This is a genomic window from Kribbella koreensis (genome assembly GCF_039525325.1).
Taxonomy (GTDB): domain Bacteria; phylum Actinomycetota; class Actinomycetes; order Propionibacteriales; family Kribbellaceae; genus Kribbella; species Kribbella koreensis.
This window is the reverse complement of record NZ_BAAAHK010000014.1, coordinates 1-55,681: the sequence shown is the minus strand read 5'-3', so window position 1 is coordinate 55,681 and position 55,681 is coordinate 1. Positions and strand designations below refer to the sequence as shown.

At 68.3% G+C, this 55,681-nt stretch carries 53 protein-coding genes (1 of these 53 cut by a window edge); 21 read left to right on the top strand and 32 right to left on the bottom strand.

All coding sequences use genetic code 11. The annotated features are described in order from the left end of the window. The 4 genes from ABD116_RS28745 to ABD116_RS28730 all read right to left on the bottom strand — a co-directional run. On the bottom strand, positions 1-1,815 hold the 5' portion of the coding sequence (locus ABD116_RS28745; protein ID WP_343977035.1) for a vWA domain-containing protein. 144 nt of this gene lie to the left of the window's left edge; the window shows 1,815 of its 1,959 coding nt (coding positions 1-1,815); its start codon is at positions 1,813-1,815; its stop codon lies off the left edge, out of view. A 1-nt stretch (position 1,816) separates the two neighbouring features. Further along, positions 1,817-3,214: an ATP-binding protein gene (locus tag ABD116_RS28740; protein WP_343977032.1), complete on the bottom strand. Its 1,398-nt coding sequence runs from the start codon at positions 3,212-3,214 to the stop codon at positions 1,817-1,819. Positions 3,215-3,339: 125 nt separating this feature from the next. Then, positions 3,340-4,629 carry a serine hydrolase domain-containing protein gene (locus ABD116_RS28735; protein ID WP_343977029.1) on the bottom strand — a complete coding sequence of 430 codons (1,290 nt, stop codon included), beginning with the start codon at positions 4,627-4,629 and terminating at the stop codon, positions 3,340-3,342. A 10-nt stretch (positions 4,630-4,639) separates the two neighbouring features. Further along, positions 4,640-5,365 carry a Clp protease N-terminal domain-containing protein gene (locus ABD116_RS28730; protein WP_343977026.1) on the bottom strand — a complete coding sequence of 242 codons (726 nt, stop codon included), beginning with the start codon at positions 5,363-5,365 and terminating at the stop codon, positions 4,640-4,642. 197 nt (positions 5,366-5,562) lie between these two features. Here ABD116_RS28730 and mug point away from each other — a divergent pair, with 197 nt between their 5' ends. Then, positions 5,563-6,075 (top strand): G/U mismatch-specific DNA glycosylase, encoded by a 513-nt coding sequence (gene mug, locus ABD116_RS28725; protein ID WP_343977023.1) that lies wholly within the window; start codon positions 5,563-5,565, stop codon positions 6,073-6,075. A gap of 12 nt (positions 6,076-6,087) precedes the next feature. Here mug and ABD116_RS28720 read toward each other — a convergent pair whose 3' ends face one another. Further along, complete coding sequence (locus ABD116_RS28720; RefSeq protein WP_343977019.1) at positions 6,088-7,026, bottom strand: alpha/beta hydrolase; 939 nt, start codon at positions 7,024-7,026, stop codon at positions 6,088-6,090. Positions 7,027-7,138: 112 nt separating this feature from the next. Here ABD116_RS28720 and ABD116_RS28715 point away from each other — a divergent pair, with 112 nt between their 5' ends. Together ABD116_RS28715 and ABD116_RS28710 are read left to right on the top strand one after the other, a co-directional pair. Then, on the top strand, positions 7,139-7,711 hold the full coding sequence (locus ABD116_RS28715) for a TetR/AcrR family transcriptional regulator (RefSeq protein ID WP_343977016.1): 573 nt from the start codon (positions 7,139-7,141) through the stop codon (positions 7,709-7,711). Positions 7,712-7,760: 49 nt separating this feature from the next. After that, positions 7,761-11,066 carry a hypothetical protein gene (locus ABD116_RS28710; protein WP_343977013.1) on the top strand — a complete coding sequence of 1,102 codons (3,306 nt, stop codon included), beginning with the start codon at positions 7,761-7,763 and terminating at the stop codon, positions 11,064-11,066. Between the two features lie 3 nt (positions 11,067-11,069). Here ABD116_RS28710 and ligD read toward each other — a convergent pair whose 3' ends face one another. Further along, positions 11,070-12,038 (bottom strand): non-homologous end-joining DNA ligase, encoded by a 969-nt coding sequence (gene ligD / locus ABD116_RS28705; protein ID WP_343977010.1) that lies wholly within the window; start codon positions 12,036-12,038, stop codon positions 11,070-11,072. A 218-nt stretch (positions 12,039-12,256) separates the two neighbouring features. On the opposite strand from ligD, the gene ABD116_RS28700 reads away from it, so the two are divergent. After that, on the top strand, positions 12,257-14,461 hold the full coding sequence (locus ABD116_RS28700) for a M4 family metallopeptidase (RefSeq protein WP_343977007.1): 2,205 nt from the start codon (positions 12,257-12,259) through the stop codon (positions 14,459-14,461). 68 nt (positions 14,462-14,529) lie between these two features. On the opposite strand, the gene ABD116_RS28695 is transcribed toward ABD116_RS28700, so the two are convergent. Further along, on the bottom strand, positions 14,530-15,438 hold the full coding sequence (locus ABD116_RS28695) for a helix-turn-helix transcriptional regulator (protein ID WP_343977004.1): 909 nt from the start codon (positions 15,436-15,438) through the stop codon (positions 14,530-14,532). Between the two features lie 253 nt (positions 15,439-15,691). Between ABD116_RS28695 and ABD116_RS28690 the strand changes: the two genes are divergently transcribed. Then, positions 15,692-15,874 (top strand): hypothetical protein, encoded by a 183-nt coding sequence (locus ABD116_RS28690; protein WP_343977001.1) that lies wholly within the window; start codon positions 15,692-15,694, stop codon positions 15,872-15,874. 54 nt (positions 15,875-15,928) lie between these two features. On the opposite strand, the gene dusB is transcribed toward ABD116_RS28690, so the two are convergent. Genes dusB through ABD116_RS28670 form a run of 4 tightly spaced genes read right to left on the bottom strand, consistent with a single transcriptional unit; the run spans position 15,929 to position 19,482 of the window. Then, positions 15,929-17,050, bottom strand: coding sequence for a tRNA dihydrouridine synthase DusB (gene dusB, locus ABD116_RS28685; protein ID WP_343976998.1), 1,122 nt, complete (start codon positions 17,048-17,050; stop codon positions 15,929-15,931). Beyond that, positions 17,050-17,751: a hypothetical protein gene (locus tag ABD116_RS28680; RefSeq protein WP_343976996.1), complete on the bottom strand. Its 702-nt coding sequence runs from the start codon at positions 17,749-17,751 to the stop codon at positions 17,050-17,052. The genes dusB and ABD116_RS28680 overlap by 1 nt, the downstream gene beginning before the upstream one ends. Before the next feature lie 2 nt (positions 17,752-17,753). Further along, positions 17,754-19,139 carry a glycine--tRNA ligase gene (locus ABD116_RS28675; protein WP_343976993.1) on the bottom strand — a complete coding sequence of 462 codons (1,386 nt, stop codon included), beginning with the start codon at positions 19,137-19,139 and terminating at the stop codon, positions 17,754-17,756. Between the two features lie 46 nt (positions 19,140-19,185). After that, positions 19,186-19,482 carry an antibiotic biosynthesis monooxygenase family protein gene (locus ABD116_RS28670; protein ID WP_343976990.1) on the bottom strand — a complete coding sequence of 99 codons (297 nt, stop codon included), beginning with the start codon at positions 19,480-19,482 and terminating at the stop codon, positions 19,186-19,188. Between the two features lie 87 nt (positions 19,483-19,569). On the opposite strand from ABD116_RS28670, the gene ABD116_RS28665 reads away from it, so the two are divergent. Continuing rightward, positions 19,570-19,881, top strand: coding sequence for a DUF6703 family protein (locus tag ABD116_RS28665; RefSeq protein WP_343976987.1), 312 nt, complete (start codon positions 19,570-19,572; stop codon positions 19,879-19,881). On the opposite strand, the gene ABD116_RS28660 is transcribed toward ABD116_RS28665, so the two are convergent. Further along, positions 19,878-20,417, bottom strand: coding sequence for a TetR/AcrR family transcriptional regulator (locus tag ABD116_RS28660; protein WP_343976984.1), 540 nt, complete (start codon positions 20,415-20,417; stop codon positions 19,878-19,880). The genes ABD116_RS28665 and ABD116_RS28660 overlap by 4 nt on opposite strands. 55 nt (positions 20,418-20,472) lie before the next feature. Here ABD116_RS28660 and ABD116_RS28655 point away from each other — a divergent pair, with 55 nt between their 5' ends. Continuing rightward, positions 20,473-21,690: an FAD-dependent monooxygenase gene (locus tag ABD116_RS28655; RefSeq protein ID WP_343976981.1), complete on the top strand. Its 1,218-nt coding sequence runs from the start codon at positions 20,473-20,475 to the stop codon at positions 21,688-21,690. On the opposite strand, the gene manD is transcribed toward ABD116_RS28655, so the two are convergent. The 4 genes from manD to ABD116_RS28635 form a co-directional block, all read right to left on the bottom strand. Next, positions 21,691-22,896, bottom strand: coding sequence for a D-mannonate dehydratase ManD (gene manD, locus ABD116_RS28650; protein WP_343976978.1), 1,206 nt, complete (start codon positions 22,894-22,896; stop codon positions 21,691-21,693). It abuts the gene before it with no gap. Positions 22,897-22,909: 13 nt separating this feature from the next. Beyond that, positions 22,910-23,473 (bottom strand): DUF305 domain-containing protein, encoded by a 564-nt coding sequence (locus tag ABD116_RS28645; protein WP_343976975.1) that lies wholly within the window; start codon positions 23,471-23,473, stop codon positions 22,910-22,912. Between the two features lie 127 nt (positions 23,474-23,600). Next, the gene (locus ABD116_RS28640; RefSeq protein WP_343976972.1) at positions 23,601-24,854 is read right to left on the bottom strand and encodes a DUF1996 domain-containing protein; all 1,254 of its coding nucleotides are present in this window, start codon (positions 24,852-24,854) and stop codon (positions 23,601-23,603) included. Then, positions 24,851-26,617, bottom strand: a complete 1,767-nt coding sequence (locus ABD116_RS28635) for a discoidin domain-containing protein (RefSeq protein WP_343976970.1) — start codon at positions 26,615-26,617, stop codon at positions 24,851-24,853. Before ABD116_RS28635 ends, ABD116_RS28640 begins: the two co-directional genes overlap by 4 nt. Before the next feature lie 236 nt (positions 26,618-26,853). Between ABD116_RS28635 and ABD116_RS28630 the strand changes: the two genes are divergently transcribed. Continuing rightward, a complete protein-coding gene (locus tag ABD116_RS28630; protein ID WP_343976967.1) occupies positions 26,854-27,849 on the top strand; it encodes a LacI family DNA-binding transcriptional regulator in 996 nt (331 codons plus the stop codon). Between the two features lie 1,475 nt (positions 27,850-29,324). On the opposite strand, the gene ABD116_RS28625 is transcribed toward ABD116_RS28630, so the two are convergent. The 8 genes from ABD116_RS28625 to ABD116_RS28590 all read right to left on the bottom strand — a co-directional run bounded on the left by ABD116_RS28625 (position 29,325) and on the right by ABD116_RS28590 (position 37,856). Further along, positions 29,325-30,692: an alkaline phosphatase family protein gene (locus ABD116_RS28625; RefSeq protein ID WP_343976964.1), complete on the bottom strand. Its 1,368-nt coding sequence runs from the start codon at positions 30,690-30,692 to the stop codon at positions 29,325-29,327. Then, complete coding sequence (eboE, locus tag ABD116_RS28620; RefSeq protein WP_343976961.1) at positions 30,689-31,837, bottom strand: metabolite traffic protein EboE; 1,149 nt, start codon at positions 31,835-31,837, stop codon at positions 30,689-30,691. The genes ABD116_RS28625 and eboE overlap by 4 nt, the downstream gene beginning before the upstream one ends. Next, complete coding sequence (locus ABD116_RS28615; RefSeq protein WP_343976958.1) at positions 31,834-32,685, bottom strand: TatD family hydrolase; 852 nt, start codon at positions 32,683-32,685, stop codon at positions 31,834-31,836. The genes eboE and ABD116_RS28615 overlap by 4 nt, the downstream gene beginning before the upstream one ends. 9 nt (positions 32,686-32,694) lie before the next feature. Next, positions 32,695-33,345: an EboA domain-containing protein gene (locus ABD116_RS28610; RefSeq protein ID WP_343976955.1), complete on the bottom strand. Its 651-nt coding sequence runs from the start codon at positions 33,343-33,345 to the stop codon at positions 32,695-32,697. After that, positions 33,342-34,166 carry a sugar phosphate isomerase/epimerase family protein gene (locus tag ABD116_RS28605; RefSeq protein WP_343976952.1) on the bottom strand — a complete coding sequence of 275 codons (825 nt, stop codon included), beginning with the start codon at positions 34,164-34,166 and terminating at the stop codon, positions 33,342-33,344. The genes ABD116_RS28610 and ABD116_RS28605 overlap by 4 nt, the downstream gene beginning before the upstream one ends. Then, positions 34,163-35,239: an SCO3242 family prenyltransferase gene (locus ABD116_RS28600; RefSeq protein WP_343976949.1), complete on the bottom strand. Its 1,077-nt coding sequence runs from the start codon at positions 35,237-35,239 to the stop codon at positions 34,163-34,165. Before ABD116_RS28600 ends, ABD116_RS28605 begins: the two co-directional genes overlap by 4 nt. Further along, the gene (locus ABD116_RS28595) at positions 35,233-36,396 is read right to left on the bottom strand and encodes an inositol-3-phosphate synthase (protein ID WP_343976946.1); all 1,164 of its coding nucleotides are present in this window, start codon (positions 36,394-36,396) and stop codon (positions 35,233-35,235) included. The genes ABD116_RS28600 and ABD116_RS28595 overlap by 7 nt, the downstream gene beginning before the upstream one ends. A 140-nt stretch (positions 36,397-36,536) precedes the next feature. After that, positions 36,537-37,856, bottom strand: a complete 1,320-nt coding sequence (locus ABD116_RS28590) for a YibE/F family protein (protein ID WP_343976943.1) — start codon at positions 37,854-37,856, stop codon at positions 36,537-36,539. A gap of 52 nt (positions 37,857-37,908) precedes the next feature. Between ABD116_RS28590 and ABD116_RS28585 the strand changes: the two genes are divergently transcribed. The 6 genes from ABD116_RS28585 (at position 37,909) to ABD116_RS28560 (ending at position 42,686) form a co-directional block, all read left to right on the top strand. Next, positions 37,909-38,877, top strand: coding sequence for a metal ABC transporter substrate-binding protein (locus ABD116_RS28585; RefSeq protein ID WP_343976940.1), 969 nt, complete (start codon positions 37,909-37,911; stop codon positions 38,875-38,877). After that, positions 38,874-39,629, top strand: coding sequence for a metal ABC transporter ATP-binding protein (locus ABD116_RS28580; protein WP_343976938.1), 756 nt, complete (start codon positions 38,874-38,876; stop codon positions 39,627-39,629). The genes ABD116_RS28585 and ABD116_RS28580 overlap by 4 nt, the downstream gene beginning before the upstream one ends. After that, positions 39,626-40,630 (top strand): metal ABC transporter permease, encoded by a 1,005-nt coding sequence (locus ABD116_RS28575; RefSeq protein WP_343976935.1) that lies wholly within the window; start codon positions 39,626-39,628, stop codon positions 40,628-40,630. The genes ABD116_RS28580 and ABD116_RS28575 overlap by 4 nt, the downstream gene beginning before the upstream one ends. A 69-nt stretch (positions 40,631-40,699) precedes the next feature. Next, entirely contained in the window at positions 40,700-41,095 is a 396-nt protein-coding gene (locus ABD116_RS28570) for a Fur family transcriptional regulator (RefSeq protein ID WP_343976932.1), read from the top strand. A gap of 46 nt (positions 41,096-41,141) precedes the next feature. Then, entirely contained in the window at positions 41,142-41,630 is a 489-nt protein-coding gene (locus tag ABD116_RS28565) for a MerR family transcriptional regulator (RefSeq protein ID WP_343976929.1), read from the top strand. Positions 41,631-41,705: 75 nt separating this feature from the next. Continuing rightward, positions 41,706-42,686: an aldo/keto reductase gene (locus tag ABD116_RS28560; protein ID WP_343976926.1), complete on the top strand. Its 981-nt coding sequence runs from the start codon at positions 41,706-41,708 to the stop codon at positions 42,684-42,686. A gap of 534 nt (positions 42,687-43,220) precedes the next feature. On the opposite strand, the gene ABD116_RS28555 is transcribed toward ABD116_RS28560, so the two are convergent. Together ABD116_RS28555 and ABD116_RS28550 are read right to left on the bottom strand one after the other, a co-directional pair. After that, positions 43,221-43,826 (bottom strand): MBL fold metallo-hydrolase, encoded by a 606-nt coding sequence (locus ABD116_RS28555; RefSeq protein ID WP_343976923.1) that lies wholly within the window; start codon positions 43,824-43,826, stop codon positions 43,221-43,223. Beyond that, positions 43,826-44,920 (bottom strand): S-(hydroxymethyl)mycothiol dehydrogenase, encoded by a 1,095-nt coding sequence (locus ABD116_RS28550; RefSeq protein ID WP_343976920.1) that lies wholly within the window; start codon positions 44,918-44,920, stop codon positions 43,826-43,828. Before ABD116_RS28550 ends, ABD116_RS28555 begins: the two co-directional genes overlap by 1 nt. Positions 44,921-45,048: 128 nt before the next feature. Between ABD116_RS28550 and ABD116_RS28545 the strand changes: the two genes are divergently transcribed. The 4 genes from ABD116_RS28545 to ABD116_RS28530 all read left to right on the top strand — a co-directional run bounded on the left by ABD116_RS28545 (position 45,049) and on the right by ABD116_RS28530 (position 48,750). Next, positions 45,049-45,945, top strand: a complete 897-nt coding sequence (locus ABD116_RS28545; RefSeq protein ID WP_343976917.1) for an ABC transporter ATP-binding protein — start codon at positions 45,049-45,051, stop codon at positions 45,943-45,945. Next, a complete protein-coding gene (locus ABD116_RS28540; protein WP_343976914.1) occupies positions 45,945-46,778 on the top strand; it encodes an ABC transporter permease in 834 nt (277 codons plus the stop codon). The genes ABD116_RS28545 and ABD116_RS28540 overlap by 1 nt, the downstream gene beginning before the upstream one ends. A 110-nt stretch (positions 46,779-46,888) precedes the next feature. Beyond that, positions 46,889-48,106 carry a histidine kinase gene (locus tag ABD116_RS28535; RefSeq protein WP_343976911.1) on the top strand — a complete coding sequence of 406 codons (1,218 nt, stop codon included), beginning with the start codon at positions 46,889-46,891 and terminating at the stop codon, positions 48,104-48,106. After that, positions 48,106-48,750, top strand: a complete 645-nt coding sequence (locus tag ABD116_RS28530; protein WP_343976908.1) for a response regulator — start codon at positions 48,106-48,108, stop codon at positions 48,748-48,750. The genes ABD116_RS28535 and ABD116_RS28530 overlap by 1 nt, the downstream gene beginning before the upstream one ends. An 8-nt stretch (positions 48,751-48,758) precedes the next feature. Here ABD116_RS28530 and ABD116_RS28525 read toward each other — a convergent pair whose 3' ends face one another. The 3 genes from ABD116_RS28525 to ABD116_RS28515 all read right to left on the bottom strand — a co-directional run bounded on the left by ABD116_RS28525 (position 48,759) and on the right by ABD116_RS28515 (position 50,735). Next, positions 48,759-49,643 carry a hypothetical protein gene (locus ABD116_RS28525; protein ID WP_343976905.1) on the bottom strand — a complete coding sequence of 295 codons (885 nt, stop codon included), beginning with the start codon at positions 49,641-49,643 and terminating at the stop codon, positions 48,759-48,761. Further along, positions 49,640-49,876 (bottom strand): hypothetical protein, encoded by a 237-nt coding sequence (locus ABD116_RS28520; protein ID WP_343976903.1) that lies wholly within the window; start codon positions 49,874-49,876, stop codon positions 49,640-49,642. The genes ABD116_RS28525 and ABD116_RS28520 overlap by 4 nt, the downstream gene beginning before the upstream one ends. A 97-nt stretch (positions 49,877-49,973) precedes the next feature. Continuing rightward, the gene (locus ABD116_RS28515; protein ID WP_343976901.1) at positions 49,974-50,735 is read right to left on the bottom strand and encodes an isoprenyl transferase; all 762 of its coding nucleotides are present in this window, start codon (positions 50,733-50,735) and stop codon (positions 49,974-49,976) included. Positions 50,736-51,176: 441 nt separating this feature from the next. On the opposite strand from ABD116_RS28515, the gene ABD116_RS28510 reads away from it, so the two are divergent. Beyond that, complete coding sequence (locus ABD116_RS28510; protein WP_343976899.1) at positions 51,177-51,530, top strand: hypothetical protein; 354 nt, start codon at positions 51,177-51,179, stop codon at positions 51,528-51,530. 806 nt (positions 51,531-52,336) lie between these two features. Next, on the top strand, positions 52,337-52,507 hold the full coding sequence (locus tag ABD116_RS28505; protein WP_343976896.1) for a hypothetical protein: 171 nt from the start codon (positions 52,337-52,339) through the stop codon (positions 52,505-52,507). A 262-nt stretch (positions 52,508-52,769) separates the two neighbouring features. Here the strand turns inward: ABD116_RS28505 and ABD116_RS28500 are convergent, their stop codons facing one another. Genes ABD116_RS28500 through ABD116_RS28490 form a run of 3 tightly spaced genes read right to left on the bottom strand, consistent with a single transcriptional unit; the run spans position 52,770 to position 54,493 of the window. Continuing rightward, complete coding sequence (locus ABD116_RS28500; RefSeq protein ID WP_343976894.1) at positions 52,770-53,891, bottom strand: PhzF family phenazine biosynthesis protein; 1,122 nt, start codon at positions 53,889-53,891, stop codon at positions 52,770-52,772. Continuing rightward, positions 53,888-54,190, bottom strand: a complete 303-nt coding sequence (locus ABD116_RS28495) for a hypothetical protein (RefSeq protein ID WP_343976891.1) — start codon at positions 54,188-54,190, stop codon at positions 53,888-53,890. The genes ABD116_RS28500 and ABD116_RS28495 overlap by 4 nt, the downstream gene beginning before the upstream one ends. Positions 54,191-54,199: 9 nt before the next feature. Beyond that, positions 54,200-54,493 (bottom strand): DUF1330 domain-containing protein, encoded by a 294-nt coding sequence (locus tag ABD116_RS28490; protein ID WP_343976888.1) that lies wholly within the window; start codon positions 54,491-54,493, stop codon positions 54,200-54,202. Between the two features lie 125 nt (positions 54,494-54,618). Here ABD116_RS28490 and ABD116_RS28485 point away from each other — a divergent pair, with 125 nt between their 5' ends. Then, the gene (locus tag ABD116_RS28485) at positions 54,619-55,521 is read left to right on the top strand and encodes a LysR family transcriptional regulator (protein ID WP_343976885.1); all 903 of its coding nucleotides are present in this window, start codon (positions 54,619-54,621) and stop codon (positions 55,519-55,521) included. Positions 55,522-55,681: the final 160 nt, after the last annotated feature.

Below are 55,681 nucleotides of genomic sequence, written 5' to 3'. Positions count from 1 at the left end.
GATGGAGACGGTGGCGCCCAGTTTGGCTAGGCGGTCTACTTCGAAGATGGTTTTGCGGAGGGTTGCTGGGCGGGGTGGGTAGTCGAACTCCGCCGTGCCGTCTGGTTCCAGGTGGGCTGTTGGTTCTCCGTCGGTGACCATCAGGACTACGGGTTGGGCGTCGGGGTGGCGGCGTAGGTGGCGGCCGGCTAGCAGGAGGGCGTGGTGGGCGTTGGTGCCTTGTTCCCAGGTCCCTTCCATGCCGATCAGCTGCGGTAGTTCCACGACCCCGGCGTACCGGCCGAAGGTGATCAGTTGGAGGGCGTCGTTGCGGTAGCGGGTGGAGATCAGTTGGTGCAAGGCGAGGGCTGTTCGCTTCATCGGTAGCCAGCGGCCTTCCTGGACCATCGACCAGGAGGTGTCCACCAGCAGCGCGACGGCAGCCCGGGCGCGGTGTTCTGTTTCGGCGATTTCGACGTCGGCTACGTCCAGCCGCACCGAGCCGTCACGTGAGGCGGTTCGCAGTACTGCGTTGCGCACCGTGCGAGGTACATCCCACGGCTGGGTGTCGCCGAACTGCCACGGCCGGCTGGACCCACTCAGCTCGCCGGCCGCTCCAGCCGACGCCGCGTCGCGTTCGCCGGACTGGCCGCGGGCGGTTCGCAGTACGTCGGCAAGCGCCGTCTGCCCGAGTTGCCGCAACGCCTTCGGAGACAACTGCAACGTGCCGTCAGGCGCACGCTCCAGCAGCCCCTGGTTGCGCAGCTCCCGCTCGAGCTCCGACAACCGCCGCGCGTCGACCGTCGCCTCGTCACCCAACTGCCGAGTCAGCGCATCGAGATCGATGTCCTCCAACCGAGCCCCCGGATACGACTGCGCCAACTGCTCCGCCAGCGCATCCAGCTCGGCCAGATCCGACATCGCCCGAGCGCCCTCGGCCAACCCGAGCGGGTCCTCACCACTCATCCGCTCAGACCCCGACCAGTCCTCGCCCGGCCTCAACGCCTGCAACTGCGCATCGAGATTCGCCAACTGCTGCGACAACTGCGCATTCCCAAAAGCCTGCTGCGAAAGCTCCGCCAACTCAGCCCGCTGCTCCGGCGTCATCGAGTTCAGCATCCGCTGCGCGGCCGCCGCCCGAGCCGCCAGTACGTCGATCAGCTCATCCACATTCCGCGGATTCTCCGGAAAGAACTCGCCATGCTTGGCCATGAACTCACCAAACAGCGAGTCGATCTCCGGATGCCCCTGCGCATGCGCAGCAAGCAGCGCATTGAGATCGGACAGCATCTCGTTGATCCGCTCGACATCCTCCGGCGTCGTGTTCTGCAGGGCCTCCTTCATCCCCTCGAACCGCGACCCCAGCAGCTCACGACCGAGCAACTCCCGAATCTCCGAGTACTTCTGCCGCGCCTCACTCGACTGCCAGTCATAGTCAGCCAACTCCCGCACCGCCGCGGCAGTCCCAGACGGCAGCGCATCCAACTGCATCTCACGGAACCGCGCATCGTCCGACGGGTTCGGGAACAGATCATGCCGCTCAGCCTCAAGCGCCTCGTCCAGCAGTCGCTGTACGTCGCGCAGCGTCCCGTCGAGGTTGTGCCGCCGCTGGATCTCACGCCGCCGCTCCCACAGCCGGCGAGTCAGATCGTCCAGCCCTTGCGTGTTGCGAGTGCCGCGCCGGAGCAACTCCTCCAGCGCGGACCTCGGTGACGAGCCGCCCATCACGTCGCGGCCGAGCTCGTCCAACGCGTCCCGCAGATCCACCGGCGGGGCGAGCGGGTCAGGACCGTCGTGCCACGGCCCGTACGACCAGCCTTCCGGTAGTTGCGACATGTCAGGCTCCGTAGACGGTCGTGTCGTCGTCGGCGTCCTTGGCCAATCGCTTGGACAGGTAGAGCGCCTCCAGCGCCAGCTCGACCGCCGCCGCGATTCGGCCAGGTGAGTCGTCGGGCGAGACCCCGGCACGCGCCGCCACGTCGTGCAGTACCGGCAGCTCGGGCAGAGCGGACAGTACGTCGCGACCCGGGATCCGCTCGCCGGTCGTCACCATGTGGCCTTCGGCAACGGCATCCGCCAGAGGGGTCAAATCAAGACCGGCGAAGCGCTCACGAGCGGTGTCGGCAACGGACCGACGCAGCAGGTACTCGAGCAGCTCCGTCTCGCGCCCTTCCTCACCTGGCTCGAACTCCAGCTTCCCCCGCAGTACCGCGGGAACAGCCTCGAGATCGACCGGCCGGGCGACAGCCGGTTCCTCACCCGTGATCGCGGAACGCCGAAGCGCAGCAGCCGCAACCGTCTCGGCCGCGGCGACCGCAAAGCGCGCAGAAACACCCGAGCGCTGATCGATAGCCGTCGACTCCCGCAGGTGCCGGACGAACCGGGCCAGTACTTCGAGCAGCGGCTCGCCCACCTCGGCGGTGAGATGCGATTCCTGCCGTACGACGTCCACCTCGGCGTCGATGTCGAGCGGGTAGTGCGTCCGCACCTCCGCACCGAACCGGTCCTTCAACGGCGTGATGATCCGGCCGCGGTTGGTGTAGTCCTCGGGGTTGGCCGTTGCCACCAGCAACACGTCGAGCGGCAGCCGCAGGGTGTACCCGCGGACCTGGATGTCGCGCTCCTCCATCACGTTGAGCAGCGCGACCTGGATCCGCTCGGCCAGGTCCGGCAGCTCGTTGATCGCGACGATGCCGCGGTGCGCACGCGGTACGAGTCCGAAGTGGATCGTCTCGGGGTCACCGAGGCTGCGGCCCTCGGCGACCTTGACCGGGTCGACGTCGCCGATCAGGTCGCCCACCGAGGTGTCGGGGGTCGCGAGCTTCTCGGCGTACCGGAGGCTGCGGTGCAGCCAGGCGACCGGCAGGTCGTCACCGAGCTCGGTGGCGCGGCGCTTGGACGCGGGCGTGATCGGGTCGAGCGGGTGCTCGGGCAGCTCGGCTCCCTCGATCACCGGGGTCCACTCGTCGAGCAGGCCGATCAGGGTACGGAGCAGGCGGGTCTTGCCTTGTCCTCGTTCGCCGAGGAGTACTACGTCGTGCCCCGCGATGAGGGCGCGTTCGAGCTGGGGAATCACGGTGCGGGAGAAGCCGACGATGCCGGGCCAGGGGTTGCGGCCCGCGCGCAACTCTGTCAGCAGGTTGTCGCGGAGCTCGGCCTTGATCGAACGGGGGACGAATCCGGCGGCGCGCAGCTCGCCGGCCTTACGGGGAAGCTCAACAGGTGCACTGGTCACTCAGACGACGTTAGCTCGCTCTTGCCAAGCACGCCCGCGATATCTCGTCCCGACCGACAGGACATAGTCCCCAAACTGCGGCAGCGCGCCGTTCCCGTGAGCGTGACGCCCGGCCGAGATGCCGACTATGTCCTGTCGGTCGGGACAGACCGCGGAGTGACCCGTCCCGAGTTGAACAAGTATGTCGGGGTGAAGGTGACCGTGGTCCAGGGTTGGTCGGGTGCACTGCGGGTGACGAAGTGGTTGCCGTCGGCGGGGGTGGTCGGGTAGAGGTCGTACTCGACGACGGGCTCCTCGGCGAAGGCCAGCCGATCACCGGTGGCCTGGGAGGTGAGGACGAGGCGGTCGTCGCGGCGGACGACCTCCATCCGGACGCTTGCTCGCTCGTAGACGCCAACATGCGCCTCACCTGCGGAAACACCCTCGATCGGCTCCGGCGGGAGCGGTACGGCGGCGCCCACGTAGTGCGTGAAGACCTCGGAGACCAGCTGGTCGAAGAGAGCCGGCGCGTTGGCCGAGTTGGTCAGCAGGCAGACGGCTAGGCGGGCCTCTGGGTCGATGCGGAGGAAGGCGAGTTGGCCGACGGTCGTGCCGTCGTGGCCGAAGAGTTTGCGGCCGGACCAGTCGTAGAGCCGCCACGCTTGGCCGACCGCCTCGAAGCCGCCGGCCGCACCGGGGACGGCGACCTGGGGATCGCGCATCTCGGCATAGCCATCGAGGTGGAGTTCGGCGAAGGTCAGTAGGTCGGCCGCGCTCTGGGTGATCAGGCCGGCGGCGCCGATGCTGCGGGGCAGGTTCCAGGTTTTCACCGGTACGCCGTCCGCGGTATGGCCGAGCGCGTTGCGGTGCAGGATGGCCTGCTCGGGCAGCGTCGTCGTCTGGGTCAGGCCGAGTGGCTCGATCAGCCGGGCGTGCAGGGATTCGTCCCAGCTGCGGTTGTCCAGGACCTCGATCAGGCGGCCGAGCAGGACGAATCCGGCGTTGCAGTAGGAGTACGCCGTACCGGGTTCGAACAGCTGATCCGCGTCCCCCAGCAAAGCGACGTACCGCTCGACGCAGTCGTCGCCGCGGCCCGTGTCGGTGAACAGATCGCCGTCGATACCGCTCTGGTGCGTAAGCAGATGGCGGACGGTGATCCGGCCGTCGACCGGCGCCTCGGGCAGCACCTTCACGACCGCGTCATCGAGCGAGAGCTTGCCCTCAGCAACCAATTGCGCGATCAGGGTCGCGGTCCAGGTCTTGGTGATCGACCCGACCTGGAAGAGCGAGCCGGCCGTGACCTCGACACCGGTCGCGTGGTTCAGGACGCCGTACGGCGTGATGCTCTGCTCACCGTCGGCCCAGATCCCGAGCACCGCGCCCGGTACCGCGGCCCCGGCGGCCAACTCTTCCAGGCGGGAACTCCAGTCAGGCATGCGGCCAAACCTACTTGGCCTTCGTGACCTCTTCGAGCGCGGCCCGGACGTCTGCCCAGGCAGCCGTTTCGTCGAGGCCGAGGCCGGTCAGGACCTCCGTGGCGACGCTGGCCGAGTCGCGGTAGAAGGCCAGCAGGAGATGCTCGGTACCGACGTAGTTGTGGCCGAGCACGAGCGCTTCGGCGACCGCGCCCTGGAGCACATGCGCGGCCTTCCGCGTGTACGGCGGATTCTCGGCCGACAACGCGGCCTCGACATCCTTCGACGGGCCCTTGGCGGGACTCAGCGGTGCAACAGCCTCGGCGACCGCCTCCTCGGCGATGCCACGAGCAACGAGGACGCGAGTGGCCAGCGCTTCCGGCTGGCTGTACAAGGCGAGCAGCAGGTGCTCGGTACCGACGAACGGGTGGTTGAGGCCGCGGGCAACATCCTTCGCGGCATCCAGCACTGCCTTGGTCCGCGGCGTGTAGTGCCCGAGAACCGCCTCAGCGGTCCAGGAGTCGGCGAAGCGCTTGTGCGCGGCCTGCTTGCTCACGCCGAGTACGGCGCTGATCTCGACCCAGGACTTGCCGGCGCCACGGGCGCGATCGACGAAGTACCCGAGGGCGGCGTCGCTGGTGCTGGTCAGTTCGTTGATCGTGCCGGCGGCGGCGCCGAGCTGGTCGAGGACGTCGTCGGAGCCGGCGTCCTCGCGGATCGTGTCGATGAGTTGCTGAAGGTTCGGCCCAGGAGTCATGCGTCAACGCTAGGTTGACTTTCATACTGCGTCAACCCCGGGTTGACCACCCCACCGATGCCAGACCCCACTTTGTGCTCCGCCTGGGCGTTTTGGCCGGCTTCAGATGCTCACGTCGTGCACAAAGTGCACCCATCGCCCCATCGGCCCACCGCCCCTCCGCCCCGGGGTGGTGGGTGGGTGGCTACCGTGCTGGGGTGCAGGCATTGGGTGATGTGATCAAGCCAGGTCTACGGGTGCTGTTCTGTGGGATCAACCCGGGGCTGGTGTCGGCTCAGACGGGGCATCACTTCGCGAGGCCGGGGAACAGGTTTTGGCCGGCGTTGCATTTGGCTGGGTTTACGCCTCGGCAGCTTCGGCCGGATGAGCAGGGCGAGCTGCTGAGGTTGGGGCTGGGGATTACGAATGTGGTGGACAAGCCTTCGGCTCGGGCTGATGAGTTGACGAAGGCTGAGTTGGTTGCTGGAGGTGAGAACTTGGTGCGGAAGGTGCTCGCCTACCAGCCTCGATGGTTGGCGGTGGTGGGGGTTACGGCTTACCGGGATGCGTTTGGCGAGCGCAAGGCGGGGATGGGTGAGCAGAGCAGAAGAATCGGGGAGACCCGGGTTTGGATTCTGCCTAATCCGAGTGGGCTGAATGCGCATTACACGTTGCCCAAGCTTGCGGCCGCCTACGCTGAGTTGGAGAAGGTCAGCGCCGGCGGCCGGTAGTACAAGAGGGTTTCAGGCGAGGGCCTTGCGCAACGTGGTGATGGCTAGGTTGATGGCGGTTTCAGCGGCGTGGGTGTCGCGGAGAGCGTCGACCATCACGAAGTCGTGGATGATGCCGCCAAGCCGGACGGCCGTGACCTCGACGCCGGCCTCGCGGAGCTTGGCGGCGTACGCCTCGCCTTCGTCCCGCAGTACGTCCGCCTCGCCGGTGATCACGAGCGCCTGGGGCAGGCCGCGGAGCTGTTCGAGGGTAGCCCGAAGCGGGGACGCGGTGATCTCGTTCCGCTGTGCCTCGTCGGTCGTGTACTGATCCCAGAACCACTTCATCCCGTCCCGCTGCAGGAAGTAGCCCACGGCAAATTCCTTGTACGACGCCGTGTCGAACGACGCGTCCGTGACCGGGTAGAACAACACCTGCTGGGTGAACCGCACGTCACCCCGCTCCTTCGCCAGCAACGTCACGGCCGCGGTCATGTTGCCGCCGACCGAGTCGCCCGCGATCGCCAGCCTGCTCGCATCCAGCGAGTGATCCTTGCCCGCAGCAACGATCCAGCGCGCCACCGCGTAGTTCTGCTCCAGCGCGACCGGGTACCGCGCCTCCGGCGACAGGTCGTACTCCGGGAAGACCAGCGCCGCCCCTGCCCCGACCGCCAGCTCCCGCACCAGCCGGTCATGCGTGTGCGAACCACCGAAAACCCAGCCCGCGCCGTGGATGTAAAGGATCACCGGCAACGGCCCACTCACACCGGCCGGACGGATGATCCGCACCTTCACCGAACCGTCGCCGGCCGGGACGGTCACCCACTCCTCGTCGACCGGAAGCTTCGGGTAGTCGGTGGTCTGCACGTCGTCGACCGCCTTGCGGCCTTCGTCCGGCGGCAGCTGGAACAGGAACGGCGGCACGCTGGTCGCGTCGGCGAAGGCTTGGGCAGCAGGCTCCAGAACGGTCATCGCAGTACTCCCTCTGACTCGAGATTGCGGAGAACGATCGTTCTCCGCCGATGTCGAGTACTCTAGGAGAACGTTGGTTCTCCGCGCAAGCGGCAAGTCCGAGGAAGGCGATATGACGATCGACACAGCGACCGCGCAGCAGCAGGTGCTCGATGCGGCGGACGCGCTCTTCTACGAACGCGGCGTCCAGGCGGTCGGGATGGACGCGATCCGGACGGCGTCCGGCGTCTCGCTCAAGCGGCTCTACCAGCTGTTCCCGTCCAAGGACCACCTGATCGAGGCCTACCTGCACAAGCGCGACCTGCAGTGGAAGTCGATGCTGGCCGAGCACGTCGAGGCGGAGACCGGGCCACGCGAGCGCATTCTCGCCGTTTTCGATTTCCTCGACGACTGGTTCCAGGAGAAGAGCTTCCGCGGCTGCGCCTTCATCAACTCCTTCGGCGAGCTGGGCACCGTCTCCCCCGCCGTCGCGGCGATGGCCCGCAAGCACAAGGCCGGCTTCCGCGACGCGCTGGCCGAGCTGTCCGAAGCAGCCGGTGCGAAGGACCCGCAGCGCCTGGCCGACTATCTGATCCTGCTCAGCGAAGGCGCGATCACCACCTCCGTCTTCACCGAGTCCGCCGCCCCCGCGACCCGCGCCCGCGAGGCGGCCGAGCTCCTGATGGCGGCGCAACTCCCTGCCTGACCCTGCGATTCGGCCGCCCGCTGACTCCCCCGTTGGGCAGGATGTGGGAATGCGAGCGACCGAACTGCTGACCGCCCTCGACCGACTCCCGTACGGCGAACGCGTCCGCCTGGTCGCCCACGAGGCACGCCACTCCCCCGACCTGACCGCGCTGATCACCGAGCTCGACGCGGGCGACACCTTCGCCCGCACGATCGGCCTCCAGCTCGCGCAGATCGGCGGCGACGTCGAGCACGTCACCAAGCTGCTCAGCGACCCGCAACTCCAATGGCGCGCACTGGCCGCCGCAGGGCGCGGAGTACCGGTCTCTGACGATGCCCTCTACAACCTGTACGCCGATGCGCCTGCAGCCCTACGCACCCGCATCCTCGGAGTCATCCGGCGGACCCGTCGGCAAGCACTCGCCACGCGTCTGATCGAGGAACAGCGCGAGCGTTGGGGCGACCACGCCGCCGCCGGCCTGCTCAGCAGCACCGACTCGGCCACCGTCGAACGCCTCCTGCCCGACCTGGCCTATACCTTCTCGTCAGGCGACTGGGGCCGCTTGGCCGCTCGTCACCCGGAAGCAGTCCTGGACCACGCCGCCCGAACGATGCCGGCCGAGACCATCTACCGGACCGAGTGGTGGAACAGCGTCGCCCACGGCGTGGTCGCGGCGATCGACAGTCACCCCGAGCGCGTGCTCGAACTGATCAAGACGGCGATGCCGCGCTACGACCTCCCCTCGCGAGTCGTCAGCATCATCGGACGGCTCGCCGACCTCGATCCGGCCGGTCTGCTCCAGCTCCTGCTCGCCCCCGACCGAGCTCGGGCGCTCTCCCGCGCTCTCACCCCGGCGCTCCGGCGGAGGTTGTACCGGTTCGCCGACGACGACCTGATCGCCCTCGGCCGCGTCCTCTGGCCGAATCTCGCCGACCTGCTCTCCGACCTCCCGCCCGCCCGACGAGCGACCATCTTCGAGGGCGTCACCACCACGATCGAACTCGGCCGGACCGAGCTGTCCGACGACCTCCTGGCGGTCCTCCCCAGGGCGCTCCGACACGAGCAGTCCCGTCGCATGATCGAGCTCTACCAGGACCGGGACCCACAACGGCAGTGGGAGTACAGCGCCTACCTCCCGTACGACGAGGCCTTCGCGCACCTCGGCCCGCAGGTGGGCCAGCCCGATGCACGCGCTCGTGCCGTCATCTACCGCGCCGTCATCGCCAGCGCCGGTCATTCGCGCGACCCGGAGTCGATCGAGAAGGCGCTGAGCTGGGCAGCGAGGGTCCGCAACGATCAGGACCCGGTCCGTGAGGCAGTGCTCGACGCCGCTGCGTCGTTGCCGCCATCGCAGCTCACCAACCTCCATGTCGACGCACTGCAGACCCTGCTGACCGATGCCCTCGAAGCCCGCGATCTCTCCTGGAGCTCCCGCGCCTCGCTCAACCAGCTCGCCGAGACCGCGGTCCGGCAAGGGGCCCTAGGCAACCAATCCGCAGTGCTCGACTGGGGTCTGCAGGCTCAGGCGCGGCTCGCCGACAGCAGCGGCTCGGTCAACCTGTACGGACTCATCGACGGTCTGCCGCGCGGTCGCGAGGTCGCCGTCTACGAAGCATTGAAGCCGTACGTCGAGGCGGCGGCCAAGCGTCAGGAGTTCGGACTGGCCTTCGCGATCGCCGAAGCGTTCGGCCGCCGCGGCTGGGCCATCGAGGAGCTGCATCTGGTTCTCGAGCAGGCCGTCTGGTCCAACAAGGAGTACACGGTCGACCAGGCCGCCAGGCTCTGGCTCGCTCCCCCGGCGACCCGATCGGAACGCGTCGGTCGCATCATCGACCGCGAGGTCGGGATGGCCCGCTGGGACGCTGTCTGGGCGGCCGTCACCGAGGTCCGCACCGACCTCCTCGACCCGGTACTGGCCGCGCCGGACCGGATCCGCCGCTTCACCCGCAACCACCCCGCCTGGCAGGTCTCGCCGGTCGCCTTGCAACGCTGGCTCCCCCGCCAGTACAGCCGGTACGCCGAACTGGTGGCAGCCGCCGCCAACGACGCCCGCATGCCCGAGTGGGCGCGCTCCCGGGCCGTCTCGACGCTCGGCCGGTTGCCGGGCGTCGGGCGGGCCGCGCTCGAGCCGTTCCTCGCGAGCGAATTGGTGGTGCTGCAGGAGGCGGCGCTTGGCGCACTGGCCTGGATTGACCAGCCGGAGCTCGCACTGCCGGTGCTGCTGAGCCATGCGGGTGATGACCGAGCGCGGGTGGCTCTCTACGCGGCCAGTCGGGCTGCCCGGTTCGCCAAGCCCAGCACCCTGGCCGAGACGTTTCAGCCGGTACTGCTGGGTGAGGGCGTGAAGGTGACGTCGCGCAAGGAGGCGGCGCGGCTGCTCGGAGTACTGCGGGCGGAGGGCGCTAGCGCAGTACTGGATGAGGCCTGGGTCGGTGCGCATCGGGATGTGCGAGCAGCGATCACCAGTGCCGCCTCGCAGCACCTGCTGCACGAGCCGGAGGCGTGGGCGTTGCTGCAGGAGGCTGTGCACGATTCGCCGGCTACCGCGGAGGCCCTGGTACAGCGGGCGCCGTTGAGCATCGCTGCGCAGTACAGGTCCCGGTATGCCGACCTGCTGATCGCAGTGACCAACCGGCCAGAGTCACCGACTGTGGGAGCGGCTCTGCGGTCGCTGGCGGGCTGGGCTCCCTACAACCCGGCAGTGGCACCGGTATGCGCCGCCTTCATCACCGACCTCACCAACCGCAGCCAGAATTGGAACGACGCGGCCACCGCGCTATCGGCGATGATCGCCACCGGACAGGGCCGCGATGAACTGATCTCGGTTGTCCGGTTGCTGATCCGCTTGGAGAGCAACCCTGACGTACCGAACGCAGAAGCCGACCGCGACCACCCCGCCCGGCTGCGCCTGACGGTCCTGATGAGCAGGGTGCAGGACGCCGTTGACTGGAACAGCAAGCAACCGCTGGTAGACGCGGCCGCCGAACTTGTGGCACCGGAGTACCTGGCGCTGCGGGTACCCCCGCTGATCTGGGCGATGGAGACGACAGCGCCGATCGCAGACCTCACTGCCATCGCCGACCTGGTCGCCGATCGTCCGACGGTGATCGCAGCTGCAGCCGATCAACTCCACCGACGACTGGGATCCGCGCAAGGGCACCTGCCTCCGGGCGCACTACTCGCCCCAGCCACCCAACTCGCTGCCACCGGTCGGGCAGTGGACGGTCATTTCGCCCTGGCCCTGATCGCAGCCTCCACCGACTACGCGGGCTGGTCACCCGAGTGGCGCGCCTTGCTCATCAACCTCCGAACCCACCCGGTCGCCGACGTCCGCTATGCCGCATTGGACCTGAGAACAGCCTTGGAGTCCTGAGCGTCAGCTGTCTTCGGCGGCCTTGCGGGCGGCGGCTTTGCGGCGTTTGCCTTCGTGCATGGCCACTACCCGGGCGATGGGGATTTCGTGGCCTTCGGCAATCAGGTCGGCGGGGAGGGTTTGCGGTGCGGGGAGTTGGTCCGGCCAGGAGGTTTTGAGTAGGCCGGGTGCTGTCTTCACGGTGAAGTCCCTGGGGGTGACCTGCTCGACGTCGGCCCAGCCCACGGGGAAGGAGACCGTGGTACCGGGGCGGATGCGGGGGCTGTAGGCGGCGATGACGGTGGCGCCGCCGGCTCGGGTGGAGTCGATGAAGACCTTGCCGTGGCGTTCTTCCTTCACGTACGCCGTGGTCGCGAGCACCGGGTCGATTCGGGCCGCGCGGGCGGCGATCGCCCGGGTCGCGGCGGCTGCATCCTCGATGCTGGCTGAGTCGTCGATCGGTACGTAGACGTGCACCCCCTTGGCACCGCTCGTCTTGACCGCCCCGTCCAGCCCGAGATTGGCCAGCGCCTGCTTGACCAGCAGCGCCGCCTGCACGGCCAGCGCGAACGTGTCGTCGCCTTCCGGCGGGTCCAGGTCCAGTACCAACTGCGTGACCCGATCCGGCCGGTCGAGCCGGATCAGCGCCGGGTGGTACTCGACCGCCCGCTGATTCGCGAACCACAGCAACGTCCGCCGGTCGTCACACACGGCGTACGACACCTCACGCTTCGACGCCTCGGCCCACACCTGCACCGTCCGCACCCACTCCGGCGGGTACTTCGGCACGTTCTTCTGCATGAACGACGGCTGCCCCGGGCGAATCCGGACCACCGACAACGCCCGCTCCGCCAACCCCACCAGCATCTGCTCGTGCACCGCGTCGAGGTAGTCGACCAGATCCCGCTTGGTCGCGTCGGCCCCGTCGAACAGCGGCTGATCCAGGTTGGTCAGCGGTACTCCGTCACGCGTCTCGTCCGGCTTGCTCGCCATGACAGGAGCCTAAGCGCTGACCGAGTTCAACGATGTCGTTCCGCTCCGGGTGATGTCCTAAATCGGCGGTGCCGATCTCCGACAGCGAGATGCCTTCCGCTGGTACAGGGGCTTGCTCAAACTCAGAGCACCCAAACGCCGCCGCGGCCGAGACGTCTCGGACGCGACCGGCGCAGTACAGGTCGGCCGACCGTCGACCCCCGCCCCAAGGAGCAGTTGTGAATCGAACCAAGACCAGGGTGGCCGCCGTCAGCGGTCTCCTCGCCGCTGGGCTGGTGATGACGCCTTTCTTCGCGGCGCACGCCGACCAGACCACTCCGGGCGCCGTCGCCCACGAGCCAGGCTCCTTGGCTGCCGACGCGCAGGCACATGCCCCCGCGAGTGCCTCCGCGCTGGGTCTGACATCGGGCGAGAAGCTGACCGTCAAGGCGGTCATCGAGGACGCGGACGGCGCCAAGCACGTGCGGTACCAGCGCACGCTCGACGGGCTGCGCGTCATCGGTGGTGACCTGGTCACCCACCAGGACGCGAAGGGCGTCGTCGACGACGTCACGTACAACCTCGGCCGCAAGAGCGTCACGCCCGCTTCGCGGACCCCCAAGATCTCCAAGGCGGCCGCACAGGCCAAGGGGCTCGCCACGGCGCAGGCCACCAAGGACGAGAAGACCGTCGGCAACGAACTGGTCGTTCTGGTGACCGACCAGGGTCCCAAGCTGGCGTACGACGTACTGACCACCGGCCTTCGCGCCAACCAGGTCCCGACCCGGCTGCACACCTACGTCGACGCCGCCACCGGCGCCGTGCTGCTGACCGACGACGAGATCAAGACCGGCACCGGCACCGGCATCTTCACCGGCAACGTCAGCATCGAGACCACCGCGAAGTCGGGCGGCGGTTTCGAGATGCGGGACGCGACCGGCAACACCGCCACCGACGTCCACAACCAGGGCGATCCCAACACCGGTGAGGGCCCCGACGGCGACATCTTCACCGACGCCGACGACAAGTGGGGCACCGGGTCGAACTCTGACCGCGCGTCCGCCGCCGTCGACGCTCTCTACGGCGCGCAGAAGACCTTCGAGTACTACAAGACCCAGCTCGGCCGGAACGGCATCTGGAACGACGGCCGCGGCGCCCGCTCGCGCGTCCACTTCGCCAACGCGATGGTCAACGCGTTCTGGGACGGCACCCAGATGTCGTACGGCGACGGCGCCGGGAACGCTGCCCCGCTCACCGAGATCGACGTCGCCGCGCACGAGATGAGCCATGGCGTCACCGAGAACACCGCGGGACTCGTGTACAGCGGCGAGGCCGGCGGACTCAACGAGGCGAACTCCGACATCTTCGGTACCGCGGTCGAGTTCTACGTGAACAACCCGAACGACGTACCGGACTACTTCATCGGTGAAGAGATCGACATCAACGGCAACGGCTCGCCGCTGCGCTACATGGACAAGCCGAGCAAGGACGGGCTGTCGAAGGACTGCTGGTCCTCGACGCTCGGAAGCCTCAACCCGCACTACTCCTCGGGCCCGCTCAACCACTGGTACTACCTACTGTCCGAGGGCTCGGGCGCCAAGACGGTCAACGGGGTCAGCTACAACTCGCCCACGTGTGGCGGCGCCGCGGCCGTGACCGGCATCAGTCACCTGAAGGCCGAGAAGATCTGGTACCGCACGCTGGCGACCTACCTGACGTCTTCGAGCAAGTACTCCGACGCCCGGACCGGCGCGATCAAGTCCGCCAAGGACCTCTACGGCCAGGGCTCGGCCGAGTGCCAAGCGGTCGAGAAGGCGTTCACGGCCATCGCCGTCGCGGCGACGGCCGAGACGTGTGGCACGGGCACCCCGGACCCCGGCTCCCCGACGGTCACCAACCCCGGCGCGCAGACGAGCACGGCAGGTACCGCTGACTCGCTGCAGCTCGCAGCGACGGGCGGCACCACGCCGTACTCGTGGTCGGCGACTGGTCTCCCCGCGGGCCTCACGGTCAACGCCTCAACCGGTCTCATCTCCGGTACGCCGACCGCTGCCGCCACCTCGACGGTGACGGCGAAGGTCACTGACGCCGCGGGCAAGACGGGCACCGTGTCGTTCTCGTGGGTCGTCTCCGGCGGCGGTGGCGGGACCTGCACCGGCGCACTCACGTACAACGGCAGCCTCACCTCAGGCGGCAGCAAGACGTTCGCTGCCTTCAGCGACAGCGACGCCGGCCAGCTCAAGGTCTGCCTCGACGGGCCGACCGGTAGCGACTTCGACGTCTACCTGCAGAAGCAGTCCGGATTCTCCTGGGTGACGGTTGCCCAGGGCATCACCCCGAACCCGGACGAGTCGTTCACCTACAACAACACGGCCGGCAACTACCGGCTCGTGGTGAAGTCCGACTCCGGATCGGGCGCCTTCACGGCCACCGTGTCCGAGTGACCTTGACCTGATTCGCCGGTGGCACCTCTTCGAGCGCTTCGGCCTCGGAGAGGTGCTGCCGCGTCAGCTCAGATCCAGCCCCGGCGGCTCGCCTGCGTGGCCAGCTGGAACCGGCTGTGGGCTCCGAGTACCTCCTCGAGGCGGGCGATCCGCCGGCCGACCGTGCGAGCACTCACGCCCAGGTCACGGGCGATCGCCTCATCGGTGAGACCGGCCGCCAGGTAGGACAGCAACTGCTGCTCGTCCGAACCCGGACCATCCAGCGCGTCGACCACCTGGGACTCCGCCGACAGCGGCACTCCCATCTGCCAGAAGACTTCGAAGAGGCTGATCAAGGAGTCGAGCAGGCCGGACTCGTGGACGACGATGAGCGACCGCCGCGCCCCTTTCTGGCCCGGCACCGACAACATCGCGCGCTTGCCGTCGTACAGCATCAGGTTGAGCGGTACCTGGGCGAAGACCCGCGCCTGTTCGCCGACCGCGATGCACTGCTGAACCGCGGTGAGTCCTTCGATGTCCTCGAGCACCGATACGCCGTACAGCCCGCGCGCTCGCACCCCACGCTCCATCGCGGCCAGGAATCCGACCGCGATACCGGGTCGCGGAATCCGCATCCCGCTCTGCACCCGCCGCGGCGAAACCGGCCCGATGCACAACCCGTCGACGGTCGAGGCGGTGTCATCCATCAGCTTGGTCTCGACCACCGTGCACCGCGCCTCGTCCGCGATCACCTCGACGAAGCTCGACCGGTCGCCCACCTCACTCCAGATCCCGGCGAACACCGAGGCGATCTGCCGAGTGGCATCAGCAGCCCGCGCATGCTCAGCCGCCACCTGCTCCAACGGAATCCGCGGCGCAACCGCCTCGATCCCCTCGTCACTCACCTCGAGCAGCCCAACCGCGGCCAGCGCCTTCACCTCGTCCGCAGCGACGCCCCGCTCGACACCAGCCCGCTCAGCCAGGGTGTCCAGGCTCATCCGCCCACCCACAACCGCCGCCCGATAAAGCGGCTCCGCGAAAGCCGAAAGAAAGGGTGCTGAAGGCAATTGCATCCCGCCGTCATACCACCTCGTACGCCACCCACGCGAGCATGAGAACCCTTGCCCCTCAAGCGCTTCGCCCCACGGTAACCAACCCCACACACACCGCAACCATCACTCCTACCGATCCCGCGGCGACCTGCCACCCGATCGTCTTGACCCTCCACGCGGGCGGAGGACAATCCCGAAGATGACCTCCTACCGCTTCCTGGACGCCATGGGCACCGTCGTCGAAGAGGCCGACTTCGCCGACCACGCCACAGCCCTGGCCTGGGCAAGAGCCGGCGACCACGACGAAGACATCCAACGAGTCGAATACCAAGACCCAGGCCCCCAACACGACTGGCGCTGGGCCGGCCCCCTACTCGACTGACAACCCGAGCCACTCCGCAGATGGTTCGGGTGGGGTCTAGACACCCGGCCGAGGTCAGCCGCCGGAGACTCCGATTTCGGCGTCGGCCAGGTCGGTGTTGAGGCCGTCGGTGTCGTCCAGCCAGCCGTGTGGGAGAACTACGTGGTCTCGGGGGGAGCCTTGGCGGCCTCGGGGGGAGCCCAGCTCTTGGACTGGGAAGGGGGCGGTGGGGTCCAACTGAGAGAGGAGTTCGTCCAGGTGGGTCAGGGAGTCGACCATGCCTAGGGCGGCTCGGAGTTCGCCGCCGGCGGGGAAGCCCTTCAGGTACCAGGGGACGTGCTTGCGGAAGTCGCGGAGGCCGCGGGCCTCGCCCATCAGGCCGGCCAGGAGTTCGCCGTGGCGGCGCATGACGGTGGCTACCTCGCCGAGGGTCGGCAGGTTCAGGGCTTCGCCGCCGGCGAAGGCGACGGCCAGGTCGCGGAACAGCCAGGGGCGGCCGAGGCAGCCGCGGCCGACGATGACGCCGGCGCAGCCTGTTTCGGCGACCATCCGGAGCGCGTCGGACGCCTCCCAGATGTCGCCGTTGCCCAGGACCGGGATGTTCACGTGCTCGACGAGTTCGGCGATCTTGGTCCAGTCGGCCTGGCCGGAGTACGCCTGCGCCACGGTACGGCCGTGCAGCCCGATCGCGGCCGCGCCCGACTCCTCGGCGATCTTGCCCGCGTCGAGATACGTCTGGTGCGCGGAGTCGATCCCGATCCGCGTCTTCATCGTGACCGGGATCCCGTACGGCTCAGCCGCCTTCACCGCTGCCCGCAGGATCGCGCCGAGCAGATTCCGCTTCCAGGGAAGGGCTCCGCCACCACCTTTGCGCGTCACCTTCGGCACCGGGCAGCCGAAGTTGAGGTCGACATGCGCCACCCCGTACTCCGAGCACAACAGCTCCACCGCGCGCCCGACGTACACCGGATCGACGCCGTACAACTGCACCGACCGCACCGTCTCGAGCTCGTCGAAGGTGAGCATGTCCAGACTCTTCTGGTCGCCCTCGACGATCCCGCGCGACGTGATCATCTCGCACACGTACAGCCCGGCGCCCTGCTCGGCACACAACCGCCGGTACGCCGCGTTGGTGATGCCCGCCATCGGCGCGAGCACCACAGGCGTGTCGATCGTCAGGTCACCGAGCTTCAGCATCAGGCCTTCGCCACCAGCACCTGGCCGTTGCCGGAGATCTGCGCCTTGTAGGGCTGTACTGCGTTCGCCGTCGTCGTCACGTCACAGGCGATGCCATCGGCCGTGTGCTTCACGACCGCGACGTCGTCCATCGTGCAAGTCACCTTCGCGGCACCCGGCACCGTCCGCAGCACAGCGTCGACGACCTTCGCCCGAACGATCGCGACCGAGTCGGAGGTGAACTTGTACGAGGCCGAGTACTGCTTGGCGTCGACCGTCAGCTGACCCGTGTACGACTTGCCCGCGTACGTCACCGTGCAGGTCAGCGTGTGCTTGCCGGCCGTCTCGGCCTTGTCGATCCCCGGGCAGTTCACCGTCGTCGTAGCGGCGCGACCGGCCGTGATCTGCGCCTGCTTCGAGATCGCGAAACGGATCCGCTGGGCCAGCGGTGCGTCCGAGGCCGGCTCACCCTTCACCGACGGCGTCGGCCAGGGCTTCGAGGGAACCGGCAGCGGTGTCAGCGTCGGCTTCGACGCGGTCGGGATCGGCGCAGCCGAGGATGGCCCCGAAGAGCCAGTCGCCGAAGGGGTGCTACCAGCATCCGGCGCGCTGTCCGAGCAGCCTGCCACCAGGAAGACCAGCAACGCGCTCAGCCCGAAGACGGCCACGCCGAACTTGGTCCGGCTGGGCGTCATGATCCCCCGCAGCGACAGAGCAGGCATCGTCAGCAGCCCACCAGACGCTGCGCCAGGTAGCCGGTCACCTCGGTCAGGGCGACCCGCTCCTGCTTCATCGAGTCGCGCTCGCGGATCGTCACCGCCTGGTCCTCGAGGGTGTCGAAGTCGACGGTGATGCAGTACGGCGTACCGATCTCGTCCTGGCGGCGGTAGCGACGGCCGATCGCGCCGGCGTCGTCGAAGTCGACGTTCCAGTTCTTCCGCAGCTCGCCGGCCAGGTCCTTCGCCTTCGGGGACAGGTCGGCGTTGCGGGACAGCGGCAGCACGGCCGCCTTCACCGGAGCGAGCCGCGGGTCGAAGCGCAGTACCGTCCGCTTGTCCACGCCGCCCTTGGCGTTCGGCGCCTCGTCCTCGGTGTAGGCGTCGAGCAGGAAGGCGAGCACGTTGCGGGTCAGCCCGGCGGCCGGCTCGATCACGTACGGCGTCCAGCGCTCGCCCTTCTCCTGGTCGAAGTAGGACAGGTCGACGCCGGAGTGCTTGGAGTGCGTGGACAGGTCGAAGTCGGTCCGGTTCGCGATCCCCTCGAGCTCGTCGAACTCCTTGCCGCCGAAGTGGAACTTGTACTCGATGTCGACGGTGCGCTTCGAGTAGTGGCTCAGCTTCTCCTTCGGGTGCTCGTACAGCCGCATGTTGTCCGGGTTCAGCCCGAGGCCGGTGTACCAGTCCCAGCGCGCCTTCAGCCAGTACTCGTGCCACTCCTCGTCCGAGCCGGGCGCGACGAAGAACTCCATCTCCATCTGCTCGAACTCGCGGGTCCGGAAGATGAAGTTGCCCGGGGTGATCTCGTTGCGGAAGCTCTTGCCGACCTGGGCGATGCCGAACGGCGGCTTCTTCCGCGCCGTGCCCATCACGTTGGCGAAGTTGATGAAGATGCCCTGCGCCGTCTCCGGCCGCAGGTAGTGCAGGCCTTCCTCGGACTCGACCGGGCCGAGGTACGTCTTCAGCAGGCCGTTGAACATCCGCGGCTCGGTGAAGGTGCCCTTGTTGCCGCAGTTCGGGCAGGAGATCTCGTCGAGCTTGACGTCGTCGGCGTCCTTGTTCTTGCGCCGGGCGAAGTCCTCGCGCAGGTGGTCGTCGCGGAACCGCTTGTGGCACGACTGGCACTCGGTCAGCGGGTCGACGAACTCCTGCAGGTGGCCGGACGCCTCCCAGACCCGGGTCGGCAGGATCACCGAGGAGTCCAGCCCGACGATGTCGTCGCGGCTCGTCACCATCGAGCGCCACCACTGGGTCCGGACGTTGTTCTTCAGCTCGACGCCGAGCGGGCCGTAGTCCCACGCCGACTTGGTACCGCCGTAGATCTCGCCGCACGGGTAGACGAAGCCTCTCCGCTTACTGAGGCTGACGACGGCATCGACGGTATCCACGGGCACTTTTCGACTCCAGATTGGTGGTACGGCAAAGGTCAAGGCTATCGGGTCAGCGGTGCGGTGCGAATTCCCCGAGATCGTCATAGGCGGAGGGCTCGTCGATTGCCTGCGACAGCAGCGGTACGGCCGCCAGCTTCACCTCGTACGGCGAGAGCGCGCGGCGGTAGCTGCCGATGTTCACCCACTCCATACTCAGCGCGAGCAGCTCGGGATCGTCGGCGTTCCGCCCGGTCCTGGCCGCCACGAAGCCCTTCTGCCGCGACAGCACCTCGACAGCGGTCTCCAGCCGGCCAATGAACTCCGGTTGCGCGGTCTGTTCGACCCGGAACCTGATCACCACGAACACCCGCGACAGCGTACGGCGTCACGCCGGGTCACCGTCCGCTGGCCCTACTCGAACGGCCCTGCTCTGCCGACCTGGAACAATGGCCGAATGAGCAGCACACCCAGCAGTCAGCCGGTCAGCCCGCTCCGGGCACGGATCACCAAGGCCAGCTACCCGATCGTGGCCCGGCTGCACGCCATGCCGAAGCTGACCCTGCCGGGCATCACCCTGGTCCTCGCCCTGATCGGCGTCTTCGCCCCGGTCAGCGTCGGCATCCCCGCCCTGATCCTGCTGGCCCTGCTGCTCGCCTGGCTCGGCTTCCTCTCCTGGCCGGTGGTCAGCACCGGCGCCCGCGGCATGCGGATCTTCTCGGTCCTGGTCATCCTGCTCTTCGCGGTCTCCCGCATCGCCAACAGCTAAGGCTTCAAGGTGTCGTAGGCCGCGTCGACCGACGCCTGCTTGAGCTCCGAACGGTCGACGTGGTCGAACATCACCGCGCAGTCGGACAGCCCGCCGAAGGCAACCATCCCCCGGACCTGCTCGCTCAGCGGCGGGTCGTCCCCGATGATCAGCGCGATCAGCCGGGTCCGCCAGTCCACGAACCGCTGCGCGAGACCCGTCTCCTGCAGCACGGTGAGGTCGTTGATCGCGAGCTGGATCAGCCCCCGGTGCTCGTACGCCAGATCGAAGTACGACGACAACAGCTCCCGCGCCTCGACCGGCGCGGCCGCCTCCTGCGCGTCGACGTACTCGTCGAAGGCCTCTTTCATCGGCTGGACCAGGCTGCGGACCAGCTCGTCGCGCGAGGCGAAGTGGTAGTAGAGCGCGGGCTTGGTGACGCCGAGCCGGTCCGCGATGTCGCGCAGGCTGGTCTGCTGCGTGCCCTTCTCGGCAAACAGCTCCAGCGCCGCGGCCTGGATCCGGGCTTTGGTGTCGCCACTCCTTGCTCTTGGCATGACGTTAGCTTACCTTCCGTTAAGTAAACAAACTTTCGGGCGGGAGGCGGTCGTGATGAAGGTACTGATCTCAGGGGCAAGTGTGGCGGGCCCGGTGCTCGCGTACTGGCTGGAGCGGTACGGATTCGAGCCGACGGTGGTCGAGCGGACCCCGGAACTGCGGCACGGGCTCGGCGGTCATGCCGTCGACTTGTTCAGCAACGCCGTCGAGGTCGCCGAGCGGATGGGCCTCGGCGACGCCATCCGGGAGGCCCGCACCCGGATCCAGCAGCTGACCCTCTACCGCGACGGCAAGCGCCCGATCGACGTCGATCTGGACCGGCTCAACGCGGGCATCTCCGACCGGCACGTCGAGATCCTCCGCGGCGAACTCACCAGACTCCTGTACGACGCCACGCGCGACCGAGTGGAATACCTCTTCGGCGACTCGATCGCCACCCTGGCCGACGACGGCACCGGCGTCGACGTCACCTTCGAGCACGGGGAACCCCGTCGGTTCGACCTCGTCATCGGCGCGGACGGGATGCACTCCACCGTCCGCCGGCTCGCGTTCGGGCCCGAGGAGTCGATGCAGCGTCCGCTCGGCGGCTACCTCGCCGTCTACTCCATGCCCGACGAGCTCCAACTGGGCAACCGGATGCTCACCCACATGAAGATCGGCCGGCTCATCGGCCTCTACGGAGTGCACCAGACCGGCCAGGCCCGGGCCGCGTTCATGTTCCACAGCGCGTCGGAGCTGCGGTATGACTACCGCGACAAGGACCAGCAGAAGCAACTGCTCGCCGACGAGTTCCGTGAGTACGGCTGGGAAGTACCGCGGCTGCTGAAGCACCTCGACGCGGCCGGCGACTTCTACTTCGACTCGATCGCTCAGATCACTCTCGACACCTGGCAGAAGGGCCGGATCGGGCTGGTCGGCGACGCGGGCTACTGCCCAGGACCGGCGGTCGGCGGTGGTACCAGCCTCGCCGTCATCGCGGCGTACGTGCTCGCGGGCGAGCTGGCGGCAGCTCGCAGCGACCTGCCGTCGGGCTTGCGCAACTACGAGCGCATGATCCGGCAGTCCGTCGACGCGAGCCGAGCGCTCGCGCCGAAGGTGATGAAGACCCTCATCCCGGGCGGCCCACTGGCGATGCGGGCGGTACCGCTGGCGTTCGCGGTACTCCCCCATCTGCCGACCGGATTGCAGCGCCTGATCTGGGCCCAGAATGGCATCGGCAAGGCGCTCGGATCGCTCCAGCTCCCGGACTACGCCGATCTCGTCAGGGCCTGATCACCAGTCGTGGACTGTGCCGTCGGCCAGGCGGTTCACGGGGAGGTACGCCGGGGCGTAGGGATGAGCGGCGGCCAGCTCATCGTCCAGTTCTACACCCAGGCCCGGAGCCTCGCCGGGGTGGAGATGGCCGTCCGTGAACGTGTAGGCGTGACGGAACACCTCCTCGGTGGCAGCGGTGTAGCCGGCGTACTCCTGGATGCCGAAGTTGTGGATCGCCAGATCGAGGTGGATCGCGGCGGCCATCCCGACCGGGGAGATGTCCTCCGGCCCGTGGATGGCGCTCTTGATCTGCTGCTGGGCGGCGAAGTCGAAGAGCTTCTTGATCGGCGAGACGCCGCCGAAGTGGGTGACCGCGGCGCGGACGTAGTCGATGAGCTGCTCGTTCACCAGCGTCCGGAAGTCGAAGACGGTGTTGAAGACCTCGCCGATCGCCAGCGGCGTCGTGGTGTGGCTGCGGACCAGTCGCAGCCCCTCCTGGTTCTCGGCGGGCGTGCAGTCCTCGAGCCAGAACAGGTCGTACGGCTCCAGGTCCTTGCCGAATCGAGCGGCCTGCTGCGGCGTGAGCCGGTGATGCGCGTCGTGCAGCAGTGGCAGCTCGGGACCGAATTCGTTGCGAACCGCCTCGAAGACCGTCGGCATGTGCCGCAGATAAGCAGCCGTGTCCCAGTCCTCGACGAGCGGTCGCACCCACCCGTCCGGAGCGACGTCCGGCGAACCGCCGACACCGTAGACCCGTTGCAGGCCAGGGATTCCGGTCTGGATCCGGATCGACTTGTAGCCTTGCTCGAGCCGCGCCCGCACCGAGTCGAACAGCTCCGGTACGTCGCGCCCGCTGGCATGCCCGTACGTCCGTACGCGATCGCGACTCGCCCCACCGAGCAGCTGGTACAGCGGCAGGTTCGCGACCTTGGCCTTGATGTCCCACAACGCCACGTCGACCGCAGCGATCGCCGCCATCGTGACCGGCCCGCGCCGCCAGTACGCACCGCGGTAGAGCGACTGCCAGGTGTCCTCGATCTTGTGCGGATCGAGCCCGATGAGCAGCGGCGCGACATGGTCGCGCAGGTAGCCCACCACCGCGAGCTCGCGGCCGTTGAGGGTGGCATCCCCCAGCCCGGTCACGCCGTCGTCGGTGGTGATCCGCAACGTGACGAAGTTGCGGCCGGGGCTGGTGACGATGACTGAGGCGTCGACGATCTTCACCTCAGTACTTTAGTCAGAGCGCGGCGAGCTGCTTCAGCTGGGCGGCCCGGCTCGTCATGATCGAGGCGGCCAGCTTCTTCGTCTCGGCGTCCTTGCCGTCGGTGGTGATGCTGCGGGCCAGCACGATCGACTGGTCGAGATGCTCCTTGAGGTTCTTCTCGAAGAGCTGGTCGAAGGCGGCACCCTTGGTCTTGCCCAGGGTGACGATCTCGGGTTCGGTCATCATGCCCGGCATGTCATGGCCCTCGTGCGGGTTCTTCGCCGGCCAGTTGGCGCGGGTGCGCAGGGCAACGAACTGGGCGACCTCGGTCTTGTGGCCGCTGCTCACCTGGGTCGCGAACGTCCGTACCGCGGGGTCGGCGGCCTGCTTCTGCGCCATTCCGAGGACGCGGATGAGCTGGTCGTCCATCGGGATCATCAGCTCGATCCAGGCCAGGTCGGTCGCGTTGAACGACGGGTTGACCGCGAACTTGCTGACGGTCGGCGGCGGTGCGGCCGCGGGCGGCGTACTGGCGGCTGAGGAGCCACAGCCGGTCAGGGCGGCCACGAGTAATACAGCACAGGCGAGAGCCTTCATGAGGTGAACTCCTCGTACAAACGGGGGCGGTGGAGAGCTCCCCACCAGCAAAGCAGAGATCCGGGTACTACGAACAGCGGCCGGGCGGGTCCTGGGACGGGGGACCCGCCCGGCAGTCGAGGGATTGTTACGGGCGCCCGTTGGCCCCGCACTTGATGATCGGACGGATGCAGTCGTTGACGCGGCGCTCCATCTCGGCCGGCGGCCAAGCGTTGAAGAAGTCACCGTGCATGGTGAAGCCGCCACCCGAAGCGAGCCGGAAGCCGGCCGTCGGGCCGTTCACCGGGTACCGGAGTACCTGGCGAAGCTTCGGTACCGGCACCGGATGGCTGGCCGGGCATTCGCCGTTGACCGGGTAGGCCATGTGGCTCTTGTGGTCCGGCGAGTCGAGGTCGCGCCCGTTCCAGCACTGCGGGAAGTCCAGGTAGGACTCGAGCATCGTGCCGGCCGGACAGTTGATGAAGTCGTGCCCCGAACCGGCGTCACCGGCGTGCAGGCAGGACCAGCGGGAGATGGTGTTGTCGTTCGGCCCGGCCGCCTTCGCGTTCCCGGCCACGATCCGCAGCCCGAACGGCAGCGGCTGAGTCGTTGCGATGACGTCGTCCCGGACGCCCTCGCCCAGGTAGTAGAACGTCGTCCCGGTCGGCTCGACCGGCTGGTTGTTCACGTACAGGGTGGGCACCCAGTACGACGACTTGTCCTCCGCCGGGTTGCAGGTGGTCGGCGAGTTGACCAGGTCGTCGACCGTCGTGTTGGCGTTCGTCACCGTCGCACCGAAGAAGCTGTGCATGTGCGAGGCGCCCGGCATGTTCGGGAACACGATCGGATCGTCCGGCAGCCGGTGCGTGTACGCGCAGTCGGCCAGGAACTCGGCGACCCGGACGATCGGGCCGCCACCCGGCGTACCGCCGTACACCTGGAACTCGAACAGCGAGGCGCCCCACTGGGTCGCGCGCTGGGTGACCAGGATCCGCACGTACCGGCCGTTGCCGTTGACAACGAGATTCTGCTCGCCGCCGGTGCCGTTCGTGGTGGTCTGGATCGTGGTCCAGCTGGTGCCGTTGTCGGACGTCTGAATCTGGAACCCACGCGCGTACGCCGCTTCCCAGCGCAACAGGACCCGGTTGACGGCCTGCGACGAACCCAGGTCGACCTGAAGCCACTGGTTGTCGGCGAAGCTGCTGGCCCACCGCGTGCCGTTGTCACCATCGACAGCGGCAGCGGCCGGGAAGGCTGCGCTCTCCACCGAGGAAGCCAGCGTCGGACGCCCTTGGGACAAGAGCGTTTCGGCTGCCTGCGCGGGCTGTCCGGTCGTCACCAGGTAGGCGCCGAACAATGCGAGCAGCCCTACGAACAGCGTGCCCAACCGCGCGCGCCTCATCGGTACACCCGTACGTAGTCGACAAGCATGCGAGCCGGGAACGGCGTTGCGGCGTTGGGCGGGCCGGGGAAGTCGCCGCCGACGGCCAGGTTGAGGATCAGGTAGAACGGGTGGTCGTAGATCCACGGCCCTCGGGTGGCCTCGAGCTGGGCCTTGTCGACGACGAACACCGTGGTGCCGTCGACCTGGTAGGTGATGCTCGTGCTGTTCCAGAGCATCGTCCAGGTGTGGAAGCCGGCCGAGAAGTCGGCCCCACCCGGCAGCCCGTACGAACCGCCGTACCCGCCGGCGCCGTTGTACGCCGGAGCGTGCAGCGTCGAGTAGGCCTTGGTGGTCTCGCGGCCGAGGATCTCCATGATGTCGATCTCGCCGTTGTAGGGCCACGGCCGGCCGGTCAGGAAGTCCGAGCCCATCATCCAGAACGCGGGCCACAGCCCGTTGCCCTTCGGCACCTGGATCCGCGCCTCGATCTTGCCGTACGTCGTGTCGAACTTGGTGCCGGTGTTCATCCGGGCGGACGTGTACTGGCAGGTGCCGCTGCCGGTGACCGGGTCGATCGGGCAGGCCGAACCCGGCGTGACCTCGCGACGCGCCTCCAGCACCAGGTGGCCAGCGCCGTCCATCTGCGTGTTGTTGTGGTTGGTGTAGACCTGCAGCTCGCCGTTCTGGCCGTTGCCCGGATCAGCGCGCCATTTGTTGATGTCAGGCTTCGTACCGGAGGCGCCGTTGAACTCGTCGGACCAGATCAGCTGCGGCGGGTTCGCGGGGTCGGCCGGCGGGGTCGGCGGTGTGGTGGGTGCGCCACCGGTGCCATAGACCTGGAACTCCCACAGCGAGTACCCGTACGGCGTATTGCGCTGTGTGCCGTACATCCGGACGTACCGGCCGGTGCCGGAGATGTTGAGCGTCTCCTTGAAGCCTGGGCCGTTCGTGGTGGTGTAGATCGGGTTCCAGTTGACGTTGTCGTTGGAGACCTGGATCTGGTATGACTTCGCCGAGGCGGGATCCCATTGCAGGATCACCTTGTCGATCTGGGCGGTCGCGCCGAGGTCGACCGAGATCCAGCCCGGGTCGACCCAGCCGCTGTCGGTCGTGGTCGCCCACCGGCTGGCCGGATCGAGGTCGAACGCGCGAGCCGGGGTGCACTCCCAGCAGTTGCCGTCGTTCTGCTGCGACGAGGCGGCTCCGGTCTTGCCGTACGAGAGCAGCTTGCTGCCCGGGCCGGGGCCGGTGCCACCCGTCGTGCCGAAGACCTTGAACTCCCAGAGCGAGTAGCCCCACTGGGTGGTGCGCTGGGTGCCGAGCATCCGGACGTACCGGCCGGAGCCGGAGACCGTCAGGGTCTGGTTGCCGCCGGTGCTCGTGGTGGTCGTGTAGATGTTGCTCCAGTTAGAGCCGTCGGCGGAGACCTGGAGTTGGAAGGCCTTCGCGGCTGCGGTCTCCCAGTTGAGGACGACCTGGTTGACGGTGGCGGTCTGGCCGAGGTCGATCTGGATCCACTGCGGGTCGACGCCGTGGGCGCTCGACCAGCGGGTGCCTTGATCACCGTCTACTGCTGACGAGGCTGGGAAGACGGCGTTCTCTGTCGAGGAGGCGGTGGCGGTCTTGCCTTGGGACAGCAAGGTGTCGGCGGCGCCGGCGGGTGGGCTGACGATCAGCGCGACGACGAAGCTGGTCGCGATCGCCAGCAGGGCTGCGATCTTGAGGCGCGCTCTGCTTCTGGGCGCTCGGGTTCTGGGCAGGGGCGGGGAAAGGGACGGCATGGGCATCTCCTGGGGCGGGACGATGAACTGCGCAGTCGAACTGTGGTTCCTCGAAGCTTCGGGGCGGGGGAACGTTCCCTGAGTCTGAGAAAACCGTGCTGAGGGAACGGTGTCAAGACTTCGCGGTCACCTGGAAGCAACCTTGGCGTAACACGGAGGTACGCCTTGACAAGGTTCCGGAACCGCCGGGATGCTCAGTCGTGGGGAGCGCTCCCCCAGACCTGAGGGGGTACTGCGTGCGACGACCGACCCTGCATGCCGTGGCGGCCCGGGCCGGGGTGTCGAAGTCCAGCGTCTCCCGGGTGATCAACGGCGAGCCGACGGTCGCGCCGGAGATCCGGCAGATCGTGATGGCCGCGGTGACCGAGCTCGGCTACGTGCCGAACGGGGCGGCGCGCAATCTGGTCACCCAGAAGACCAACACGATCGCGATCATCGTCTCCGATCCGCCGGCCGGGCTGGTGTCGGACGACCCGATGTTCGCGATGGTCGTCCGGGCGGCGTCGCGTGCGCTGGAGGCGGCGGGCAAGCAGGTGTCGCTCGTCCTGGCCGGGTCGGCCGAGAGCCGGTTGCGAGTCGAGCAGTACCTGGCAGCGGGTCATGTGGACGGCGCGATGCTGGTGTCGATGGACGGTTCGGACCCGCTGCCCGCAGTACTGGCTCGCACCGGCCTGCCGGTCGTCTCACACGGCCGCCTCGCCACACCGGGTTTGATGCCGTACGTCGACAACGACAACGTCGGTGGTGCGACCAGAGCCGTCCAGCACCTCCTCGACCAGGGCCGCCAACGGATCGCCACCATCTCCGGCCCCCTCGACATGCAAGCCGCGCAAGAGCGTCTGAACGCGTATCGCCAAGCCCTGCAAGACACCGACCGCCGCTCGATCGTCGCCCTGGGCGACTTCACCCGTATCTCCGGCGCGGACGCGATGCGCCAACTCCTGCAGGACGATCCGCACCTGGACGCGGTCTTCGCCGCCAACGACCTGATGGCGATCGGCGCCCTCCGCACCCTCCGCGAGTCCGGCCGCCGAGTCCCCGACGACGTAGCAGTAGTCGGCTTCGACGACATCGAAGCCGCCCTCTACACCGCTCCCCCACTCACCACAGTCCGCAGCCCCATGGGCGAACAAGCAGCAAGCACAGTCCGCCTACTGCTCAACCTCCTGGCCAACGGCTCCGCCGACTCCGTCATCCTCCCCACCGAACTCATCATCCGCGAATCAGCCTGACCCCTCACCCACCACCCGCCCATCCCCCCAGATCCGGCCGCCTCCAAGCAGCTGCCAAAGGCAAGAGCCGCCTCCCCACGCATACCCAACCCGCCGCAGCAACCGCTCACCCCGGCGCGTCGGACCAGCGCGCCGAGTTTGTGCCTGCCTGGCGGTCCACTCCCCCATCCGTCGCAACCACAGCACCCTGGTAAGCCCGGTCCCGGTGAGGCCGGCGCTGGTGAGGCCAGTCCTGGTGGGGCCAGTCTGGTAAGGCCAGTCCTGGTGGGGCCAGCGCTGGTGGGCCGGTCCTGATGGGGCCGGTCCTGGTGGGGCCGGTCCTGGTCGGGCCGGTCCTGGTGGGGCCGGTCCTGGTCGGGCCGGTCCTGGTGGGGCCGGTCCTGGTCGGGCCGGTCCTGGTCGGGCCGGTCCTGGTGAGGCCGGTCCTGGTTGGGCCGGTCCTGGTCGGGCCGGCGCTGGTGGGCCGGCCCTGGTCGGGCCGGCGCTGGTCGGGCCGGTGCTGTCGGTGGTCATGGCGAGGGTGGCCAACCGGGGTTGGGGCGGTTCTTACCCCCAAACCGGCCGACTTTCCTCCCCACCCCCGCAGAGAATCCTCCCCAAACCGGTTCAGCACGGTGATTTCAGGACAGCGGAGGGCGGGCCGGGGTCAAGCCACGCAACGGGGCCGGGGTCGAGCCATGCAACGGACCGTGGTCGAGCCGCGTAACGGCGCCGGGGTTGAGCCGCGAAACGGGTCTGTCGAGCCACGCAACGGGACCGGCCGCGCTCGTCCCCGGCTGTGCTCGTTCCCGGCCGTGCTCGTCTCCGGCCGCGCTCGTCCTCGGCTGCAATACGGGGGCGCCGGGCGTTGGTGGTGACCCTGTCCATCGTTGCCGTACTTCCGAGCGGCTCCGGGACAGCTGCGTCCTTCCCTGGTCGTGGTGGTGGGTGTCAAGGGTCGAACTTGTTCGATCCCGAAGGGACGCGAAGCGCCCTTGATACCCACCACCACGACTAGCACACTCAAGCAGCCCGGCGCCGCGATCCACAGTCCCCTGAACCGGGCAACAGCGATCACCGGCCACCCGGCACCACGATCCACAGCCCCCCGAACCGGGCAACAGCGATCACCGGCCACCCGGCACCACGATCCACAGCCCCCCGAACCGGACTACAGCGATCACCGGCCACCCGACGCCACGATCCACAGCCCCCCGAACCGGGCAACAGCGATCACCGGCCACCCGGCGCCGCGATCCACAGTCCCCTGAACCGGGCAACAGCGATCACCGGCCACCCGGCACCACGATCCACAGTCGCCTGAACTGGGTGACAGCGGTTACCGGTCGACCGGCGCCGCGATCCACAGTCCCCTGAACCGGGCGACAGCGATCACCGGCCACCCGGCACCGCAGTCCACAGTCCCCTGAACCGGGCGACAGCGATCACCGGCCGCCCGGCGACGCGATCCACAGTCCTCTGCCAGGTGGTCGACGTCAGGCGAGGGCGCTTGCCTTGAGGATCAGGTCTCGTACGGCGGTTGCCTCGATTTTGCCCTCTGGCGCCAGCGTTGGGTCGGTGCTGAGGAAGACCGGGCCGTCCTCCGGCGAGGCTGGTAGGCGGCCGTGGGAGCCCTTCACGATCGACGGGTCCAGCGGGACGACCTGCATTGCGTAGCGCAGGCCGACCTTCTTGCGCAACAAGTACGACGCCGCGCGAGGCTTCACGAATCGGTCGGACGGGTCGAAGAACAGCTCGGCGGGGTCGTAGCCGGGCTTGCGGTGGATCTCGACGCCCTTGGCGAAGTCGGGGGCCCGGGCGTCGTCGAGCCAGTAGTAGTACGTGAACCAAGAGTCCGGCTCGGCTACCGCGACGAGTTCGCCGGCTCGCTCGTGGTCGAGACCCTGCGCGCGCTTGCCCTCGGCATCCAGTACTTCCGCCACGCCCGGCAACCCTTGAAGCAACTTGCCGACGGGGTCGATGTCGGCCGGGTCCTTCACATACACGTGTGCCAGTTGGTGATCGGCGACCGCGAAGGCCCGCGAGGCCCACGGGTCGAGATACTCCATCCCATCCTGCGTGTACACCTCCAGCAGCCCCTCGCTCCGCAGCAACCGGTTGATGTCGACCGGCCGCGAGACATCAGTGATCCCGTACTCCGACAGTACGATCACCGTCGCGCCCTTCGCCTCCGCATCGTCGAGCAGCGGCGCAAGAACAGCATCCAGCGCGATCGCCGCCCGAGTCGCCTCCACCGACGAAGCGCCGTACCGCTGCAGGTCGTAGTCGAGATGCGGAATGTACGTGAGCAGCAGATCCGGATTGTCCTCCGCAAGGATCTGCCGGGACGCCGCGACGATCCACTTGCTCGACTTGATCGATGCCGTCGGCCCCCAATACTGGAAGAGCGGAAACGCCCCCAGCTTGCCGGTCAGCCGATCATGCAACTCGACCGGCCGCGTGTAGCAGTCCGGCGCCTTGCGCCCGTCCGCGTAGTAGATCGGCCGCGGCGTGACGAGCAGATCCGTCTCCGCGCCCATCGCATACCACCAACAGACATTGGCCACCTTGTACGACGGGTTCTCGCGCCGGGCGACGTCCCACACCTTCTCCCCCTGGACGAGCCGGTTGTGCTGCCGCCAGAGGAAGATCTCACCGAGCTCACGGAAGTACCAGCCGTTGCCGACGATCCCGTGTTCCGTCGGCAGCTCCCCGGTGAGGAAGGTGGCTTGAGCCGAGCAGGTGACAGCGGGCAGCACCGTGCCCAGCTCGCGATTGAGTGGCAGCTGGCGCAGCCTGGGCATCCTGCGCAGCAGCCTCGGAGTCAGTCCGACCACATCGATGACGACGACTTGCTTGCTCACTTGATCTCCTCCAGGCCGAGGCCGACCAGGCGGTCGCGGAGCCAGGCGAGCTCTCCGGCGATGCCCTCGGCGAGTTCCTGCTGGTTTTGGGGTGCGTTCGGAAGTACGGACCAGGTGTAGGTCTCGGACTCCAGGTGGTGGGTCAGCGGATGCGCGCCACCGACGAGGTGCTCGAGGCTCTCGTCGAGTACGTCCGTCGTGCTGGTCAGCGGGGGTCGCGGAGCGGCGTGCACCGGTACGTGGAAGTGCACTCGCCAGGACGCGTGGCCGGACAGCTGGTCGAGCATGTCGAGGTCGTCGATACCGGGGCCGCCGTACTCACGGGTCTGATGCAGGAACTTGGGTTCGGCGAACTCGTTGAGCAGCTCGCGAGCCGTCGGGTCCTCCGGGTCGGGGATGTGCAGAGCGGCCGAGACCTGGCTCTTGACGACTTCGACGCCGGCCCGCTGCAGCGTGCTGAACGCCTCGGTGGGTTGCTCGAACTGCACGGCGAGATGGCAGGTGTCGAGGCAGAGACCGACCAGCGACTGAGCGGCGTACGGGGTGAGCCAGTCGGCGGCTTGCGGGATCATTTCGAGGATGCAGCCGGGTTCGGGTTCGATCGCGACGCGGATGCGGCGGCCGGTGGTCTCATGCGTCTTGGCCAGCCGGAGCTCCAGACGGTTGAAGGCGTCGCGAGCGGCGGCGTCGCGGGTCCGGTCCCATGGCGTACGCCAGGCCAGGGGCAAGGTCGAGATCGATCCGTACGACGCGTCGGCGGGCAGGAGCTCGGCGAGTACTTCGACCAGGTCGAGCGTGTACCGGAGTCGCGCGGGCTCGGTCCAGTCCGGCGAGTAGACCTTCTTGCCGACGACGCGGTCGTGGAACCCGGCGTACGGGAAACCGTTGAGGGTGACGACTTCGAGGTTGTTGCGGTCGAGCGCGCGACGGAGGCGGTTGAGCGCCACCGACGAATTGGCGAGGCGATCGGCGAGCGTGTTGGCGAGCCAGAGGCCGACGCCGAGGACGGGGACGCCGAGCTCCTTGCGGACCAGGGCGGAGCAGCCGTCGAGCTGGGCGATGACGCCTTCGAGGTCCTCGGCGGGGTGGACGTTGGTGCAGTAGGCGAGATGGACGATCGAGCCGTCGGGGTGCCGGAACCTCATGGCCTGGCTCCCCGCAGGATCGAGTTGCCCTCGAAGGAGTCCGCGGCCTGTACGTCTCCCAGGTCGAGCCGCTGGGACTGGCCGTAGAAGGCGACCGGGTTGCGCCAGAGCACCTGGTCGACGTCGTCCTCGGTGAAGCCGGCCGCGAGCATCGCCTGGGCGGTGGCGTAGGTGCGCAGCGGGTCGGACTTGCCCCAGTCGGCGGCCGAGTTGACGAGGATGCGCTCGGTGCCGAACTGCTGCAGGATCGCGACCATGCGATCGGGGTCCATCTTGGTGTCGGGGTAGATGGAGAAGCCCATCCAGCAGCCCGAGTCGGCGACCTCTTTGACGGTCACCTCGTTGAGGTGGTCGACGACGACCCACTCGGGGGCGAGGCCGGACTCCTTGACGACGTCGAGCGTGCGCGTCGTACCGGCTGCCTTGTCGCGATGCGGGGTGTGGACGAGTACCGGCAGCTCGAACTGTTCGGCCAGTTGGAGCTGGTGGCTGAAGACCTCGTCCTCTTCGGGCGTCATCGAGTCGTAGCCGACCTCGCCGACGGCGACGACGCCGTCCTTGGCCAGGTACCGGGGCAGTACTTCGAGTACTTCGCGGCAGCGCGGGTCGTTCGCCTCCTTGGGGTTGAGCGCGATCGTGCAGTGATGCTTGATCCCGTACTGCGAAGCGCGGAACGGCTCCCAGCCGATCAGCGCGTCGAAGTAGTCGACGAACGAGCCGACGCTGGTCCGCGGCTGCCCCAGCCAGAACGCAGGCTCCACCAGTGCCTGCACTCCGTGGGCCGCCATCGCGGCGTAGTCGTCGGTCGTCCGCGACGTCATGTGGATGTGCGGATCGAAGATGCGCATAGACACCTCTTAGGGCGGGGTGTTGAGGTACGCCTCCAAGTCGGCCGGGATGGCCCGGCCGGCTGCGCTCCGTTCGGCGGCGAAATCGGTCATCATCCGGATCAGCTCCGGATCCACCCGCTTCGGCAGGCCGTCGACCACGGCCAGCGGGATGTTCGCGAACACACACTTCAGCACCGCGTGCCGGAAGGCGTGCTGGGAAAGGTGCTCGGTCGCATAAGGCCCCAACGCCGCGGCCACCAGCCGCTGATCGTTGGTCCTGAGCGCGTCCTCGACGACTGGCACCGCTTGGTCCTGGAGGCCGTTCGCGATGTCGACGACGGACAGCGCATGAAGAACGGCAAGCTTCTCGGCAGTGTCGCCGTAGCGGTAGACAGCCAGTACTTCGTCCGCGGGCGCGCCGACCAGCAGCAGCGCGCGCACTGCCTGATCAGTAGTCCAGGCCGCACTCAACCGCTCATGGCCAACCTTCCGCGCGGCAGCGGGAAAGGCAGTCGCCAAAGGCCCTTGCCGAGCGGCGGCCAACCACGCCCGAGCGGTTGCAGGCAGCAACAACTCCAACTCGACCGCAGGCGTCCCGGCCTCCGACAGCACACCCACGACAGGCCGCCCCGACTGCTCATCGGCAGCGCCCGCCGGCGGCACGCCTTCGCCTGTCATCTTTCGGCCTTCCGAAGGAAGGCGATCGAGTCTCTGGCGACGGTGGGGGCGGCGTGGGAGTGGCGTGGGAGTTCTACTGCGACCAGCCCTTCGTACTGGATATCTTTGAGGGCTTGGAGGACGGGTGGGAAGTCGACCTCGCCGGTGCCGAACTCGAGGTGTTCGTGGACGCCTCGGCGCATGTCGTCTATCTGGACGTTGACGAGGTAGGGCGCCGCGGCGGTGATGCAGGCGGGTGGGGATTGCGGCTCGTTGCAGACCAGGTGGCCGATGTCGAGGGTTAGGCCCAGGGTCTCGCTGCCTACCTCGGCCTGGAGTTTGAGGTAGCCGGCCAGGTCGTCGATGAGCATGCCTGGTTCTGGTTCGAGGCCGAGTTGGACGCCGCGGTCGGAGGCGTAGGCGACCAACTGGTTGCAGCTGGCGATGAGGCGTTGCCAGCCGAGTTCGGGTGATACGTCTGGCGGGAGGATGCCGGACCAGAAGGAGACCGCTTCGGCGCCGAGGTCTGCGGCGACCTCGATGGCGCGTTCGAGGAGAGCGATGCGCCACGCGGCGCCGTTGGTGTGGAGGAGAGTGGGCTCGTGCTTGCGGTAGGGGTCCAGGACGTAGCGGCCGCCGGTCTCGATCACGACGGCTAGGTTGCTGTCGGCAAGCAGTTTGCCGACCTCGGCGGTGCGCTGACGAAGGTCCGGGCCGAACGGGTCGAGGTGGTTGTGGTCGAGGGTCAGCGCGACCCCGTCGTACCCAAGCTCCCCGATCACCTTCAACGCCTCAGGCAACCGATGATTGGCAAACCCGTTGGTCCCGTAACCGAACCTCATGTCGGCGACACCTTCCTCGCCAGCGCCTTGGCCATCGGAAGCGCAGCCATCAGCCCGGCCCCCACCAACGGCTTCCCACCCCGAGCACACCAAGCAGCCTGCAACGGCACCAGCCCATGGATGCCGGCCCCGACGGCTTTGCGGAGGTTAGCCGCGCTGGGATCACCTGCGGCGACCAACTGAGCCGACCCAACCGAGCGGGCGAAGAGCCCGGCGAACACCGCCGCAAGCAACGCGCCGGCTGTGCTCGGCTCAGCGCTGCGCAAGGCGGGGCCAGCGCCCAACCGGGTGGAGCCGGTGCCGGGCCGGGTGGAGGCGGAGCCGGCGCTGAGCCGGGTGGAGGCGGAGCCGGCGCTGAGCCGGGTGGAGGCGGAGCCGGCGCTGAGCCGGGTGGAGGCGGAGCCGGCGCTGAGCCGGGTGGAGGCGGAGCCGGTGCTGGGCCGGACGGAGGTGGGGCGGGCGGTGGCGGCGGTTATGGCTGTGGTGGTTGCTAGGGCTGCTCGGGAGGAGGTGGGGGTGCTGCCGTGGACTTCGCCTTGGGAGATGTAGGTGGTGGCGAGGATGTGGGTGCCGATGGCGGCGGCTGCGGGCAAGGCGGCTCGGCGGTTGTTGCCGGCGCCGACCAGGACATCCAGGGAGCGGGCTGCTGCCATGACGGCTGGGCCTAGTGGGGTGTTTTTGGCCTTGAGGTCATAGGTCCAGGCGGTTGCGGCTAGGACTGCTGAGGTGCGGAAGGTGTGGCGGTCACCGGCGAAGGCTGAGAGGGCTAGGCCGGCTGCGGTTAGGGATGAGGCTAGGGAGAGCGCAGTACCGGGGGTTACGCGGCCGGAGGGGATGGGGCGTTCTGGGCGCTCTACTGCGTCCAGGTCCCGGTCGGACCAGTCGTTGAGGGCCATACCGGCCCAGTAGATGGCTATGGAGGAGGCTGCGAGGCCGGCTACGCGGGTCGGGCGGAGGTTGCCTGCGGCTACTGCGCCAGCTAGGACGTCGCCGGGGACGGTCAGGGCGGCTGGGGCTCGGACTAGCTCGGCCAGGTCGGCGAGGCGGGAGCGCTTGGTGGTGCGCCTCAGCATGAGCGGGTCCAGCGGAGCAGTTCGTCGTACTGGCGAGCGAGCGCGTGCTCGGTCGACTCGATCGGGTCCTTGAAGTAGAAGCCGAGGAAGGGCATGGCGCCGACGTGGCCGCGGTCGAGGGCGAGGGCTGAGAGGCGGGCCAGGTCTAGTACGAGCGGAGCGGCCAGGGCGGAGTCGCAGCCTTGCCAGGTGAACTGCAGCGTCATCCGTACGCCGAGGAAGCCGGAGAACAGCACGTGGTCCCATGCGGTCTTCCAGTCGCCCATCGGGTCGACGTAGTCGATGTGTACGTCACCGGCGACGTCGCCGAGCATCTCGGCCAGGCCACGCTCCTTGGAGATGCTCTTGGACTCAGCAGCCTTGGGGTCAGCGAGGGTCGCGCCGTCGCCGCCGCCCAGCAGATTCGTACCGGACCAGGCGTGCACGGGAAGGGCGCGAGCCGCGAACATCGGCGCGAGCACGCTCTTCACCAGGGTCTCCCCCGTCTTGGCGTCCTGGCCGCCGTACGGCAGCCCCTTCTCAACCGCCCACTCCCGCACCGCGGCCGGCCGGATCGACGTCGACGGCGTGAAGTCGACGTACGCGGCTCCCGCCTCAAACGCCGCCAACGCCCCGATCGAACTCGCCGGCAACACCTCTGGAGACGCCAACGCCTCCCGCAACTCAGCCGCAGTAGTCATGGGCACCTCGTACGGCGCCTCAGTCGAGGCGACGTTGATCGCAACGACCTGGCTCAGGTCGTTGCGCAGGCGGAACGCCCGGATGTCCTCCGCCATCCGATGCACCAGCGCGAGCTGGCCTCCGGCCAGGTCGCGCTGGTGGGAGGGGGCGGCGGGAGCACACTCAGCAGTGGGTAGGAGCGTGATGTTGCGTTCTGCCTCGGCCAGTTCCGCGGTGATCAGGCGGTCCAGGCCGGGTGGGAGGACGCCGCCGGCGATCAGGCGTTCTACCTGCTTCGCCAGTGGGGTTTCTACTACGTCGTGGCCGCCGAAGACGAGGGCGTCGAGGGGGATCAGGTCGGTTCCGGCGAAAGCCGGGAGCTCGGTGACCACGCCGGCGGGTGGGATGCCGTGGTGGAGTGCTGCCGCACCGGCGATGGTCGTGGTCGCGACCGATCCTCTTGCTCCGAACAGCCAGACACCAACGCGTCGAGTCATCCGCGGCTCCTCACGAGTCCAGCCACGGACAGTGAACTGGGTCGGCCGGTCCGTGACAGATCGGAACTCTAGATCGCCTCAGGACCGCTTGGGAAGAGCCTGCCGGGGACTTTGTTGGGTCAACCGCCTAATTCCCGGAATTACCCGGATACCGCAGATTCTCCTGCCCCGGCAACGGACTCGGGCACGCCGACGAGGTCGCGCGACCGATCGGCGACAGCCATTGCGGCCAGTGCCGTCGTCAACGGGACGGCAGCGATGATTCCGAGGCTGCCGACCAGACCTCGGACGACTTCCACGGCGACGATCTCGGTGCTGAGGAGGTACCCCGTGGATACCCCGCCGATCGCGAACACCATCAGGATAGGCAGCGCAGCGCCGGCGTACGCGAGCACCAGCGTGTTCACCACCGAGGCGACGTGTGCCCGGCCGATCCGCAGCCCCGCCCCGATCAGCGAGGCCCGGCCGGCCGCCGGGTTGGCCGCCGACAACTCCCAGACAGCACTCGCCTGGGTGACCGTCACGTCATCGAGCACCCCGAGGGAGCCGATCACGATCCCCGCGACCAGCAGACCGGTGAGATCGAGCCCCGGTACGTACGCCTTGACCGCCGACGCCCCTTCACTGGCCAGCCCGGAGAACGCGCTCACCTTGACGAAACCCCAGCCGAGCAAGGCGGTCAGCCCCAGCGACGCGATCGTCCCCGCCAGCGCCACCGACGACTGGGCGTTGATCCCGTGCGTCAGATACAGCGCGATCACCATGATCACCGAGCCGCCGACCACCGCCACCAGCAGTGGATTCGAGCCCTTCAGGATGGCCGGCAGGATGAACTGCGTCAGCGTCAGCGCCGTGATGCCCAGCGCCCCCAGCGCCGCGACTCCCCGCCAGCGCGACAGCGCGATCACCGCGATCGCGAAGATGACCGCCAGCCAGATCAACGGGACCGACCGGTCGTGGTCGACGTACTGGTACCGATCGGCGATCGCCGCGCCCTTCTGGACCCCGAGGATGATCCGGTCGCCGACCTTGATCTCGACGGCGGCGTTCTTGCCCTTGGGGACCTCGACCGGCACCTCCAGCCCTTTGTCCGCGCCCGGCGCGGACCGCAGCTTGACCGTCGCCTCGTCACAGTCGGCGGGAGTCTCGGGACAGGCCTTGAGCGCCGTGACCGTGCCGCTCGCCCCGGTCTGCTCAGCCGCCGCGATCTTCAGATCACCGCCAGGCCAGAGCACGATCATGGCGATCACGGCGGCCGCGATCAGCGGGATCAGCACCCCCGCGACCACTATCCGGACACGTCGGGCCACCACCGCATCCGAGTCGACGACCGACGTGTCGATCACCTCGGAGCCGTGCCCATGACCGTGCCCGTGCCCGTGACCGCGCGGAATTTCGAGCCGGCGCCCGCGGTTCGGCTTGGTGTCGGCGCGCCGCCGTCCTACGGTCCGCTTGGCCATTCGTCAACTCCCTGTTTTGACAACCATCCCCACTTAAATGAAAATGATTGTCATGAGATCTAGTACGCGTGCTGTCGTCGCCGGGCTCGCCGCCCTGGCAGTGGTAACTCTGGCAGGCTGCGGCGACGACGCCGCGGGCGGATCCGACGGCAAGCTCGACGTGGTCGCTTCGTTCTACCCGCTGGAGTTCATCGCCCGCTCGGTGGGGGGCGACGCGGTGAACGTGACCACCCTGACCGCGCCCGGCGTCGAGCCACACGACCTCGAGCTGACCCCGAAGCAGGTCGGCACGATCGCCGGCGCCAAGCTGGTCGTCTACGAAGGCGGGCTGCAACCGGCCGTCGATGAGGCCGTCGCGCAGAACGCGAAGAGCGCCGGCTTCGACGTCGCGCCCGCCGCCAAGCTCGAGGCCACCGGCGCCGACTTCGAGGAGCACCCCGAGGGCGAGGCGGCCGGTACCCCGAGCAGCACCGTGAAGCCCGCCGCGTACACGTCGGAGGGTCTCGACCCGCACTTCTGGCTCGATCCGGTCCGGTACGAGGCCGTCGTACAGGCCGTGACGGACAAGCTGGTCGCGACCGACCCCGACCACGCGGACGGCTACAAGCAGCGTGCCGCGACCCTGCTCGGCGAGGTCGGCAAGCTCGACACGGAGTACAAGGCCGGCCTGGCCGACTGCAAACTGAAAACTTTCGTGACGAGCCATGAGGCGTTCGCCTACCTGGCGAAGCGGTACGGTCTGACGATGGTCGGCATCGCCGGATTCACCCCCGACGCCGAGCCGACCCCGACGCGGATCAAGGAGGTCCAGGAGATCGTGCAGAAGCAGCAGGTCACCACGATCTTCTACGAGGAGCTCGTCAGCCCGAAGGTGGCCGAGTCGATCGCCCGCGACGTCCACGTCAAGACCGCGGTCCTGAGCCCGATCGAGGGCCTGTCGGACGCGAACTCCCAGGAGACCTACCTCTCGCTGATGCGCGAGAATCTGCAGGAGCTCCGGAAGGCGAACAGCTGCGCGTGACACCTCCATCAACCTCTGATGCCGTCCAGGTCGCCGATCTCTCGGTCGACCTGGGCGGTCGTCTCGTCCTGCGCGGTATCGACCTGCGGATCCGGGCCGGCGAGGTCGTCGCGGTGCTCGGCACCAACGGCTCCGGCAAGTCCACGCTGATCAAGACGGTCGTCGGCCTGCTGCCCGCGGCGCGCGGCGAGGTCCGGCTCTTCGGTACGCCGGTACCGCGCTTCCGCCACTGGAATCGCATCGGCTACGTCCCGCAACGGATCACCGCGGCGGGCGGCGTACCGGCCACTGTCGCCGAGGTGGTGTCGTCCGGGCTGCTCTCCAAGCGGCGGCTGTTCCGCCCGTTGAAGGCGGCTGACCGAGCCGCCATCGACGAAGCGCTGGAGATCGTGGACATGGCCGATCGACGCAAGGACGGCGTCGCCGAGCTGTCCGGCGGCCAGCAGCAGCGGGTGCTGATCGCCCGCGCGCTGGTGTCGGATCCCGACCTGCTGATCCTCGACGAGCCGACCGCCGGCGTCGACCTGGCCAGCCAAGCCATCTTCGCCGACGCGATCCGGGAGCGGGTCGCCCGCGGTACGACGGTGGTGATGGTCAGCCACGACCTCGGCCCGATGGACGCGCTGATCGACCGTTCCATCGTCCTGCGCCGCGGCCGGATCGTGTACGACGGTCCCCCGCACGCCTCGCAGACGCACGCTCATGTCCACCCGCACGGGTCCATCGACGACGAGCCGGGGTGGCTGTCATGACGTTGTTCGAGCTCGAGTTCATGCAGCGGGCGCTGATCGCCGGGCTGCTCACCGGGTTGTCGGCGCCGGCGATCGGCACCTATCTGGTCCAGCGGCGCCTGTCGTTGATGGGCGACGGGATCGGGCACATCGCGATCACCGGTGTGGCGCTGGGGCTCTTGACCGGGACTGCGCCGGTGCTTACCGCAGTACTGGTCGCTATAGCCGGCGCTACTGCGATTGAGCTTGTCCGGGCGCGCGGCAAGGCCAGTGGGGACGTGGCGCTCGCGCTGTTGTTCTACGGCGGCATAGCGGGTGGTGTGCTGCTCATAGGCCTGGCAGGGCAGGGCGCTGCGACTCTGAACACCTACTTGTTCGGCTCGCTCACCACTGTCTCCCCCTCCGACCTGTACGTCGTAGTCGGGCTGGCCGTGACGGTACTGGTCATCGCGATCGGCCTTGGCCCGCAACTGTTCGCCGTGTGCCAGGACGAGGAGTTTGCTCGCGTCACCGGTCTCCGGGTCCAGTTGCTCAACCTCCTGATCGCCGTGATGGCTGCGGTGACTGTGACCGTCGCCATGCGGACTGTGGGGCTGTTGCTGGTCAGTGCGCTGATGGTCGTGCCGGTTGCTACCGCACAGCAGTTCACGCGGTCCTTCCGCAGTACGTTCATCACCGCCTGCGCGATCGGCGTCGCCGCCTGTCTGGCCGGCATCATCACGTCGTACAACGCCAATGTCGCTCCCGGCGCCACGATCGTCGTACTGGCCCTGGGCGGCTTCGTCGTCGCCGCGATCGCCGGCACCTTGGTACGCCGTCGCCGTGGCGTCCTCGCTCCCCTCGCGGACGAAGAGCCCGAGGGCGGCCTACCCGCCCCGGAGCCGCACGTCGTGAGCACCGCCCACCAGCACGCCCACGACCCGAAGTGCGGCCACCCCAAGATCGAACACGGCGACCACGTCGACTACGTGCACGACGGCCACCTCCATGCAGCACACGGCGACCACTGGGATGAGCACTAAGTTGCTGACTTCTGAGAGAATTGGCGGGTTACCGGCGAAAACCACGGTGACGAGATGACAGGAGGAACGGTGGCCATCGGAACACGCTCGACCCGTCAGCGCGCGGCGGTCGCTTCCGCGCTCGACAATCTCGACGACTTCCGGACGGCCCAGGAGATCCACCAGGAGCTCCGGGGCGCGGGTGAGGCCGTCGGCCTGACCACCGTCTACCGGACCCTCCAGGCCCTCGCCGACTCGCGTGAGGTCGACGTACTGCGCACCGCCGACGGCGAAACGGCGTACCGGCGCTGTTCCAAGGGTCATCACCACCACCTGGTCTGCCGCAACTGCGGCCGCACCGTCGAGGTCGAGGGCCCGGCCGTCGAGCGCTGGGCCGACAAGGTCGCCGCCGAACACGGCTACGCCGACGTCAGCCACACCCTCGAAATCTTCGGCACCTGCTCGGACTGCCAACAGCCGTCCTGATCCCAGGCTTGCGTTAGAGCGCGCTCTAACCCGTAGGTTCGTAGTCATGAACACAACGGGTGTCCTCAGCTCCTCCGATCGTCTGCATGCGCTCGCCGAGCACTACGACGCGCCGGAGCCGTCGCCGATGGATCACGAGCTGCTGCAGTTGCTCGAGCTCCCGGCCGGGCTGCCGGACGTCTTGACGATCGCCGAGGCCGCCGCCGCGACCGGGCTCACCGCTCACACCCTCAGGTACTACGAACGCGTCGGCCTGATCGTCGCGGGGCGAGACGAGGCGGGCTATCGGCAGTACGACCAGCAGGCGCTCGCCCGGGTCGTGTTCATCACCCGGCTCCGGCTGTCGGACATGCCGATCAGCACGATCAGCCACTACATGGACCTGGTGCTCCAGGGCGACTCGACCGCCCCGCAACGGCTCGCGCTGATGCAGGAGCACCGGGCCACGATCCAGCGCCGGCTGCGCGAACTGCAGGCGGCCCTCGCGGTCACCGACTACAAGATCGCCACCTACGGCGGCGACTGCACTCCCTAACCCCGCTCTGCCCTTGACCGACGCGCTGAGGCAGCCGTCGGGTGGCGGAGCCATGCCTTCTCACAGGAGAACACCATGATTCTCGGTACCAACGGACCTGACGTCAGCCGGCTCGGACTCGGCTGCATGGGGATGAGCTTCGGCTACGGACCCGGCGACGACACCGAGTCGATCGCCACCGTCCAGCGCGCCCTCGACCTGGGCATCACGTTCCTCGACACAGCGGACATCTACGCCGCCGGCGAGAACGAACAGCTCGTCGGCAAGGCGATCGCCGGCCGGCGGGACGAGGTGGTGCTCGCCAGCAAGTTCGGCATCGTGATGGACCCGGCGACGTACAAGGTGATCCGGCTGGACAGCTCACCCGCGTACGTCAGGTCCGCGCTCGACGCCTCGCTGGGGCGGCTCGGCGTGGACCATCTCGACCTGTACTACCAGCACCGCGCCGATCCGTCGGTACCGATCGAGGAGACGGTCGGTGCGCTGGCGGAGCTGGTGCAGGCGGGCAAGATCAAGCACATCGGGCTGTCCGAGGCGTCGGCCGACACCATCCGGCGGGCGCATGCGGTGCACCCGATCGCCGCGGTGCAGTCGGAGTGGTCGCTGTTCAGCCGAGACATCGAGGCCGAGGTGCTGCCGGTCTGTCGCGAACTCGGGATCGGCATCGTCGCGTACAGCCCACTCGGCCGCGGCATGCTCACGGGCAAGATCGCCGGCCAGCAAGACCTCGCGGACAACGACTTCCGCAAGACCCTCCCCCGCTTCGACGCCGAAAACCTCGACGCCAACCTCGCCCTGGTCGAACACATCCGCGCGATCGCCGCCCACCACGACGCAACCCCCGGCCAGGTGGCCCTCGCCTGGCTCCTTGCCCAAGGCAACGACATCGCCCCGATCCCCGGCACCAAACGCCGCACGTACCTGGAGGAGAACGCCGGCGCCCTCGCAGTCGACCTCACCCCCGAGGACGTCGCGTCACTCTCGAAGCTCACTCCAGTCGGCACCCGCTACCCGGACATGGACTGGGTAGCAGGGAACACCGCGACCCGAAGCTGACCCCGCCCCCGCCCCTCCCCGCGGGCGGGACCGGGGTGGGACCGGGGCGGGCCGGGGGTGGGCCGGGGGTGGGCCGGGGGGGTGGGCCGGGGGCGAAGGGTGCCCGGTCGCCAAGGCGAGCCGGTAGTCGCGCCCAGGCGAGGTGCCCGACCCCCAGCCCATCAATGGGCGCAAACCTCCCGGATCGGAGGCCTACTCCCGCGGGACCCCGGGGCCCTGCGCGACCGATTGATGGCGTGGCGGTCGCCGGCCTGGACCGCCGGGCTGGACCGCCAGGCTGGGCAGCCAGGCTGGGCCGGCGAGCCCGGCCGGGTGAGCGGGCCGACCCCCAGCCCATCAATGGGCGCAAACCTCCCGGATCGGAGGCCTACTCCTGCGGGACCCCGAGGCGTGAGCGGCCGATTGATGGCGTGGGGGTCGGAGGGTTCGGCGCCGGGCTCGGCCGGGCGAGCGGCCGAGCCCGCGGGCGAGCGGGCGGGACGGCGGGCGAGCGGGAGGGACGGCCGGGCGGGCGGGACGGCCGGGCGGGGCGGGTCAGCTGATGTTGTCGGTTTCGGCGATGATCGTGGTGGTGTCGCCGTGGCCGGTGTGGACGGTGGTGTCGGGCGGGAGGGTGAGGAGGTTGGTGCGGATGGAAGCCAGGATGGTGGGTTTGTCGGAGTAGGAGCGGCCGGTGGCGCCGGGGCCGCCGTGGAAGAGGGTGTCGCCGGTGAAGACGGCGTTGAGGGCTTCGGCGTACAGGCTGGTGCTTCCGGGGCTGTGGCCTGGGGTGTGGATCGCGCGGAGCGTCGTACCGGCTACTTCGAAGGTGGTGCCGTCGGCCAGGTCGTGGTCGGGTGCGACGTCGTAGACGGTGTCCCAGAGCATGCGGTCGGCGGGGTTGAGCCAGATGGGCGCCTTGACCGCGTCGCGGAAGTCCACAGCAGCGTTGATGTGGTCGTTGTGGCCGTGGGTGCAGACCAGGGCGACCACGCGGCGGTCGCCGACCGCCTCGACGATCGCGGCGGCCGAGTGGGCGGCGTCGATGACGAGTACTTCCTCGTCGTCGCCCACCAGCCAGACGTTGTTGTCGACGTCCCAGGTGCCGCCGTCGAGGCTGAACGTGCCGGACGTGATGACGCGTTCGATCCGGGCCGGCATCAGAACAGCACCACCGATCGCAGGACGTCGCCGTGGTGCATCTTCTCGAACGCCGCCTCGACCTCGTCCAGCGCGATCGTCTCGGACACGAACCGGTCCAGCGGCAACCGCCCCTGCAGGTGCAGGTCGATCAGCAACGGGAAGTCGCGCGACGGCAGGCAGTCGCCGTACCAGCTCGACTTGAGCGACCCACCCCGCCCGAAGAAGTCCAGCAACGGCATGTCGAGCGTCATCTCAGGCGTCGGTACGCCGACCAGCACCACGGTCCCGGCGAGATCGCGCGCGTAGAAAGCCTGCTTCCATGTCTCCGGCCGACCGACCGCGTCGATCACCACATCCGCGCCGAACCCACCGGTCAACGACTGCACCGCCTCGACGACCCCGTCGTGATCCAGCCCCTTCGAGTTGACCGTGTGCGTCGCGCCAAGCTCCAACGCGACGTCGAGCTTCCGCTGGTCGATGTCGACCGCGATCACCCGGGCAGCCCCGGCCAGACGCGCGCCGACGACTGCCGCAGTACCGACGCCGCCGCACCCGATCACCGCAACCGTGTCGCCACGACCCACGTTGCCGGTGTTCACCGCGGCACCAAGGCCGGCCATCACGCCACAACCGAGCAACCCGGCCACCTCAGGCTTCGCCGCCGGGTCGACCTTCGTGCACTGCCCCGCCGCGACCAGCGTCTTCTCGGCGAACGCGCCGATGCCCAGCGCCGGCGACAGCTCGGTCCCGTCGGCCAGGGTCATCTTCTGCTTCGCGTTGTGCGTGTTGAAGCAGTACCACGGGCGCCCGCGCAGGCAGGCGCGACAGTTGCCGCAGACGGCGCGCCAGTTCAGGACGACGAAGTCACCAGGCTCCACGTCCGTCACCCCCTCGCCGACCGACTCGACGATTCCCGCGGCCTCATGGCCCAAGAGGAAAGGAAAAGAATCGTTGATGCCGCCCTCGCGGTAGTGCAGGTCGGTATGGCAGACGCCGCACGCCTGGACCTTCACGACGGCCTCGCCCGGGCCGGGGTCGGGAATGGTGATCTCTTCGATGGTCACTGGTGCGCCCTTGCTCAGGGCGACGACTCCACGCACGGTCTGACTCATGCCCAGACGCTAACCCGAAAAAGTCCCGTAGGCATCCCGTACTACGGGTGTCTGTCCACCGGTCGGGGGACAGCCGGTCCGTCGTCCGATGCTCCTGCGGGACCCCCTCCGGACGCGAGGCTTGAGCCATGACAGAGACAGACTTCGCAGTACGGGTCCGCGGGCTCGTGAAGCGCTACCCGGACAAGGTCGCCGTCGGTGGCGTCGACCTCGACATCCACCGCGGCGAGGTGTTCGCGCTGCTCGGTCCCAACGGCGCCGGCAAGACCACGACCACCGAGGTACTCGAGGGGTACCGCCAGGCGGACGAGGGCGAGATCAGCGTGCTGGGCACCGATCCCGCCCACGCCGACCGCGCCTGGCGGAGCCGGATCGGGATCGTGCTGCAGACCTCGCGCGACGAGGCCGAGTCGACCGTCTCCGAGCTGGTCCGGCACTACGCCTCCTATTACCCCAACCCGCGCGACCCCGACGAGGTCATCGCCGCGGTCGGGCTCGAGGACAAGCGCAAGACCCGCCCGCGCAAGCTGTCCGGCGGTCAGCGCCGCCGGCTCGACGTGGCGCTCGGCGTGATCGGCAACCCGGAGCTGCTGTTCCTGGACGAGCCGACCACCGGGTTCGACCCCGAGGCCCGCCGTCAGTTCTGGACCCTGATCGAGAACCTCCGCACCGGCGGTACCACGATCCTGCTCACCACCCACTACCTGGACGAGGCCGAGCACCTGGCCGACCGGGTCGGCGTGATCGCGGACGGCCGGATGATCGAGGTCGGTACGCCGGAAACGCTCGGCGGCCGTGGCGCCCGGACCGCGAGGGTCTCCTGGTCCGACGCGGACGGCCCGCACGAGTTGCGCACCGACCAGCCGACGGCGGAGGTCGCAGCGCTGATGGCGCGCTTCGGGGGCGAAGTACCGGAGCTCGAAGTACGGCGCCCGAGCCTGGAAGACATCTATCTGGACCTGATCGGCAAGGCCTCCGCTACCGCCGCTGCCGACGTCGAAGCGATCGAAGCAGGAGCACTCTGATGGCCGCCACCTCGCACAACACCACCGACAAGCCGTTGCCGTCGACGATGGCGATCGGTGTCGCCCGGACCAAGCTCGAGGTCCGCGAGTTCTTCCGGGAGCGGGAGGCGCTGATCTTCACCTTCTTCTTCCCGATCATCTTCCTGGCCATCTTCTCGGCCGTCTTCGGTGACACCGATTTCGGCCAGGGCGTCAACGCCGCCACCTACTTCACGCCCGGGATGATCGCGTCCGGCATCTTCCTGAGCAGCTTCCAGTCGCTCGCGATCAGCATCGCGCTGGAGCGCGACGAAGGCCTGCTCAAGCGGCTGCGCGGTACGCCGATGCCGCCCCAGTCCTACTTCATCGGCAAGATCGGCCAGGTGCTGATCACCTCGGTCGCGCAGATCGCCTTGCTGCTGGCCATCTCCGGGCTGCTGCTCGGCGTCGACCTGCCGACCGACCCGTCCGACTGGATCAACTTCGCCTGGATCTTCGTGCTCGGTACCGCGTCGGGGTCGGTACTGGGGATCGCGTTCAGCGTCGTACCGAAGTCCGGCAAGGCGGCCTCCGCCGTCGTCACGCCCGTGGTCCTGCTGCTGCAGTTCATGTCCGGGGTGTACTTCGTCTACAGCAGCCTGCCGGCCTGGATGCGCGGCGTCGCCTCGGTCTTCCCGCTGAAGTGGCTCGCCTCGGGCATGCGGTCGGTGTTCCTGCCCGACGACTTCGTCCAGACCGAGCCGGGGCAGTCCTGGCACCTCGGCATCGGCGCGATCGTGCTGGCCGTCTGGCTGGTGGCCGGGCTGATCGTCGCCCAGCGGGTGTTCCGCTGGACCCGGCGAGACGCCGGCTGATGTTCGGCACCCTGGACTCTGCGCCGATGCCTTCCCCGCCTCATCACCCCGGTCAGGCCACCGGAGGCGCGCTGAGCGACCTCCGGTGGGTCTGGAGGAAGATGGTGCGCATGGAGCTCACGCAGACCAAGGTGGACCAGCCGATCTGGGTGCGCACCCTGATCGGCTGGCACATCGTCTTCTACGGGCTGCTCGGCGTCACCGCGATCGCCGCTCTCTTCGCCTCCGACCTGACCAGTCCACGGCGGATCGCCTTCCTGGCTCTGGTCGCAGTACTGGCCCTCTCCTACCGGCTGCTCGCGATGCCGGCGATGGTCTCGCGCAACCGGTGGCAGGCCCATCTGTACCGCGCGGTGATGATCGCCTGCGTCAGCGGGGCCGTGGCGCTCTTCCCGCCGTCGGTGTTCATCCTGTTCATCGTCTCACCGCAGATCTGGCTGCTGAGCGACCGGATGCACGACGCTGTACCGCTCAGCTTCCTGCTGCTGTTCGCGGTCGGCACGGCTCAGCTCTGGGCGGCCGGCTGGACCATGACCGCCTTCTGGGACATCTTGCCGTGGATGGTGATCAGCCTGGTGGTGAGCCTGCTGCTCGGCATCTGGATCGACAAGGTGATCACCCAGAGCCAGCAGCGCGCCGAGCTGATCGAGCAGTTGGAGGCCGCCCGGGACGAGCTTGCTGAAGCTCACCACACTGCGGGTGTGATGGCCGAGCGGGAGCGGATGGCTCGCGAGATTCATGACACGCTCGCGCAGGGGATGACGAGCATCGTGATGCTGTCGCAAACGGCCGCTGTCGAGCTCTCGCGTGGTGCGGTCGAGCCGGCGGCCGCGCGGTTGGCGGCGATCGAGGACACGGCCCGCGAGAATCTGGCTGAGGCCCGGGCTTTGGTGGCGGCCTTTACGCCGGTCGCGTTGAGTGGGGCGACGCTGGCCGAAGTACTGCAGCGGCAGGGTGAGCGGTTCGCGGCGGAGACCGGGGTCGACGTACAGGTTTCGCTGGACATGGCTGACGACGAGGTTGCTGCGTTGCCTCAGGGGCAGCAGGTGGTTTTGTTGCGGGCGGCTCAGGAGTCGCTGGCGAACGTACGGAAGCACGCTGGAGCCACTCGGGTGCGGATCCTGCTTGGGATGTCGGCTGATGGGGTGGCGATCGAGATCAGTGACGACGGGGCTGGGTTCTCGCCGTCGGCGGCCACGGGTGGGTATGGGTTGGCGGCGATGCGGGGGCGGGTCGAGGAGTCCGGCGGCACGGTGTCGGTCGACAGCGCGCCGGGGCGTGGTACGCGGGTGCAGGTACTCATCCCGGCGACGGGTCAGGAGGATTGATGACGGTACGGGTGCTGGTGGTGGACGACCATCCGGTGGTCCGGTCGGGCCTGATCGGGATGCTCGCGGTGACCGACGACATCGAGGTGGTCGGCGAGGCGGGTGATGGCGAGGAGGCGCTCGCGCTGGTCGAGTCCACCCGGCCGGACGTCGTACTGATGGACCTGCGGATGCCGCGCCGCGACGGGGTGTCGGCGACGGGCGCGATCGTGTCGGGCCATCCCGCGACCAAGGTGCTGGTGTTGACGACCTACGACACAGACACCGACATCCTGCACGCCGTCGAGGCCGGCGCCGCCGGTTACCTCCTGAAGGACACCCCGCATGCCGAACTCCTGGACGGAATCCGAGCGGCGTCCCGCGGCGAAACAGTCCTGGCGCCACCCGTAGCCGCCCGCCTGATGTCCCGCCTCCGTACGCCGGCCGCCCCCGCCGCCGTCCAGCCGTCCCCGCGCGAACTGGAAGTCCTGGCCGCCGTGGCCCGAGGCCTCAGCAACGCCGAAATCGGCCGAGAACTCTTCATCGGCGAGGCGACGGTCAAAACCCACCTACAACGCCTCTTCACCAAACTGGACGTAGACGACCGCACCCGAGCCGTCACCGTCGCCATCGAACGAGGCCTACTCCCGTCTCCCCGCCGCTGAATGCTGTCTCAGCGTTCCAGGGTTGGGTTTTGGGTGGGGCCGTTGAGGCGGCGGCTCAGGTCTGACTCGGAGGGGCCTCCGGGGGGACCTTGGTGTGAGGGTGGGGTCGGGTTGAGGCCGGCTCGGGTGGCGTTGGCGAGGTCGACGCTGCGTTGGGCTGCGTCTTCGGCGGCGGGGCGGGCGGCGGTGAGATCCTCGTTCGCGCCGTCCAGTCGTTGACGAGCCGACCGGAGGTTGCTGCCGAGCTCCGTGCGGGTCTGGTCGATCGTGTTGGAGATCCGGCCGTCGGTACCTACGCTCGGCGGCGAGTTGACCAGGCGATGGGCCGTCTCGCGGGCGGCCGTCAGTTGCGTCTTGGCGTTCTTGACTCCGGTACCGGCGGTGCCGATCGAGTTCTCCATCGTGCTGACGCGCTGCCGCAGGATCGCCGTCTGCTTGAGCTGCTCGGCGGCCTGGGGCGTCGGCTCGCCGTGCTCATCCCGCTCGACGGGCAACTGCTCCAGCTCGTCGAGAAAACCTTTGCCATGCGTGAGCGCCCGCGAACTCCGATCGAGGTCGTCCCCGATCTCGTCGAGCCGGCCGATGTCGCGCTGAAGGCGCCCGTCGAGCTGATCGCTGGTCAGACCGGCGCTGTAGAGCGCCCTCCGGATGTCGTCGGTCGCGTTGTCCCGCGCGCCTGGCGTCTCGGCCCGCCGGCCGAGCATCTCGCCCTCGTACGCACGCTGCGCAGACACCCCAAGACTCCCCGCCTCCTCCAGCCTCGCCTCGAGCAATCGATCGAAGTCCGCCGTCGCCTGCCGCGCCGACATCATCGCCGACCGCGCCGCCACCAACGCCGACGCCGTCTGATCAGTAAGGCTCGCAGCCCGCTGCCGATCCTCCGCCACCGTCATCGCCAACCACCTTCCGCCTGACCGTTGTCGGCTGTCGCGCCGTTGCCGGCCGCAACGTTGCCCAGCCCGGTGTCAGCGCTGCTCGGCGGGTTGGCGGCGAGGGCGGCCAGGCGGTCGTCTTCGGCGAGGGCGTCGTCCAGTACGGAGCCGACGCCGCGGATCTCCGTCTGGGCACCCTGCAACTCCCGCGCCAGGGCCTGCTCCGGCGTCTCACCCGTCGGCTGCTCTTGCACGGTCCTCGGCTCCTTCTGCGACGACATCCATCGGTCGATTGGCGAGCCTAGACCCTCGACGGGCTCACCCGGCGTTACGTAGTACCGGCTGGTGTGGTCAGGCCTGCTCGACCTGGTTGGGGATCGCGCCGCCGTAGCGACGGTCGCGCTGGGCGTAGAGCTCGATCGCGCGCCACAGATCGCGACGATCGAAGTCCGGCCAGAGCGTGTCGAGGAAGACCATCTCGGCGTACGCGAGCTGCCACACCAAGAAGTTGGACGTCCGCTGCTCCCCCGACGACCGCACGAACAGGTCGACCGCGGGGATCTCCGGGTGGTACAGGTGCTTCGCGATCGTCTTCTCGGTGATCCGGTCCGGGTTGAGCTTGCCCGCGGCAACCTCCGCGGCGATCGACCGCATCGCGTCCGCGATCTCCGCCTGGCCGCCGTAGTTCACACAGAACTGCAGCGTGATCGTGTCGTTGTTCTTGGTCCGCTCCTGCGCGTACTCGAGCTCGTCGATCACGCTCTTCCACAACCGCGGCCGCCGCCCCGACCACACGACCCGCACGCCCATCGCATCCAGCTCATCACGCCGCCGATGGATCACATCGCGGTTGAACCCCATCAAGAACCGCACTTCATCAGGCGACCGGGCCCAGTTCTCCGTCGAGAAGGCGTACGCCGACAGGTACTTCACCCCGATCTCGATCCCACCCTTGATCACATCGAGCAGCGAAGCCTCGCCCGCCTTGTGCCCCTCGGTCCGCGGCAGATTCCGCGCCTTCGCCCACCGCCCGTTGCCATCCATCACGATCGCCACGTGATTAGGCACCAGTTCCTTGGGAATGACCGGCGGCCGAGCCCCCGAAGGATGCATCTCCGGAGCAACAACCTCCCCGCGCCGACCTTCCGATACCCGACCCCGACGACGACCAATAGGCGACATACCCAAATCCTCCCAAACCCCTCCCCCTGCAACTTCCTGCACCCCTGTGGACAACCCCACCCCCCGAACACCCTCCGTATGCAACCCTTGTACCGCCCGCAACCCACCCGATCGGAGCCCTCCCCAATGCCCCGCCGACCGCTTCTCCTAACCGTTGCCCTCTGCGCGCTCCCCCTAGCCGCCTGCAACAACTCCCCCGAAGCCGGTCAACCCAACACAACCCCCACCACCGCCCCAACCAGCACCCCCACTCCAAGCGGGCCAACCACACCCGCCTACACCCCGGAAGAACAGGCAGCCATCACCGCCGCCAAGGCTCGTTACACGGCTGCTCGCGCAGGTGTGGTCAAGGCAGCCGCCGATCCTCAGAAGGTGACCCGCGCTCAGCTCGAAGCCAGCGGGAGCAGCGGCCACTGGCTGGACGGAGCGATCGAGCAGATCGTCTTCCTTCGCGACCGCAGCCTTTACCAGACGGGTGAGGTAAAGATCGTCTCGTCCGTGGTGAAGTCCGTAGATGCGCTCGCCAGTCGGCCGACCGTGGTCTTGACCAATTGCGTCGACGGGTCGCCGGTGGTCATGCGCTACAAGGCAACCGGCAAGGCTGTGCCGGTCGTTTCAAACGACGGACTACGACACAAGGTCGATGCCTACCTATCCTTCGCCGCGTCGAAGACAGGGGCAAAGATGTGGTTCCTGACCGACGAGAAAGTCATCGGGAAATGCTGATCCCGAGGGCTCGCTTCGCAGCCTTCACCGTGTTGGCTGCAATCATCAGCGGCGTTTGCGCCATGCTGCCCGCCGCGGCGACCGCGCCGATCCCGCCCGGGTACGTCATGCAGTGTGACAAAACTACGCACATCTGCGTCCTTGTCGCGTCCTCCTCGATCCCCGTGACCGGCGGCAAGGATACGAAGACGGGCTCAAAAGGTCACCAGAAGCGAATCTGCCAGTTCAACGGCGGAGCGCAAGCCTGTACGGATCCCTTGCTCGGTAATTGGTCGAACAGTCAGCAGTGCTACCTGCAATCCATGGACCAGCCACCACTCTCCGACCCAGCGTGGGGCGGCCATACGGACGGTGCCATCTGGGCCTGTGTGCGGGAGCAGGGGTACAACCTGGGCAGGCATTTGGTTACCAAGTGGGTTTGGTTGCCTGGGCCGCCTGACACGGTGGTTACTGATCCGCTCACGTTGGCGTATGAGGCGATAGCCAAGATGCAGTTGGCGAAGCCTCAGGTGCGGTCTGCGCCGGGGGTTGGGGAGGTTGGGTTGGTGAATATGCCTGTGTGGTTGTGGGTGGAGAGGTCGGAGAGTACGTACGGGCCGATTACTCGGTTTGCTGAGGTGCCTGGGCTTCGGGTTACTGCGACGGGGGTTGTGAAGGCTATCGATTGGAAGATGGGGGATGGGAAGACGGTTCGGTGTGAGGGGGCCGGTACGCCGTACAGCAAGGCGAAAGGGATCAACGACTCGCCTGATTGTGGGTATCGGTATCGGAAGACTTCGCACTCGCAACCGAACTGTCAGTACCCGGTGAGTGCGACTGCTCAGTGGAGCATCACTTGGGAGAGCACGTTGGGTGATACCGGGCAGATCGACATGACCCAGCAGGCGACGACGCAACTGCGGATCGGCGAGGCGGTGCCGGTTCTGGTGGATCCGGGTGGCGGTCAGCCGACGGTCGAATCACCTGACAACTGCTGACTTCTGTCACCCGGGCGGCGCTCCCGTAGTACAGCATCTACTCGGCTGACCTCGCGCAGTACAAGCGACAGCCGAGCGTCCGCCGGTATGGGCGCCCGGAGCCGAGGTGTCAGTCCGCCTTGAGACGCCTGCGGGGATCGCAGTAGAGGGCGGTCTGGTTGGGCGTACCGCGCGGCCGCAGTCGCCGGCCGGGTGCTGCCGGATGTCGTCGTCGAATGAACCGCAATATCGCCATGGTCGGCGTCTCCGAGGGCGTCGTGCGTCAGGGGTGATGCAGGACTGTTCGGGCGATGGTTGCTTGGCCGCCTACGCGGACTGGGTGGTCCGGGTGGGTCGCGTCGATGGTGGCCGTGATGGTGGAGGGGTTACCGAGGTGCTCGCCCATGTCGACGATGAGGTGGCTCGTGTCGACGATGAGGTGGCTCGTGTCGACGATGAGGTGGCTCGTGTCGACGGTGAGGTGGCTCGTGTCGACGGTGAGGTGGCTCGTGTCGACGGTGAGGTGGCTCGTGTCGGGTCGCGTCAGGTGGTTCGTGCCGGGTCTCTTGGGGCGGGCCGTGTCGGATCGGGTCAGGTGGGTCGTGTCGGATCGGGTCAGGTGTGCGGCTAGGCAGGCTGTGCTGTTGGCGTTGGCGATGTCTTCGGGGACGCCGATTGATGGGGCGAACATCCGGGCGGCTGCGCGGCCGTGCCGGTCTGGGATGGAGTAGGCGTAGCAGCCGAGCAAGCCGTAGCGGTCGCAGGTGGCACGGAGCAGATCGAAGTCTGGGGAGAGGTTGGCCAGCGCTGCGCGCGATCGGACTGGTAGGAGAAGCCTCGGCCGCCCGTTCGAGGCCACGCAGGCGTTGCTGGCGACGACTTCGCTTGCCTGGCGGCGACCTCGGAGACGCCCTTCGCCGTCCAGGCCGAGACTGGTGGTGATCGCCTTCAGTTCGGATGCGTGGGCGGCGCGCAGGGTGATCGGGCCTGGGTCGAACCTCGCTGTCACGCTGCCTGGTTGAGGTGGCCGGTGGTCAGTACGGTGCGGTGTGTCGACGGAACTGTCGCGGGTTCGGATGGCCCAGCCTTCGAAGGTGCGGCTCTTCGTCGACAGCACGGCGTGGAAGGTGCTGCCGCCGTTGCGGATGGCGAGCAGCGCCAGGGCCGCGACGGTGCCGTGGCCGCAGGCGGGTAGTTCGCCTTCCGTGGTGAAGAACCGGAGCGAGTACGACGGACGGCCGCGCTCGACTCCGGTGGCACGGATGAAGACAGCGTGCGAAGTGCCCAGTTCAGCCGGAATGCGGCATCGCTCCTCGTCGGTGTACGACGCCTCGTCGAGAACAGCCGTCGGGCTCCCACCCCGGCCCTGCCGCTGACACGCATCGACAACCACCACCTCAGTCATCGCACCAGTCCGCTCGTCAGCAGCAGCATCGTCGGCGGCGGCGTCATCCGCCGCGTCGGCGGCGTCGGCGGCGGCGTCGTGGTCGGCGGCGTGGTCGTGGTCGGCGGCGGCATCGTCGGCATCGGCACCGCCGGCGTCGTCGGCATCGGCGTCAGCGTCGGCATCGGCATCGGCATCAGCGTCGGCGGCATCGGCATCGGCATCGGCATCGGCATCGGCATCGGCATCGGCATCGGCATCGGCATCGGCATCGGCATCGGCATCGGCAACGACAGCAGCGGCGTCGTCGGCGGCGGCACTGGCGGGGGTCAGGTGATGGCTTCGATGATGCGGAAGTCGCGTTGGAAGGCGGTGGGGAGGGTGAGCAGTGCCTGTTGGTAGGCCTCGGTTTCGTAGGCCGCGACGGCCTGTTCGAAGGTGTCGAATTCGACTAGGACTACGCGTTCCGTGATGCCGGACTCGTGGGCTACTACTCGGGCGCCGCGGGAGAGGGTGCGGCCGCCTGCGGCGCGGACAGCCGGGCCGGCTAGGTCGACGTAGGCAGTCAGCGCCTCCGGGTCGGGGATGGCGGGGTAGACGCTGACCCAGTAGCCCTTGGGCATGGAAACCTCCTGTGTTCGGCTGGACGGTCGTCCTCTCTGCAGGCTAGGGCTCGAGATGCGGCCGAGGGAAAGACCGGTTCGGACTAGACTCAGAACGGCTGGTTATCAATCGGCAGGGAGGGCACGTGGCGCCGGACACGGTGAGTCTGCGGTACTTCCTGGTGCTGGCGGAGGAGTTGAACTTCACCCGTGCGGCCGCCCGGATCGGGATCGCACAGCCCGCCCTCAGCGCCCGGATGCGCCGGCTGGAGTCGGAACTCGGTACGGCTCTGCTGGTTCGTACCACCCGTAGCGTCGTTCTGACCACGGCCGGTGTGGCTCTGGCGGAGTCCGCGCCACCCGCGCTGGCGGCTCTGGACCGGGCATGGGATACCGCCCGGAGCGCAGCGGCCGGTGAACTCGGCACGCTGCGCATCGGATACAGCCTCAGCACCGGGGCCGAGACGGCACCGGCTCTGGTGGACAGGCTCATACGCAGCAGCCCGGGGCTCGAGGTCAGCGCCGTCCCGATGGCGACACCTGAAATCTCCCCTGCGGTAGCCGACGGCCGGATCGATGCGGGGATCACCCGCGGTGAACAGCCGGGTCGTGGCGTACGGCGGGTCCTGCTGCGGCGTCAGCGCGTCGGGGTCCAATTGGCGCAGCATCATCCGCTGGCCGAACACCCGGAGATCGAGATCGCCGATGCGGCCGCTTATCCGCTGCGCCTCCCCGACCGTACGGCCAACCCCGTGATCCACGATCAGCTGTCCGCACTGTTCCGCGACGTCCGGCCGAGCCCCCGATTCCGCACGCCTGCGGTCTCTTTCGACATGTTTCAGCAAGACCTCCGCGACGGGCTCACCCTGGCCCCGGCCGGGGAAGCGGCGGTCACGGTACTAGCCGCCGGTCTCACGTGGCGACCGCTGCGGGGCGCACCCGCCTTGACGATCCACCTGGTCCTCCCACGCGTGCAGTCACCACTCCACCGCCGCATCCGTACGGTCGCCAAAGCCCTGGCCCACGAGCTCCACTGGCTGCCGGACTGACCGGCGGGCGCGCCGCCCGCAACGCAGCGCGGGGCGGGGCAACGCAGCACGGGGCGGAGCAAGCAGGCGGAGCAGCGCGGGGCGGGGCAGCCGCGGGGCGGAGCAGAGCGGGCAGGGCGGGCAGCGCGGCGCAGGGCGGGGCAGAGCGGGCAGCGCGGCG

What these genes read in the sequence shown, in the direction of transcription:
- ABD116_RS28695 (WP_343977004.1), bottom strand. Translation starts at nt 15,438, where the DNA reads ATGAGCCTGGACACCCTGGCTGAGCGGGCTGGTGTCGAGCGGGGCGTC.
- ABD116_RS28490 (WP_343976888.1), bottom strand. Translation starts at nt 54,493, where the DNA reads ATGCCCAAGGGCTACTGGGTCAGCGTCTACCCCGCCATCCCCGACCCG.
- dusB (WP_343976998.1), bottom strand. Translation starts at nt 17,050, where the DNA reads ATGCTGAAGCTCGGTGACCTGACGATCGACACGCCTGTGGTGCTCGCG.
- ABD116_RS28735 (WP_343977029.1), bottom strand. Translation starts at nt 4,629, where the DNA reads ATGCCTGACTGGAGTTCCCGCCTGGAAGAGTTGGCCGCCGGGGCCGCG.
- ABD116_RS28655 (WP_343976981.1), top strand. Translation starts at nt 20,473, where the DNA reads ATGAAGGTACTGATCTCAGGGGCAAGTGTGGCGGGCCCGGTGCTCGCG.
- ABD116_RS28660 (WP_343976984.1), bottom strand. Translation starts at nt 20,417, where the DNA reads ATGCCAAGAGCAAGGAGTGGCGACACCAAAGCCCGGATCCAGGCCGCG.
- ABD116_RS28635 (WP_343976970.1), bottom strand. Translation starts at nt 26,617, where the DNA reads ATGCCGTCCCTTTCCCCGCCCCTGCCCAGAACCCGAGCGCCCAGAAGC.
- ABD116_RS28555 (WP_343976923.1), bottom strand. Translation starts at nt 43,826, where the DNA reads ATGCCGGCCCGGATCGAACGCGTCATCACGTCCGGCACGTTCAGCCTC.
- ABD116_RS28615 (WP_343976958.1), bottom strand. Translation starts at nt 32,685, where the DNA reads ATGCGCATCTTCGATCCGCACATCCACATGACGTCGCGGACGACCGAC.
- ABD116_RS28585 (WP_343976940.1), top strand. Translation starts at nt 37,909, where the DNA reads ATGAGATCTAGTACGCGTGCTGTCGTCGCCGGGCTCGCCGCCCTGGCA.
- ABD116_RS28720 (WP_343977019.1), bottom strand. Translation starts at nt 7,026, where the DNA reads ATGACCGTTCTGGAGCCTGCTGCCCAAGCCTTCGCCGACGCGACCAGC.
- ABD116_RS28645 (WP_343976975.1), bottom strand. Translation starts at nt 23,473, where the DNA reads ATGAAGGCTCTCGCCTGTGCTGTATTACTCGTGGCCGCCCTGACCGGC.
- ABD116_RS28515 (WP_343976901.1), bottom strand. Translation starts at nt 50,735, where the DNA reads ATGCATCCTTCGGGGGCTCGGCCGCCGGTCATTCCCAAGGAACTGGTG.
- ligD (WP_343977010.1), bottom strand. Translation starts at nt 12,038, where the DNA reads ATGGCGAGCAAGCCGGACGAGACGCGTGACGGAGTACCGCTGACCAAC.
- ABD116_RS28550 (WP_343976920.1), bottom strand. Translation starts at nt 44,920, where the DNA reads ATGAGTCAGACCGTGCGTGGAGTCGTCGCCCTGAGCAAGGGCGCACCA.
- ABD116_RS28610 (WP_343976955.1), bottom strand. Translation starts at nt 33,345, where the DNA reads ATGACAGGCGAAGGCGTGCCGCCGGCGGGCGCTGCCGATGAGCAGTCG.
- ABD116_RS28565 (WP_343976929.1), top strand. Translation starts at nt 41,142, where the DNA reads ATGAACACAACGGGTGTCCTCAGCTCCTCCGATCGTCTGCATGCGCTC.
- ABD116_RS28525 (WP_343976905.1), bottom strand. Translation starts at nt 49,643, where the DNA reads ATGACGGTGGCGGAGGATCGGCAGCGGGCTGCGAGCCTTACTGATCAG.
- ABD116_RS28595 (WP_343976946.1), bottom strand. Translation starts at nt 36,396, where the DNA reads ATGACTCGACGCGTTGGTGTCTGGCTGTTCGGAGCAAGAGGATCGGTC.
- ABD116_RS28545 (WP_343976917.1), top strand. Translation starts at nt 45,049, where the DNA reads ATGACAGAGACAGACTTCGCAGTACGGGTCCGCGGGCTCGTGAAGCGC.
- ABD116_RS28590 (WP_343976943.1), bottom strand. Translation starts at nt 37,856, where the DNA reads ATGGCCAAGCGGACCGTAGGACGGCGGCGCGCCGACACCAAGCCGAAC.
- ABD116_RS28710 (WP_343977013.1), top strand. Translation starts at nt 7,761, where the DNA reads ATGCGAGCGACCGAACTGCTGACCGCCCTCGACCGACTCCCGTACGGC.
- ABD116_RS28560 (WP_343976926.1), top strand. Translation starts at nt 41,706, where the DNA reads ATGATTCTCGGTACCAACGGACCTGACGTCAGCCGGCTCGGACTCGGC.
- ABD116_RS28535 (WP_343976911.1), top strand. Translation starts at nt 46,889, where the DNA reads ATGGAGCTCACGCAGACCAAGGTGGACCAGCCGATCTGGGTGCGCACC.
- ABD116_RS28730 (WP_343977026.1), bottom strand. Translation starts at nt 5,365, where the DNA reads ATGACTCCTGGGCCGAACCTTCAGCAACTCATCGACACGATCCGCGAG.
- ABD116_RS28605 (WP_343976952.1), bottom strand. Translation starts at nt 34,166, where the DNA reads ATGAGGTTCGGTTACGGGACCAACGGGTTTGCCAATCATCGGTTGCCT.
- ABD116_RS28665 (WP_343976987.1), top strand. Translation starts at nt 19,570, where the DNA reads ATGAGCAGCACACCCAGCAGTCAGCCGGTCAGCCCGCTCCGGGCACGG.
- ABD116_RS28640 (WP_343976972.1), bottom strand. Translation starts at nt 24,854, where the DNA reads ATGAGGCGCGCGCGGTTGGGCACGCTGTTCGTAGGGCTGCTCGCATTG.
- ABD116_RS28540 (WP_343976914.1), top strand. Translation starts at nt 45,945, where the DNA reads ATGGCCGCCACCTCGCACAACACCACCGACAAGCCGTTGCCGTCGACG.
- ABD116_RS28680 (WP_343976996.1), bottom strand. Translation starts at nt 17,751, where the DNA reads ATGCCTGCTCTGTCGCTGCGGGGGATCATGACGCCCAGCCGGACCAAG.
- ABD116_RS28500 (WP_343976894.1), bottom strand. Translation starts at nt 53,891, where the DNA reads ATGACTGAGGTGGTGGTTGTCGATGCGTGTCAGCGGCAGGGCCGGGGT.
- ABD116_RS28600 (WP_343976949.1), bottom strand. Translation starts at nt 35,239, where the DNA reads ATGCTGAGGCGCACCACCAAGCGCTCCCGCCTCGCCGACCTGGCCGAG.
- ABD116_RS28715 (WP_343977016.1), top strand. Translation starts at nt 7,139, where the DNA reads ATGACGATCGACACAGCGACCGCGCAGCAGCAGGTGCTCGATGCGGCG.
- ABD116_RS28575 (WP_343976935.1), top strand. Translation starts at nt 39,626, where the DNA reads ATGACGTTGTTCGAGCTCGAGTTCATGCAGCGGGCGCTGATCGCCGGG.
- ABD116_RS28690 (WP_343977001.1), top strand. Translation starts at nt 15,692, where the DNA reads ATGACCTCCTACCGCTTCCTGGACGCCATGGGCACCGTCGTCGAAGAG.
- eboE (WP_343976961.1), bottom strand. Translation starts at nt 31,837, where the DNA reads ATGAGGTTCCGGCACCCCGACGGCTCGATCGTCCATCTCGCCTACTGC.
- ABD116_RS28530 (WP_343976908.1), top strand. Translation starts at nt 48,106, where the DNA reads ATGACGGTACGGGTGCTGGTGGTGGACGACCATCCGGTGGTCCGGTCG.